The sequence below is a fragment of the Rhizobium sp. RM genome (assembly GCF_013390595.1).
Lineage (GTDB): Bacteria > Pseudomonadota > Alphaproteobacteria > Rhizobiales > Rhizobiaceae > Agrobacterium.
Genome location: NZ_JACAWV010000002.1, coordinates 1 through 56115, shown reverse-complemented (window position 1 = coordinate 56115; position 56115 = coordinate 1). Strand labels below are relative to the sequence as shown.

The 56115-nt window shown below is 57.4% G+C and carries 60 protein-coding genes and 1 tRNA gene (1 of these 61 only partly in view); 30 read left to right on the top strand and 31 right to left on the bottom strand.

Going from position 1 to position 56115, the window contains the following annotated elements:
- Positions 1-113, bottom strand: the start of a protein-coding gene (locus HWX89_RS00355; protein WP_138795736.1) for an SOS response-associated peptidase. 649 nt of this gene lie to the left of the window's left edge; only the first 113 of its 762 coding nucleotides appear in the window; its start codon is at positions 111-113; the stop codon falls past the left edge of the window.
- Between the two features lie 12 nt (positions 114-125).
- Positions 126-449, bottom strand: a complete 324-nt coding sequence (locus tag HWX89_RS00350) for a YnfA family protein (protein WP_138795737.1) — start codon at positions 447-449, stop codon at positions 126-128.
- Between the two features lie 131 nt (positions 450-580).
- Here HWX89_RS00350 and HWX89_RS00345 point away from each other — a divergent pair, with 131 nt between their 5' ends.
- From HWX89_RS00345 to HWX89_RS00310, 8 genes are all read left to right on the top strand, one after another.
- Positions 581-997 carry an NUDIX hydrolase gene (locus HWX89_RS00345; RefSeq protein WP_138795738.1) on the top strand — a complete coding sequence of 139 codons (417 nt, stop codon included), beginning with the start codon at positions 581-583 and terminating at the stop codon, positions 995-997.
- A gap of 89 nt (positions 998-1086) precedes the next feature.
- Complete coding sequence (locus HWX89_RS00340; protein WP_246705068.1) at positions 1087-1524, top strand: TIGR02301 family protein; 438 nt, start codon at positions 1087-1089, stop codon at positions 1522-1524.
- 105 nt (positions 1525-1629) lie between these two features.
- Positions 1630-1887, top strand: coding sequence for a hypothetical protein (locus HWX89_RS00335; protein ID WP_138795739.1), 258 nt, complete (start codon positions 1630-1632; stop codon positions 1885-1887).
- A 16-nt stretch (positions 1888-1903) separates the two neighbouring features.
- Positions 1904-2674: a hypothetical protein gene (locus tag HWX89_RS00330; RefSeq protein ID WP_138795740.1), complete on the top strand. Its 771-nt coding sequence runs from the start codon at positions 1904-1906 to the stop codon at positions 2672-2674.
- 176 nt (positions 2675-2850) lie between these two features.
- Positions 2851-3699 (top strand): CAF17-like 4Fe-4S cluster assembly/insertion protein YgfZ, encoded by an 849-nt coding sequence (gene ygfZ / locus HWX89_RS00325; RefSeq protein WP_138795741.1) that lies wholly within the window; start codon positions 2851-2853, stop codon positions 3697-3699.
- Positions 3700-3701: 2 nt separating this feature from the next.
- Positions 3702-4325 (top strand): YfbR-like 5'-deoxynucleotidase, encoded by a 624-nt coding sequence (locus HWX89_RS00320; RefSeq protein WP_178340567.1) that lies wholly within the window; start codon positions 3702-3704, stop codon positions 4323-4325.
- Positions 4322-4840: a tyrosine phosphatase family protein gene (locus HWX89_RS00315; RefSeq protein ID WP_138795742.1), complete on the top strand. Its 519-nt coding sequence runs from the start codon at positions 4322-4324 to the stop codon at positions 4838-4840. The genes HWX89_RS00320 and HWX89_RS00315 overlap by 4 nt, the downstream gene beginning before the upstream one ends.
- Before the next feature lie 78 nt (positions 4841-4918).
- A complete protein-coding gene (locus tag HWX89_RS00310) occupies positions 4919-5740 on the top strand; it encodes a mechanosensitive ion channel family protein (RefSeq protein ID WP_138795743.1) in 822 nt (273 codons plus the stop codon).
- Positions 5741-5806: 66 nt separating this feature from the next.
- Here the strand turns inward: HWX89_RS00310 and HWX89_RS00305 are convergent, their stop codons facing one another.
- The 3 genes from HWX89_RS00305 to HWX89_RS00295 all read right to left on the bottom strand — a co-directional run bounded on the left by HWX89_RS00305 (position 5807) and on the right by HWX89_RS00295 (position 8545).
- Entirely contained in the window at positions 5807-6625 is an 819-nt protein-coding gene (locus tag HWX89_RS00305) for an ABC transporter permease (protein WP_138795744.1), read from the bottom strand.
- Positions 6622-7410, bottom strand: a complete 789-nt coding sequence (locus HWX89_RS00300) for an ABC transporter ATP-binding protein (RefSeq protein WP_178340566.1) — start codon at positions 7408-7410, stop codon at positions 6622-6624. Before HWX89_RS00300 ends, HWX89_RS00305 begins: the two co-directional genes overlap by 4 nt.
- A 94-nt stretch (positions 7411-7504) precedes the next feature.
- Positions 7505-8545, bottom strand: a complete 1041-nt coding sequence (locus HWX89_RS00295) for an ABC transporter substrate-binding protein (protein ID WP_178340565.1) — start codon at positions 8543-8545, stop codon at positions 7505-7507.
- A gap of 288 nt (positions 8546-8833) precedes the next feature.
- Between HWX89_RS00295 and HWX89_RS00290 the strand changes: the two genes are divergently transcribed.
- The 5 genes from HWX89_RS00290 to HWX89_RS00270 all read left to right on the top strand — a co-directional run bounded on the left by HWX89_RS00290 (position 8834) and on the right by HWX89_RS00270 (position 16130).
- A complete protein-coding gene (locus tag HWX89_RS00290) occupies positions 8834-10408 on the top strand; it encodes a VOC family protein (protein ID WP_138795746.1) in 1575 nt (524 codons plus the stop codon).
- Positions 10409-10456: 48 nt separating this feature from the next.
- Positions 10457-13216: a DUF2339 domain-containing protein gene (locus tag HWX89_RS00285; protein WP_178340564.1), complete on the top strand. Its 2760-nt coding sequence runs from the start codon at positions 10457-10459 to the stop codon at positions 13214-13216.
- Positions 13213-13857 (top strand): HD domain-containing protein, encoded by a 645-nt coding sequence (locus HWX89_RS00280; protein WP_138795747.1) that lies wholly within the window; start codon positions 13213-13215, stop codon positions 13855-13857. The genes HWX89_RS00285 and HWX89_RS00280 overlap by 4 nt, the downstream gene beginning before the upstream one ends.
- Positions 13858-13867: 10 nt before the next feature.
- Entirely contained in the window at positions 13868-14713 is an 846-nt protein-coding gene (locus tag HWX89_RS00275) for an MOSC domain-containing protein (protein WP_138795748.1), read from the top strand.
- A gap of 202 nt (positions 14714-14915) precedes the next feature.
- A complete protein-coding gene (locus HWX89_RS00270; RefSeq protein WP_138795749.1) occupies positions 14916-16130 on the top strand; it encodes an MFS transporter in 1215 nt (404 codons plus the stop codon).
- 23 nt (positions 16131-16153) lie between these two features.
- On the opposite strand, the gene recO is transcribed toward HWX89_RS00270, so the two are convergent.
- From recO to rpoZ, 11 genes are all read right to left on the bottom strand, one after another.
- Complete coding sequence (gene recO / locus HWX89_RS00265) at positions 16154-16918, bottom strand: DNA repair protein RecO (protein WP_138795750.1); 765 nt, start codon at positions 16916-16918, stop codon at positions 16154-16156.
- 63 nt (positions 16919-16981) lie between these two features.
- The gene (locus tag HWX89_RS00260) at positions 16982-17344 is read right to left on the bottom strand and encodes a response regulator (protein ID WP_138795751.1); all 363 of its coding nucleotides are present in this window, start codon (positions 17342-17344) and stop codon (positions 16982-16984) included.
- A 139-nt stretch (positions 17345-17483) separates the two neighbouring features.
- Positions 17484-18236 carry a Crp/Fnr family transcriptional regulator gene (locus tag HWX89_RS00255; RefSeq protein WP_138795752.1) on the bottom strand — a complete coding sequence of 251 codons (753 nt, stop codon included), beginning with the start codon at positions 18234-18236 and terminating at the stop codon, positions 17484-17486.
- A gap of 87 nt (positions 18237-18323) precedes the next feature.
- Positions 18324-19274 (bottom strand): GTPase Era, encoded by a 951-nt coding sequence (gene era / locus HWX89_RS00250; RefSeq protein WP_502707563.1) that lies wholly within the window; start codon positions 19272-19274, stop codon positions 18324-18326.
- A gap of 50 nt (positions 19275-19324) precedes the next feature.
- Positions 19325-20044, bottom strand: coding sequence for a ribonuclease III (rnc, locus tag HWX89_RS00245; protein ID WP_138795754.1), 720 nt, complete (start codon positions 20042-20044; stop codon positions 19325-19327).
- Positions 20041-20787 carry a signal peptidase I gene (lepB, locus tag HWX89_RS00240; RefSeq protein WP_138795755.1) on the bottom strand — a complete coding sequence of 249 codons (747 nt, stop codon included), beginning with the start codon at positions 20785-20787 and terminating at the stop codon, positions 20041-20043. Before lepB ends, rnc begins: the two co-directional genes overlap by 4 nt.
- Before the next feature lie 189 nt (positions 20788-20976).
- Complete coding sequence (acpS, locus tag HWX89_RS00235; protein ID WP_138795756.1) at positions 20977-21381, bottom strand: holo-ACP synthase; 405 nt, start codon at positions 21379-21381, stop codon at positions 20977-20979.
- Positions 21378-21956 (bottom strand): DUF2062 domain-containing protein, encoded by a 579-nt coding sequence (locus HWX89_RS00230; protein WP_138795757.1) that lies wholly within the window; start codon positions 21954-21956, stop codon positions 21378-21380. The genes acpS and HWX89_RS00230 overlap by 4 nt, the downstream gene beginning before the upstream one ends.
- A 111-nt stretch (positions 21957-22067) precedes the next feature.
- On the bottom strand, positions 22068-22214 hold the full coding sequence (locus HWX89_RS00225) for a DUF3563 domain-containing protein (RefSeq protein WP_138795758.1): 147 nt from the start codon (positions 22212-22214) through the stop codon (positions 22068-22070).
- A 197-nt stretch (positions 22215-22411) separates the two neighbouring features.
- Complete coding sequence (locus tag HWX89_RS00220; RefSeq protein ID WP_138795759.1) at positions 22412-24646, bottom strand: RelA/SpoT family protein; 2235 nt, start codon at positions 24644-24646, stop codon at positions 22412-22414.
- A 131-nt stretch (positions 24647-24777) separates the two neighbouring features.
- Entirely contained in the window at positions 24778-25170 is a 393-nt protein-coding gene (gene rpoZ, locus HWX89_RS00215; protein WP_138795760.1) for a DNA-directed RNA polymerase subunit omega, read from the bottom strand.
- Positions 25171-25452: 282 nt separating this feature from the next.
- Here rpoZ and HWX89_RS00210 point away from each other — a divergent pair, with 282 nt between their 5' ends.
- Both HWX89_RS00210 and HWX89_RS00205 read left to right on the top strand, forming a co-directional pair.
- Complete coding sequence (locus HWX89_RS00210) at positions 25453-26022, top strand: LabA-like NYN domain-containing protein (protein ID WP_138795761.1); 570 nt, start codon at positions 25453-25455, stop codon at positions 26020-26022.
- A 225-nt stretch (positions 26023-26247) separates the two neighbouring features.
- A complete protein-coding gene (locus tag HWX89_RS00205; protein ID WP_138795762.1) occupies positions 26248-27747 on the top strand; it encodes a methyl-accepting chemotaxis protein in 1500 nt (499 codons plus the stop codon).
- A gap of 90 nt (positions 27748-27837) precedes the next feature.
- On the opposite strand, the gene smpB is transcribed toward HWX89_RS00205, so the two are convergent.
- Positions 27838-28314, bottom strand: a complete 477-nt coding sequence (gene smpB, locus HWX89_RS00200) for an SsrA-binding protein SmpB (protein ID WP_138795763.1) — start codon at positions 28312-28314, stop codon at positions 27838-27840.
- A 158-nt stretch (positions 28315-28472) separates the two neighbouring features.
- Positions 28473-29357 (bottom strand): 4-hydroxy-tetrahydrodipicolinate synthase, encoded by an 885-nt coding sequence (gene dapA, locus HWX89_RS00195; protein WP_138795764.1) that lies wholly within the window; start codon positions 29355-29357, stop codon positions 28473-28475.
- A gap of 318 nt (positions 29358-29675) precedes the next feature.
- Between dapA and HWX89_RS00190 the strand changes: the two genes are divergently transcribed.
- On the top strand, positions 29676-31751 hold the full coding sequence (locus HWX89_RS00190; protein WP_178340563.1) for a lytic transglycosylase domain-containing protein: 2076 nt from the start codon (positions 29676-29678) through the stop codon (positions 31749-31751).
- A gap of 154 nt (positions 31752-31905) precedes the next feature.
- On the opposite strand, the gene HWX89_RS00185 is transcribed toward HWX89_RS00190, so the two are convergent.
- From HWX89_RS00185 to HWX89_RS00175, 3 genes are all read right to left on the bottom strand, one after another.
- On the bottom strand, positions 31906-32940 hold the full coding sequence (locus HWX89_RS00185) for a porin (RefSeq protein ID WP_138795765.1): 1035 nt from the start codon (positions 32938-32940) through the stop codon (positions 31906-31908).
- Positions 32941-33472: 532 nt separating this feature from the next.
- On the bottom strand, positions 33473-34498 hold the full coding sequence (locus HWX89_RS00180; RefSeq protein ID WP_138795766.1) for a porin: 1026 nt from the start codon (positions 34496-34498) through the stop codon (positions 33473-33475).
- A 678-nt stretch (positions 34499-35176) separates the two neighbouring features.
- Positions 35177-35267 (bottom strand) — tRNA-Ser (locus tag HWX89_RS00175).
- Positions 35268-35496: 229 nt separating this feature from the next.
- Between HWX89_RS00175 and HWX89_RS00170 the strand changes: the two genes are divergently transcribed.
- Positions 35497-35838 (top strand): hypothetical protein, encoded by a 342-nt coding sequence (locus HWX89_RS00170; RefSeq protein ID WP_138795767.1) that lies wholly within the window; start codon positions 35497-35499, stop codon positions 35836-35838.
- An 89-nt stretch (positions 35839-35927) separates the two neighbouring features.
- Positions 35928-36104 carry a hypothetical protein gene (locus tag HWX89_RS00165; RefSeq protein WP_178340562.1) on the top strand — a complete coding sequence of 59 codons (177 nt, stop codon included), beginning with the start codon at positions 35928-35930 and terminating at the stop codon, positions 36102-36104.
- A gap of 52 nt (positions 36105-36156) precedes the next feature.
- Here the strand turns inward: HWX89_RS00165 and HWX89_RS00160 are convergent, their stop codons facing one another.
- Both HWX89_RS00160 and HWX89_RS00155 read right to left on the bottom strand, forming a co-directional pair.
- The gene (locus HWX89_RS00160) at positions 36157-36957 is read right to left on the bottom strand and encodes an aldolase/citrate lyase family protein (RefSeq protein WP_138795768.1); all 801 of its coding nucleotides are present in this window, start codon (positions 36955-36957) and stop codon (positions 36157-36159) included.
- A gap of 9 nt (positions 36958-36966) precedes the next feature.
- A complete protein-coding gene (locus HWX89_RS00155; protein ID WP_138795769.1) occupies positions 36967-38184 on the bottom strand; it encodes an NAD(P)/FAD-dependent oxidoreductase in 1218 nt (405 codons plus the stop codon).
- Between the two features lie 313 nt (positions 38185-38497).
- Between HWX89_RS00155 and HWX89_RS00150 the strand changes: the two genes are divergently transcribed.
- Together HWX89_RS00150 and HWX89_RS00145 are read left to right on the top strand one after the other, a co-directional pair.
- Positions 38498-38845 (top strand): hypothetical protein, encoded by a 348-nt coding sequence (locus tag HWX89_RS00150; protein ID WP_138795770.1) that lies wholly within the window; start codon positions 38498-38500, stop codon positions 38843-38845.
- 146 nt (positions 38846-38991) lie between these two features.
- Complete coding sequence (locus tag HWX89_RS00145; RefSeq protein ID WP_138795771.1) at positions 38992-40104, top strand: pyridoxal phosphate-dependent aminotransferase; 1113 nt, start codon at positions 38992-38994, stop codon at positions 40102-40104.
- Between the two features lie 233 nt (positions 40105-40337).
- On the opposite strand, the gene HWX89_RS00140 is transcribed toward HWX89_RS00145, so the two are convergent.
- Positions 40338-40604: a sel1 repeat family protein gene (locus HWX89_RS00140; protein ID WP_138795772.1), complete on the bottom strand. Its 267-nt coding sequence runs from the start codon at positions 40602-40604 to the stop codon at positions 40338-40340.
- Between the two features lie 507 nt (positions 40605-41111).
- On the opposite strand from HWX89_RS00140, the gene HWX89_RS00135 reads away from it, so the two are divergent.
- The 5 genes from HWX89_RS00135 to amn all read left to right on the top strand — a co-directional run bounded on the left by HWX89_RS00135 (position 41112) and on the right by amn (position 44270).
- Positions 41112-41450, top strand: a complete 339-nt coding sequence (locus tag HWX89_RS00135; RefSeq protein ID WP_138795773.1) for a DUF2147 domain-containing protein — start codon at positions 41112-41114, stop codon at positions 41448-41450.
- A gap of 95 nt (positions 41451-41545) precedes the next feature.
- The gene (locus HWX89_RS00130; RefSeq protein ID WP_138795774.1) at positions 41546-42142 is read left to right on the top strand and encodes an ATP-binding protein; all 597 of its coding nucleotides are present in this window, start codon (positions 41546-41548) and stop codon (positions 42140-42142) included.
- Positions 42143-42294: 152 nt separating this feature from the next.
- Entirely contained in the window at positions 42295-42477 is a 183-nt protein-coding gene (locus HWX89_RS00125; protein ID WP_138795775.1) for a hypothetical protein, read from the top strand.
- An 11-nt stretch (positions 42478-42488) separates the two neighbouring features.
- Positions 42489-42662, top strand: coding sequence for a hypothetical protein (locus HWX89_RS00120; protein WP_178340561.1), 174 nt, complete (start codon positions 42489-42491; stop codon positions 42660-42662).
- Positions 42663-42764: 102 nt separating this feature from the next.
- Positions 42765-44270, top strand: a complete 1506-nt coding sequence (gene amn, locus HWX89_RS00115; RefSeq protein ID WP_138795776.1) for an AMP nucleosidase — start codon at positions 42765-42767, stop codon at positions 44268-44270.
- A gap of 61 nt (positions 44271-44331) precedes the next feature.
- On the opposite strand, the gene HWX89_RS00110 is transcribed toward amn, so the two are convergent.
- Positions 44332-44802 (bottom strand): OsmC family protein, encoded by a 471-nt coding sequence (locus tag HWX89_RS00110; protein ID WP_138795777.1) that lies wholly within the window; start codon positions 44800-44802, stop codon positions 44332-44334.
- Positions 44803-44806: 4 nt separating this feature from the next.
- Complete coding sequence (locus HWX89_RS00105; protein ID WP_138795778.1) at positions 44807-46177, bottom strand: aspartate aminotransferase family protein; 1371 nt, start codon at positions 46175-46177, stop codon at positions 44807-44809.
- A 136-nt stretch (positions 46178-46313) separates the two neighbouring features.
- Between HWX89_RS00105 and HWX89_RS00100 the strand changes: the two genes are divergently transcribed.
- A complete protein-coding gene (locus tag HWX89_RS00100; protein WP_138795779.1) occupies positions 46314-47672 on the top strand; it encodes a glutamine synthetase family protein in 1359 nt (452 codons plus the stop codon).
- 38 nt (positions 47673-47710) lie between these two features.
- On the opposite strand, the gene HWX89_RS00095 is transcribed toward HWX89_RS00100, so the two are convergent.
- Positions 47711-48625, bottom strand: a complete 915-nt coding sequence (locus HWX89_RS00095; RefSeq protein ID WP_138795780.1) for a diacylglycerol/lipid kinase family protein — start codon at positions 48623-48625, stop codon at positions 47711-47713.
- 240 nt (positions 48626-48865) lie between these two features.
- Here HWX89_RS00095 and HWX89_RS00090 point away from each other — a divergent pair, with 240 nt between their 5' ends.
- The 3 genes from HWX89_RS00090 to HWX89_RS00080 all read left to right on the top strand — a co-directional run bounded on the left by HWX89_RS00090 (position 48866) and on the right by HWX89_RS00080 (position 52370).
- The gene (locus HWX89_RS00090) at positions 48866-50110 is read left to right on the top strand and encodes an MFS transporter (protein ID WP_138795781.1); all 1245 of its coding nucleotides are present in this window, start codon (positions 48866-48868) and stop codon (positions 50108-50110) included.
- Positions 50111-50383: 273 nt separating this feature from the next.
- The gene (mgtE, locus tag HWX89_RS00085) at positions 50384-51757 is read left to right on the top strand and encodes a magnesium transporter (protein ID WP_138795782.1); all 1374 of its coding nucleotides are present in this window, start codon (positions 50384-50386) and stop codon (positions 51755-51757) included.
- A 151-nt stretch (positions 51758-51908) separates the two neighbouring features.
- Positions 51909-52370 (top strand): GNAT family N-acetyltransferase, encoded by a 462-nt coding sequence (locus HWX89_RS00080; protein WP_138795783.1) that lies wholly within the window; start codon positions 51909-51911, stop codon positions 52368-52370.
- A gap of 63 nt (positions 52371-52433) precedes the next feature.
- On the opposite strand, the gene HWX89_RS00075 is transcribed toward HWX89_RS00080, so the two are convergent.
- Both HWX89_RS00075 and HWX89_RS00070 read right to left on the bottom strand, forming a co-directional pair.
- Positions 52434-53270 carry an undecaprenyl-diphosphate phosphatase gene (locus HWX89_RS00075; RefSeq protein WP_138795784.1) on the bottom strand — a complete coding sequence of 279 codons (837 nt, stop codon included), beginning with the start codon at positions 53268-53270 and terminating at the stop codon, positions 52434-52436.
- A gap of 146 nt (positions 53271-53416) precedes the next feature.
- Positions 53417-53806, bottom strand: coding sequence for a winged helix-turn-helix transcriptional regulator (locus HWX89_RS00070; RefSeq protein ID WP_138795785.1), 390 nt, complete (start codon positions 53804-53806; stop codon positions 53417-53419).
- 103 nt (positions 53807-53909) lie between these two features.
- Here HWX89_RS00070 and HWX89_RS00065 point away from each other — a divergent pair, with 103 nt between their 5' ends.
- Positions 53910-54926 (top strand): zinc-binding alcohol dehydrogenase family protein, encoded by a 1017-nt coding sequence (locus HWX89_RS00065; protein WP_138795786.1) that lies wholly within the window; start codon positions 53910-53912, stop codon positions 54924-54926.
- A 61-nt stretch (positions 54927-54987) separates the two neighbouring features.
- Here the strand turns inward: HWX89_RS00065 and HWX89_RS00060 are convergent, their stop codons facing one another.
- Both HWX89_RS00060 and HWX89_RS00055 read right to left on the bottom strand, forming a co-directional pair.
- Positions 54988-55734: a pentapeptide repeat-containing protein gene (locus tag HWX89_RS00060; protein ID WP_138795787.1), complete on the bottom strand. Its 747-nt coding sequence runs from the start codon at positions 55732-55734 to the stop codon at positions 54988-54990.
- A gap of 238 nt (positions 55735-55972) precedes the next feature.
- A partial coding sequence (locus HWX89_RS00055) for a 4Fe-4S dicluster domain-containing protein (RefSeq protein WP_178340560.1) occupies positions 55973-56115 on the bottom strand: 143 nt, incomplete at its 5' end.

The window sequence follows — 56115 nt, the reverse complement described above, 5'->3', positions numbered from 1 at the left end:
ACCGGCTGCGTCGGCGCAATGTTATATCGGGCCGGGAAGGTATCGAGCCCTATCAGGTCGAGATATTCGGCAATCTCTTCCGGTGTCGAGGTCAATACGAAACGTCCGCACATGAGTGTTGCCCTCTAAACCCTTGGACCGAAAAGGATGAGAGCCGATCCGGCAAGGCAGACGACGCCGCCTGCAACATCCCAACGATCGGGCATATGCCCTTCCACGCCCCATAGCCATGCAAGCGATGCGACAATGTAGATCCCACCATACGCGGCATAGGCCCGTCCTGCTGCCTCGCTCGGCACCAGCGTCAACAACCATGCAAAAGCTGCCAGCGCCACCATGCCGGGAGCCAGAACCCAAATGGACCTGTCGAGCTTTAGCCAGGCCCAGAACGCGAAACAGCCAGCGATTTCCGCCAGGGCTGCCGCGGCGTAGATGACATAAACCTTCATTCAACCGTCTTTTGTGTGCAGAGTGACAATCGATTCCCCGGCGAAAATGATAGTGTCATGGACGCGCGATGAACAATGCACATACCGTTTACCGGCATGGTCCGGCACAGAGCAAGAGGCGACATCTTTTCATGACAATCCGCATAAAACCGCGCGCCGCTTCTTCTGCCATTGTTCGCAACGGCGACCGGTTGCTTCTCATCCGCCGCATCAATCCGCCATCCAGAGACATGTTCGCCTTCCCCGGTGGACGGGGTGAGGATGGCGAAACGCCAGCGCAGACAGCACTTCGTGAACTCGAGGAAGAAACCGGCATCGTCGCCCGCAAACCGGAGCTGTTTGCCACATACGACCTGCCGTCGCGCAACGAATCAGGCACGCTGACAAGCCATTATTTTCTCTCTGTTTTTACTGTAGAGACGGATGAAGGCGTGATCGCGACGGCGAGTGATGATGCGGCTGAGGCCGGATGGTTCACGCTGGACGAAATACGCCGCCTGCCAGCGCCCGAAAGCGTTGTAGAATGTGCCGAACGCATCCTGCGGTGATTGCATACCAGCCAGAATCGCTATTATTTAGAACCGGTCGGCGGCCCGCCGGGTGTTCACGAGTATGTGTGGGGCAGAACGCGATTACGATGCCGAAAACCATTTTCCTGTCCCTTTTTGCTGCAAGTCTCGCTTTTGGCGGGTCGATCAGCGCTGTCGTAGCGCAGCAGGTTGGCACGTCTCCGAAGGTGACAGCACCGGCGTCGGCAGCACCCAACAAGCCTGCTCCCTATGACGACAAACTGGCGCGGCTTTCGGAAATATTGGGAGCTGTGCAATATCTGAGGACATTGTGCCCGTCTCCCGGCGCTGAAGACTGGCGCAAACCCATGAGCGACCTTTTGGCGGCCGATACGGCCAACGAGCCGGAACGACGTCAGAGAATGACTGCTGCATTCAACCGTGGATACCGCTCTTTTGCGGCTATTCACACCAGTTGCACGCAGGCCGCGGTCGTGGCAGAAGAGAACTACCGTAACGAAGGGGCAACACTCGCGCAGGAAATCGCGTCCAGGTTCGGAAATTAGGGATTTATTAACCTCTTTTCGCCGCAGCCTGTGCCGTTTTGATAAAAGGCTGTTAGTGTTGTTAACAGGGTGGTAACGACTTGCCCGCCCTGTCGAGGATGAAAGATGCAGACAAGCCGTAACGAAATCGACGATATGATCGTGCACGAAAAGATGCAGGTCGCTCTGGAACACCAGAACGAAGCCTGGGCTGACGGCATGGCAGACGGCATCGAGCCGGAAATCATCGCCGATGCCGCCATCGCTCTGGCCATGCGCGAGACCATCCGTATCCACGGTGAAGCTGGCGCGGAAGCCATGCTGGAATCGCTACGCCAGCGGATGCTTGCTGGCGAGTTTTCGCCGCAGCGGGTGATACAGTAAAAGCCGGAGTTCTATGATGTCTTGCCTGAGCAAGAGGCTTTTGCGGTCTTCTGCCGCCCTCTCAATTTTGCTTGCCGTTACGGTTGTGTCGGCCGTCACGCCCAATTTCGCATTTGCCTTGTCCGAATTGAAACCGGCACCTGGTGCTGAGAACGCGCCGCAGGCCCAGACCGGCGAGCAGCCGGCACAGGGGCAGGAACAGGCACCCGAACCCGACGAAGTCGAAGGTGATTCGGAAGGCATTCCGATGCCCGACCCGCTGGTTGACCGATCTGCCAATTCGAATGCGGCAGCGGCGTCCCAGAATGGTGCATCGGAAATGTCGGTGACGGTCGAGCACGATTTCAGCAAGGCTCCGGAAGCCGTTCGCAAGCTTCGCCAGCAGATCATCGACGCCGCTGCTTCGGGCGATATCGAGAAGCTGCGCCCTCTGATCACATCCGGTTCGAATCAGGCACGCATCGAAGGCAGTGACGACGACGATCCGATTGCGGCCCTGAAAAGTTTCTCCGGCGACCCCGACGGTCTCGAAGTTCTGGCCATCATCATTGACCTGCTGTCCACCGGCTATGCGCATATGGACGCTGGCACACCGGATGAAGCCTACGTCTTCCCCTATTTCGCTGGCAAAGCGCTGAATACGCTGACTGCACCGGAAAAGGTGGAATTGCTGCGCATCATCACGGCCGGCGACCTGGCCGATATGCAGGAGTTCGGCAACTACAGCTTCTACCGCATCGGCATTTCGCCTGACGGTAAATGGAAATTTTTCACGGCGGGCGACTGAGGGTCGTCCGGCGCTTGCCGTCTGCGCGCAAAAATCCTAACTGTGCGAAACGAGGCAACTTCCTGAAAAGCGCTCGTCGTTTTATTTGAAGTTGCGTGGAAACAGATGGATAGAAGCGTCCCTCTGCGGCATCCGCAGGGAGGTCCGGCGCTTCAGACAAACCGAACGGTGAAGCCATGCCCTCCGCTTTTCTTGCCAACCGCCGCCTGATCAGAGTTTCCGGCACCGGTGCTGCGGAATTTCTGAACAACCTCATCACAACCGATGTCGAGATTTTGCCCGAGGCGGAAGCGCGCGCCAGTGCGCTGCTAACCCCACAGGGGAAAATCCTGTTTGATTTCCTGATTGCCCGCGACGGTTCCGACTTCCTTATCGAAACAGGTGTCGGTGAACAGGATGCCCTGCTTCGTCGTCTGACGATGTACAAACTGCGTGCGCCTGTCGATCTCAAGGCTGAAGCAGCCGAAGGCGTCAGCGTGTTCTGGAATGAACCCGCGCCGCAAGGCGCGGTGAAGGACGGCCGTTTCGCCAAGGCCAGCGTCGATCTCTACCGTCTGGCGGGTAGCGCCGCGTCTGGCGACGTAGCGGCTTACGACGCGCTGCGTGTCGAAACCGGCATTGTCGAATCCGGTGATGATTACGCCCTGCAGGATGCCTTTCCGCATGATGTGCTGATGGACGTCAATGACGGCGTTTCCTTCAAGAAGGGCTGCTTCGTCGGTCAGGAAGTCGTCTCGCGCATGAAACACCGTGGAACAGCGCGTCGTCGCGTTGTGATCGTTGAAGCCGATGGCGACCTTCCCGCCAGCGGCACGGCAATGACGGCAGGTGGCAAGCCATTTGGCGCACTCGGGACCGTCAACGGCACCAAGGCACTGGCGATTGTTCGTACCGACCGCGTTGCCGATGCTCTTGCGTCCGGAACACCGCTGTTTGCCGGAGAGACGGCGGTGACGATGCACCTGCCCGAATGGAGCGGCCTTTCCTTCCCCGTTGCGGACCCCGCCGCTGGCGCGGAGGACTGACGGTGGCGCCTGCGAAAAGCCCGCGCGCCTGGCAACGGATGCTGTCCGGCAGACGCCTCGATCTGCTCGATCCCTCTCCTCTCGATGTCGAAATTGCCGACATTGCCCATGGGCTTGCCCGCGTTGCACGCTGGAACGGTCAGACGAAGGGCGATCATGCCTTTTCGGTGGCGCAGCATTGCCTGGTCGTCGAAGCGATCTTTTGCCTGATGTGCACAAATGCGACGCCCGAAGACATGCAGATGGCACTTTTGCACGACGCCCCCGAATATGTGATCGGCGACATGATCTCTCCTTTCAAATCGGTCGTCGGCGGTGGCTACAAGAGCGTCGAAAAAAGGCTGGAAGCTGCCATTCATCTGCGCTTTGGCCTGCCACCACACCCCACCCGTGATCTGAAGGACCTGATCAAGAAAGCGGACACGGCTGCCGCCTATTTCGAGGCGACCGAACTGGCGGGATTTTCCATTCCCGAGGCGCAAAAATTCTTCGGCACGCCACGCGGTTTGACGCGTGATATGGTCGACATCGTTCCGCTGCCGGCAATCGAGGCGCAGCGCCTGTTCATCGAGCGTTTCGAAACAATAGAAGCGCTGCGCAACACACATAAGAGCGGCGCTGCATGACGGCCATTGTCGTATCTCCCCTGTCGCGCATTGCCGAAATGGCGGTGCGGCACAAGTCTCGCGAAATGGTGACATTGATTGCCAAGGAGCAATCCTTCCATCGGCCGGCCGTCATTTCAGCCGAGCGGCATCTGACGCTTGCCATGAACGACATTACCTTCAAGGGAACCGGCGATCTCGTCGCGCCAGATGATGCCCATATCCAACGGCTTATCGATTTCGCAGCCGGGTGGGACCAGTCGGCACCGCTACTCGTCCACTGCTGGATGGGCGTGTCACGCTCCCCTGCGGCGGCCGTTATTGCCGCACTCAGCCTCTTCCCCGATCAGGACGAAAAAGCACTTGCCGCACGCCTGCGCGCCGCCTCGCCTTACGCGACGCCGAACGCGCGGATCATCGAAATCGGCGACCGATTGCTTGGGCGCGACGGCAGGCTGGTTGCGGCGATCAAGGCAATCGGGCGCGGCGCCGATACGGACGGCAATGTGCCTTTCGTACTGCCACTTGTGGATTAGCGGGCCGCATTTTTCGGAACCCTCGCGGCGCCCGTTCGTTACCAAACCTGAACTGCAATAAAAATCACGGGACACCTTATGGAACAACAGGCAACGGATATCATCGTCGCATCGCAGGCAGCGTTGCGACAGGCGAGCGCGATGGCCGTGCAATACTCCTTCTCTGTGGTCGGCGCGCTTCTGCTGCTCATCGTAGGCTGGCTGGCCGCGACGTTCCTGCAACGCTGGGCGTTTCAGGGCCTTTCCCGCATTCGCGGATTTGATGCCACGCTGGCGGGCTTCTTTGCCGGAGCCATTCGTTACGTCATTCTCGTTCTTGTTATCGTCATGGTGCTTGGCCAGTTTGGCGTGCAGACAGCTTCCATTCTAGCGGCACTGGGTGCTGCCGGTCTTGCCATCGGTCTCGCGCTTCAGGGCACGCTGCAGAACATTGCAGCCGGCATCATGCTGCTGGTGCTGCGTCCATTCCGGGTCGGCGAATATATCGAAACGTCGACGGTCAATGGTACGATCATCGAGATCGGTCTGTTCGCAACAGAACTGAAGACCAGCGAAGGTCTCTACCGTCTGGCGCCGAATTCGACGCTCTGGAACGTGCCGATCACCAACTACAGCCGGTTCCCCTCCCGCCGCCACGAACTTAGCCTGACGGTAAAGAATGACGAGGATCTCGCAGACGCGCAGGACATGCTGATGAAGGTCGTGCGCTCCGAAAGCCGTGTGCTGCTCGACCCGGCACCGATTGTCTTCGTGGATTCCATCAATGCAGACGGCGCAACGCTGAAATTACGTTACTGGGTCCGGAGCGAGAACTTCTTCACCACCACACGTGACGTGACCAAGGCGATGAAGCTGGCGTTCAATGTCTGGAAAGCGGAAATCAACGCACAGACGGCATGATACTGATAACCCTAAATGCAAAAAAGGCCGGATCGCTCCGGCCTTTTTCTTTGATCTTTCGTGGCCTCATTGCCCCATTGTCGAACGATGTGCCCAGCCGGTCATGCGCTTTTCGATCCAGGCCATGATCGCGTACATGACGATCCCTTCGACGGCGAGCATCAGCAGGCCGGCAAAAACCAGGGGCACATTGAACTGGCTCTGTGCCGAACTCATCATGTTGCCGAGGCCATAATTGGAGGCGACCGTCTCCGAGACGACGGAACCGACAAAGGCCAGCGTGATGGCGATTTTCAGCGAACCGAAGAAATAAGGCATCGAACGCGGGATGCCGACCTTCAACATGATATCCATCTTCTTCGCGCCAAGTGCGCGCAGCACGTCTTCCGTTTCCGGCTCGATGGTGGCTAGGCCGGTGGCAACGTTGACGACGATGGGGAAGAAGGAAATCAGGAAAGCGGTCAGAACCGCAGGCACGGTGCCAATTCCGAACCAGATGACGAGGATCGGTACAAGCGCGACCTTCGGGATGGCGTTGAAGCCGATCATCAGCGGATAAAGACCGGCATAGATCGTCTTCGACCAACCGATGAACAGGCCGATGCCCAGGCCGGCAACGACGGCAAGCGCAAATCCGAGCGTGGTCGTATAGAGCGTCTGCAGCGAGTTTTTCCAGATCGGCGACCAATATTGAAGGATCGCCTGCGCCACGCGTGTCGGCGACGGCAGAATGGTCGGCGGCATTTTCAGGGCGTAGACCAGGAGTTCCCACGCAGCAAACAGGGCCAGCGTGTAGAGCCACGGCGCAGCCTTGACCCAGTTGACGCGGGCGATCAGCGGCTTTGCGGGCTCTTCCGCGATATTGCTTTCAACGATCGTGCTCATGCTGCCACCCTCGCCTGCGCGATCTCGCCGTGCAGTGCCTGTACCATGTCGTTGAAACTCTGATCGTACATGATACCGAGCTGGCGTGGACGGGCGAAAGGCACCTTGTGTTCGGCCAGTACGCGTCCCGGCCGTGCACTCATGACAAAGATCTTGTCGGCCAGAAATACCGCTTCGCGCAGGTCATGCGTCACAAGAATAATGGTGACGCGTTGCGCAGAATGCAGGTCGCGGATCACGCACCACAGCTCTTCGCGGGTGAAGGCGTCGAGAGCCCCGAACGGTTCATCCAGCATCAGCAGATCAGGCTCGTGGATCAAGGCACGGCAGAGGTTGGCGCGTTGCTGCATACCACCGGAAAGCTGCCAGGGGTATTTCGATCCGAATCCCTTCAGCCCGACGATCTCCAGCAGTCGTTCGGCCTTGGCGACGTAATCCGCCTTGTGCGAGCGCAGGCGACGACGATGCTTTTCAACGATCTCGAGCGGCAGAAGAATGTTTTCAAGCGTCGTGCGCCAGGGCAGCATCGTCGGGTTCTGGAACGCCATGCCGACAATGGAGACGGGTTCTGTGACCTGTCGACCGGCTACGACCACATTGCCCTTTTGCGGAATGTGCAGGCCGGTTACCAGCTTCATCAATGTCGATTTACCGCATCCGGACGGACCGACGACTGCAGCGAATTCGCCCTTGTCTACTCTGAGATTCAGGCCCGATACGGCGAGCGTTCCTGCCGCACCGCCATAGCGCATGTCGACATTATCAATTTCCACGAGATGTGACATCGAAGTCCCCTTTTCAGCCCCCCAAAGCTGTCATTCACGAAAAATGCGAAATCACCCGGCCCGGTATCACCAGGGCCGGGTGAACAGCATTCATTCAAGGAAGCATGCGCTCTTCCTTGGCCGGCAGGTAACCAGCGTCGAAGACCTGTTCGGCCTTAACGTTGCCCTTGAGGCCCATGGAAATCTTGAGCGTATCGATGGAGGCGGAAAGTCTTGCAGGATCAACGCCGCCCATGCCGTTTTCAACGACGTAAGGCGTCTTGATGTTCATGCTGTTGGCCATGTTCAGGCGTTCCAGCTCGATTGCGCTGTCCAGTGTTTCGTTGCGCTTCAATACGGCAGCCACGCCTTCTTCCGGGTTCTTGACGGAATCGGCGAAGCCCTTTGCCAGCGCTTTCAGAAAGCCCTTCACAGCTTCCGGATTTTTCTCAGCGAAATCAGTGTTTACCAGCACCGAGTTGCCATACAGATTCAAACCGTGCTCGGCCATCAGGATCGTGGAGATATCGTCATCGGTGATACCCTGCTTCTTGAGGTTCAGGATAACGGAGAATGCAAAACCGAAAACACCATCGACATCGCCTTTGGCAAGCATCGGTTCGCGCACCGGAAAGCCGATCGACTCGATGGCGATCTTGCTGTCATCCAGACCCGCGACCTTTTTGAAGGCGGCCCACTGTGCAAAAGCGCCGTCCGGTGGAGGCGCGCCGAGCTTCTTGCCTTCCAGCGACTTCGGATCATCGGTTACGCCAAGCGACTTGCGGCCAACGACCGCAAATGTTGGGCGCTCATAGACCATGTAGACGGCCTTGATCTTCTGGCTTGGGTCTTCGTCCAGGAACTTCATCAGCGAGTTGATATCACCGAAGCCCATCTGATAGGCGCCGGTTGCAACGCGCGGAATCGCCTCGACCGAACCATTGCCGGTGTCGATCGTCACGTCGAGGCCTTCAGCCTTGAAGTATCCCTTGTCGAGAGCAAGAAGGAAACCAGCCGCGGGGCCTTCGAACTTCCAGTCGAGCGTGAACTTGATCGCCGTTTCGGCAAGCGCGCTGGTGACCGGCATGGACACACCGGCGGCAACGCCAATCGTTGCGATCGCCAAAGCTTTAGACAGCAGTCTACGCGTGATCATGATATATTCCCCCTTGAAGGTTTTTGTTGAATTGGTCGCATAAGAACCAATTCAACCCGTCAAGGCAAGTCAAAATTGCATACAAAATCATCATGATTTTGTATGCTTATTTTATAAGCATCAGCATCTACTTTTAAGGGCAATACGCCCGGTTTCTACGCAATGATTGCGTCGTAGTTCCGCCTCACCGTTGTTCACAATGAAAACACATCGTTCTCATTTGCCGGGATTGCCGAACAGGGGCAGCTTGCGACAGAAAGAACCACAACATTCAGTGGGGCAGAGACAATGACTTCGGCTTTGGGCATACACCATATCACCATGATCACCCGCAAAGTGCAGGCGAACGTAGACTTCTACGCTGGCTTTCTGGGGCTTCGGCTGGTGAAAAGAACCGCCGGGTTTGAAGACGCAATGCAGCTTCACCTGATTTACGGCGACGAGATCGGCTCCGCCGGCTCGCTGATGACGTTTCTCGTCTGGGAAGATGGCGGCCAGGGACGCGTCGGCTATGGCCAGACACTGGAAGTGTCAATGGCGATCGATCCTGCGAGCATTGGCTTCTGGCTGACGCGCGCTCTGAGATTCGGTATCCGCACCGAAGGGCCGGTGGAGGAGTTCGGCCAGCCGGTGATCCGCCTGAAAGACCCGGACGGCATCATCCTCAAGCTCGTTGGCACCACCGCTTTCGACAACGCGCATGTCCACGTAACGAAAGACATCTCGCGCGAAGATGGCATTCGCCGTATCTACGGCGCGACGGTGCTTAGCGAAGTTCCCGAGGAAACCGCAGCATTTCTTTCGCGGCACTTCGGTTATCGCGGTGACGAGCGGGTTGGAAGCATTCAACGCATGACCTCGGAAAGCGGCGATATCATCGACGTGCGTGACGCGACGGGTTTCTGGTCGAGTGCGCCTGGCACCGGCACGGTCGATCACATCGCATTCCGTGCCGAGGATATGGACGACCTGAACAACGTTCTGGCAGGCCTCAAGGCGCTGAACTCCAGCACGACAAATGCCCATGACCGGAAATATTTCCATTCGCTCTATGTTCGAGAACCGGGCGGTGTTCTGATCGAAATGGCAACCGATGCGCCCGGCATGAACGTGGATGAGCCGGTGGAGAGACTTGGTGAAAAGCTGTTCATTCCGCCACTCTTCATGAAGGATGAAGCAGACGTGCGCGTCTCCCTGCCGCAATTTTCCATGCCGGAGGAGGAGCGCGTCATTTACCGGGAATTACCGTTCATCCACCGCTTCTATACGCCCGATCAGCCTGACGGCAGCACGCTGGTCCTGCTGCATGGTTCCGGCGGCAGCGAAACGAGCCTGATGCCGCTGGCGCATCGCGTGGCGCCCGGCGCGACACTTCTCGGTGTGCGCGGGCGCAGCACCGAAGAAGGCGTTGCGCGCTGGTTCCGTCGTTATCCGAACTTCTCGTTCGACCAGAAGGATATCGTTTCGGAAGCGGAAGCCTTTGCGGCCTTCATTGAAGGCGCGATCAGTTCCTACGGTCTCGACCGCACAAAATTGCGCTATATCGGCCATTCGAACGGCGCCAATTTCTATACGGCATTTGCCGCGCTTCATCCGGAGCTGGCCGGAGATGCGCTGCTTTATCGCCCGATGCCTGTTCTCGATGTCTGGCCGGAGACCAATCTTTCCGGGAAAAACCTGCTGATTGTTGCCGGAGGACGGGACAAGTACCGCGACAGATCGACGGATCTGCAACGGCAACTGGCGGCGACGGGCGCACAGGCAGGACTGGAAACGGTCGAAGACGGGCACGATCTGGGTTTTGCAGACATTGAGGCCGCCCAACGCTGGCTGGTTGCCGAAAGACCTGCAGCTCTTGCATAAGGCGACGAAAAAGGATTTAAAAACAGCTCCATAACCGGAGGCTTCTGTTTGGAAATCCCGCTTCTCTTTCTCGCCTTTGTCGTGGCCTTCATCTACACGGTTGCCGCAAGCATCCGCAACTCGCGGCGTATCAAGTCGCTGGAACGCGACATCCGCGAGTTGAAAATGTTGATGGCGCGTGGCGCAACCGTGGCGGCAGGCACCGCGCCGGTCGTTGCGGAAAGGCAGGCTGCGCCGTCAGTACGAGAGGCGGAAGCGGCAACAGACGCATCAGCCTTCCAAGCTGACGACACGCCAGAAGCGGTCGACACACAAACGACGACAGAAGAAGACACCGGAGCGGGCGTCAGCCAGGTTTCCGCACCAGCCGAAGACACCGTCGTAGCGCCCACACCCAAGGAAAGCTTCGAGAGCCTGCTCGGCGCGCGCTGGGCCGTCTGGGCCGGCGGTCTTGCACTGGCACTCGGCGGGATATTCCTTGTCAAATATTCGATCGAAGCGGGACTTTTGAGCCCGGCCGTGCGCCTTGCCCTGGCTGCACTCTTTGGCCTGCTGCTTGGCGGGGCCGGCGAAGCAATCCGTCGCAAAGCCGTACCCGGCATCGCGGCGACCTATGCCAACGCCATGATCCCAGGTGTCTTGACCGCAGCGGGCGCACTGACACTCTTCGGTGTAGTCTATGCGGCCTACGGCATCTATGACTATATCGGTCCGGCCAGCGCCTTCGTTCTGCTCGGTGTCGTCGCTTTTGCCACCATCGGCCTTTCCCTGCTGCACGGCCAGGCTCTGGCCGGGCTTGGCCTGCTTGGTTCGATGCTGACGCCAGCACTGATTTCCTCGACTACACCGAACATCTGGGCACTGTTCATCTTCCTTACCGTGTCGTGGATGGCGACCGCAGCCGCGGCCCGCAGACAAAGCTGGACCGTGGTGGCCGCACTTGCCAGCGCTGGCCTCGGCCTCTGGGCGCTTGGCTACATTCTCGCTTCCAATTCCGTCGACGCCAACCCGCCAACACTTGCCCTGCTTGCGATGATTGCAGGAACGATCTGGCTCTGGCCCGGCAAACATCTCGATAGCCCGCCGGCACCAACTGACGAAGCGCAGCCTGAAAGGCGTGCGTTGCGCGCCCTGCGACTGCTGACGCGACCTTCGCTGGCAATCAATCTCGTCGTGTCTCTGGCAGCCGTCCTGCCGGCAATGGCGTTCCTGTTCAGCAGTGCTGCAATCAACCTTCACCCCGCCATTCCCGTTGCCGCCATTCTTGCAGCGCTGGCAGCGTTGGGGGCCGCCCGTCATTACGGTGCGTGGCCGGCAATTTTTGCCGCACTCGGCGCCCAGGCAGCCGCTTCACTGATGGCCCGGCACGGCATCGATTTCATCGGCCTGATCGAAAACACCGGGGTCTCGCTTTCTTCGGCTCAGACAGGATACACCGCAGAAATCGCGACAGCGCTCTTGCTTGGCGCCGTGCTCATCCTCTGCGGTTTTTCCTTCCTGAAACGCAAGGGCAAAAAAGATCCGGACTTTGCTATTCTATGGGCGGGTATCGCCGCGCTGTTCCCGGTCTGGCTCGGCACGGCCAGCTTCGTGGAATATGGCAATCTTGGCCGTGACTTCCTGCATGCTGCCTATGGCATCGCACTTGGTGCCATCATGATTGGCGGCGCGGAATGGCTGCACAGGCAGGGTGACGCAGCCTACCGTACACCACTCAATGTCCTGCTCGTCGGCTCTTTCGCCGCCTTTACACTGTCCTTGCACACGCTGACGCAAGGGTTGGCGACCACGGTACTGCTGTCGGTCCTCGGTTTTGCCTATGTGTGGGCAACACGTTATCGCAACTGGGACGCCCTGCCCTGGATCATGGCTATCGCCAGTGTCGGCGTTCTGGGACGCATTGCCTGGGAGCCAACCATCGTCGGGCCACAGAACCTCGGCATCACGCCAGTGTTCAATGCGCTTCTACCCGGTTACGGCATTCCGGCCCTTCTGGCCGTTGCCTCGGCCTGGCTACTGCGTGACTGGCCGAGTTTCCGGGCCAGGAATTTCCTGCAAGCCATTGCCAGCCTTATGGCCCTACTGGCGGTGGCGATCCTCATCCGCCACGCCATGAATGGTGGAACGCTGGATGACAGCATACCGACGCTCGGGGAGCAGTCGATCTACACCCTGCTGACCATCGGCTTCTCCGGTGTGCTGATGACCCTCGATCTCAAGAGCCCGAGCCCTGTCTTCCGTTACGGTTCGATGGTCGCCGGCATCATCGCCATCCTCAACGTGTTGTCGATGCATTTCGTCACCCTCAACCCGTACATCACGGGAGAAAATACCGGGCGCCTTCCGTTCCTTAACCTGCTGTTGATCGGCTATCTGCTGCCGGCGCTCGCCTATGGCGGCCTTGCCTATTATGCGCGGGGGCGCCGGCCCGCCGGCTATGTCAGCATTCTTTCCGTTGCCGGGGCTGCACTCGGCTTTGCCTGGGCGACACTGTCGGTCCGGCGTTTCTGGCAGGGCGAGAATATCGCCGCATGGAAAGGTTTCATGCAGGGCGAAACCTACAGCTATTCGGTGGTGTGGTTGCTTATTGGTGTGCTGCTGCTTGTTCTTGGCTCGCGCTTTAACGCCCGCAGCCTGCGTATCGCATCAGCCGCTTTCGTGCTGATCTCCGTTGCCAAGGCATTCCTGATCGACATGAGCAATCTCGAAGGTGTATTGAGGGCGCTTTCCTTCATCGGGCTTGGTGTCGTGCTGATCGGCATCGGGCTTTTCTACCAGAAAATCCTGACACGGAAGCCGCAGGAATGATTGCCGCAAACGCCTTTGCCCCCTACGCACCGCTTGCCGAAGCATTGATCCCCCATGCCGCTGATGTGGGCGACGGATCGCACGACCTTGCCCATATCCACCGCGTTTTCGGCAATGCCATGCGCATCCATTCCGGTGAAGGCGGCGATGGGGATGTGCTGGCCGCAAGCGTACTTCTGCATGACTGCGTGGCCGTCGAGAAAAACTCGCCGCTTCGTTCTCAGGCCTCGCGGCTTGCCGCTGAAAAGGCGAGCGAGATTCTTGCATCTCTGGGCTGGCAACAGACAAAGATCGACGCCGCCGCCCATGCCATTACGGCTCACAGCTTCTCGGCCAATATCGAACCACAGACACTGGAAGCGAAAATCCTTCAGGATGCGGACCGTCTGGACGCGATCGGCATGGTCGGTGCGGCGCGATGCTTTTACATCGCCGGGCGTATGGGTTCGGCGCTTTACGATCCTGTCGACCCGCTGGCAAAAGACAGGCCACTCGACGACCGCGCCTTCGCCATCGATCATTTCGAAACGAAACTGTTCAAGCTCGCCGACGGCTTCAAGACACAGATGGGACGGGACATGGCGAGAGAACGTCACGACAGACTGAAGCAGGTGCTGGCCCTGTTTCTCGACGAAATCTGAGGAGAGCACGATGCGCGTTACCGAACTCAACATCTATCCGCTCAAAAGCGGGCGTGGCATTCCGCTTCAGGCCAGCGATATTTCCGCCGAAGGCCTGCCGGGCGATCGGCGCGCAATGCTGGTCGATCCTTCCGGTCATTTCATCACCCAACGGGAATTGCCAGCCATCGCAACATTGTTGGCCTTCCATGAAAATGGCGGCATGCGGTTTTCCAGTGATGGCAAGGGCGAGATTTTCGCTGCTGCATCGGGGCAGCGCATGGACGTGGCGGTGTGGAAATCCATCGTCAATGCCGCAGTCGCAGATGATGAGGTCAACGGCACGCTTTCGGAATGGCTGGGCCGCGATGTGAAGCTCGTCTTCTTCGATGAGTCGGCCGAACGAATCGCAAGCCTCGAATGGACCGGCAATGAAACGCCCGTCACCTTCGCGGACGGCTACCAGATACTCGTGACCACGACCGCATCGCTTGCCGCTCTCAACCGCGATATGCAGGCGAATGGTGAAGACAGCGTCGGCATGGACCGCTTCCGTCCTAATATCGTGCTGGAAACCGATGAAGCCTGGGCTGAAGACCGTTGGTCTGCCATCGAGATTGGCGGCATCCGGCTCGATCTCGTCAAACCCTGCGCGCGCTGCATCATGACCACGCAGGACCAGCAGACCGGCTCACGCGACGTCCCTTCGCCCATGAAGGCCATGGGGCGCATTCGTATGTCCGCGGATAGACGTGTTCCCGGCGTGCTGTTTGGATGGAACGTCACTCCCCGGGGTATCGGCCGGATCGCCGTTGGCGATGTCGCAACCATCGTCGAGGATCGGACTGAAGGCTGGGCCATCAAACGTCGCGGCTGAGCCCACGCAGCGGACTGTCGGATCATCTCTTGCACAAGCGTCGAAGCTGGGTCCCGCATCAACGGCGTTGATGCAGCCTGTCAAGAAAAGTGTCTGGTGAGACAACCCGACAGACGATAATAATTCTTCCAATACTGCTGAAATCCGCAGCTTTTCTTGCGCATGCAATCACCTGCGCAGCGCTGCCTTGGGAGGGGTCCCTATGTCACAAGCTGCGCGCCAGAGCATGCCCTGGCTTATCATCATCGCGGGATCGCTGATCGCCGTGATGACCTTCGGCCCGCGCTCCGCCATGGGCTTTTTCCAGTTGCCGATGTTGGCTGACACAGGTTGGGACCGCTCGACCTTCGGTCTCGCCATGGCGCTTCAGAACCTGTTCTGGGGCCTCGGGCAGCCGTTTTTCGGCGCACTGGCCGATAAATATGGCACCGGCAGGGTGCTGGTGATGTCAGGTGTTCTCTATGCCGCCGGCCTTGTCTGCATGTCGTTTGGCACCTCACCGTTCTGGCTGCATTTCGGTGGTGGTGTGCTGGTGGGTCTCGGCATCGCGGCGGGTTCCTTCAGCGTCATCCTTTCGGCATTCGCCCGACATGTCACACCGCAGCAGCGGTCCTTCGCCTTCGGTATCGGCACCGCTGCCGGCTCGGCAGGCATGTTCCTGTTTGCCCCCATCAGTCAGGGATTGATTTCGACCTATGGATGGTCGGACAGCCTGGTCTGGCTTGCTGCGATGATGCTGCTCGTGCCGCTGCTCGCCTGGCCGATGCGTGGCAACTCGTCTTCCGGCACGCAATCCCAGTCACAGTTCCAGCAGACGGCTGGCGAGGCGCTGAGAGAAGCCCTGGGTCACAAAAGCTATCTATTGCTGACAACCGGCTTTTTCGTGTGCGGTTTTCAGGTCGCCTTCATCACCGCGCATTTCCCTGCCTATCTCGGCGATATCGGTATCGAGGCACGTTATGCCGTGATCGCCATGGCGCTGATCGGCTTTTTCAACATCATCGGTTCGTTGGCGGCAGGCGTTATCGCGCAGCGCTATTCCAAGCCTTACCTGCTGGCCTATATCTATATTGCCCGTTCGGTCGCCGTGACCGCGTTCCTGCTTCTGCCGCAGACGCCGCTTACCGTCGTGATCTTTGCCGCCGTGATGGGCATTCTATGGCTCTCCACCGTGCCGCCAACCAATGCGCTCGTGGCGATCATGTTCGGCACGCGGCATCTGGGCATGCTCGGCGGCGTAGTGTTCCTGTCGCACCAGATCGGCTCGTTCCTCGGCGTCTGGCTCGGAGGCTTCCTTTACGACAAGCTCGGTTCCTACGATCTCGTCTGGTGGCTTGGCGTCGGCATGGGCATCTTTGCCGCCATCGTCCACTGGCCCATCCAGGAACGGCCGGCACCGCGGCCCGCGATTGCCTGACCCCTCGTCGTCGCCCGCTTGGCTTATCCCGCCTTGTCGAGTGTCGGCGGCGCGGTCTTACGCTGCAGCGCTTTTAGCGCCGCCTGCACGAAACCGTCGCGGGCGGCGTTTTCATTGAGGCCCCGCGGATCATAAACATGCCGGTTGAGAAAATGCGCGGTCAGCCGAAACGCAGCGGCAAGACTTTCACAATCGGCGGCCTCTGACTGCTCTTCACTCAGAAATGCAGGAAGCGCCAACATGCGGTCGGCATAGGGAGCGCCGGCTGCACGGCACACCGCCCTGCCCGTTTTCGGCGAAACATAGACGAGATCGGTCCGCAAACCGGTCGCAGCGCATTCGGCAAGATCGAGCCCAAAACCGAGGTCGTTCAATACAGCCAGTTCGAACCGCACGAACAGCTCACCGGCATCGGCCGGATCATGAAGATTGTCGAGAATGATATCCAGAGCCTGATAGAGATGCGGGTGCGGGTCTCGCTCGGGCAAAAGCCGCAACAGGGCGCCCATGGCCTGAACGCCATAGACCGCTGTTGCGGTTTCCATCAGTTGCGCCGCACGCAGTTGCAGCGGTTCGATGCGGTATTCACCGAGATGGTCATGCAGGCGTGCACGCCAGACGACATCCACTCTGTTGCCCGCCTGCAGCACCGGCTGCATGCTGCGCGACCGGCCGGAACGAACCATTCCAAGGTAGCGGCCACGCGAACGCGTCATCACCTCGGCGATCACACTTGTCTCGCCGTGGCGCTTTACGCCCAGAATGATTGCCTCGTCCTGCCACTGCATAGAGAAGTCGTCCGAATTTCGATTCAGCCGATCATAACCGATATGGCGAGAAAACGTTACGGTTCACGACGCCGGTGCGGTGATCTTTTCGATGAAAATGGCGATGTCGTTTTCGCCAAACGGCTTGCCGAGCAGTGGCGCGTGCGTGAGATCCTCGGGAAATCCGCTCGTGTCGCTGTAGCCACTGACAAAACCGAACGGCACGCCATCGCTTCGAAGACTGCGGGCAAAGTCGTAACTTTTGCCATCGGAAAGACTGACATCAAGAAGCACGCAGTCGGGACGCTCGGTCTGCACGGCGTTCTGCGCCTGCGCCAAGGTGGTCGCGATCACGATCGTTTCTATTCCGAGGGACTGGAGAACGGCTTCGATATCGAGCGCCACCAGATATTCATCCTCAACGATGACAACCCGCTGCGGCACCATGTCTTTTTCTTTCCAAATGATAAAGCCCGCCAGGCGGACGCTTTATGACTGTCACCGCGCATTTACGCGATGCGAGATCACCGCAGATTTCGCAAATTGAGACAGCCACGTCATTTAAAAAAGACATGTCGTAAAACAATCAGATGAATGGCCGGAGGCTTTTTCCGTCGTCGTCCCATCCAGCCTCTTCGGCAAGTCCTGCATCATCCAGGACCAGACAGCCCTTGTCCGTCCAGCGGATCAGGCCACGATCTGCAAGCTTGCGAAGCGTCTTGTTGGTGTGAACGATGGAAAGGCCAAGCGTATCAGCGACATGCTGCTGCGTCACGGGGATCGGCGTGTCGCCGTTCATGAGATTGACCGCTTTTGCCTTGCGATACAGAAACGCAATCAGGTAGGCCGCCCGCTCCAGCGCGGTACGGCGGCCGACGCTCAGCAGGTGGCTGTCCAGCATCCGCTCCTCACTTGCCGCTATCCAGGTCAGATCATAGGCAAGGCTTGGATGATCAGTAAAAAGGCTGTTGAGACGCGAGCGCTCGAACACACAGAGCGTAACCGGAGATAGCGCTTCCACGGAATGCTGCATCTCGCCCATTACCGTTCCCTGCAACCCGACGAGATCGCCGGGCAGTACGTAATTCAGGATCTGACGCCTGCCGTCTTCCAGTGTCTTGTAACGGAAGGCCCAGCCGTGCAGCACCGTATAGAGGTGTGCACTGTGCGATCCTTCCATGAGAATGACCGATGAACTCTCAACCGCAAGCTCGCCCGTCTTGAAGCGGGAAACGAAATCCAGTTCGGCGGAAGAGAAGTCCCTGAAATGCGGGATATCCCGCAAGGGACAGTGCTGACAGGGGGTTGTGGAAATGCCGTTCGGTTTTTTGGGCGACATGAATATCCGCTATCGGGAAAGGTTGAAACTTATGTCAGTAACAACCCAGCCGGAGGTGTTCCGGTTCCCGAGAGATCAGCGGAGATATCAGTTGCGCGGGAACTCCAGCCCCATCTCGCGGAAGCGCTCGGGATCATCACCCCAGTTTTCACGCACCTTGACGAACAGGAAGAGGTGGACCGGCTGCTCGAGGATTTCGGAAAGCTCCTTGCGAGACGCGGACGAGATCGACTTGATCGCCTCGCCACCCTTGCCAAGAGCGATCTTCTTCTGGCTTTCACGCTCGACGTAGATCACCTGCTCGATCCGGACCGAACCATCCTTGCGCTCTTCCCACTTTTCAGTCTCGACGTGGGAAGCGTAGGGCAGCTCCTGATGCAGGCGCAAAAACAGCTTTTCGCGGGTAATTTCGGCCGCAAGCTGGCGCATCGGCAGATCGGAAATCTGGTCTTCCGGATAATACCAAGGACCCTCGGGCAGAGCGGCGGCCAGGTAGTTCATCAGATCCTCGCAACCGGAACCGTTGGTGGCGGAGATCATGAAGGTGCGATCAAAGGCAACGATTTCGTTCGCCGCAGCGGCGAGCTTCAGAAGATCCTCACGCTTCACCTGATCGATCTTGTTCAGGCACAGGATTTTCTTCTGCGGAACGTCCTTCAGGCCTTCCAGAATGGTTTCGGCGTCGCCCTTCAGACCACGTTCGCTATCGATCAAAAGCAGGATGACATCAGCATCCTTGGCACCGCCCCAGGCGGATGTGACCATGGCGCGATCGAGCCGACGACGCGGCTTGAAGATGCCGGGCGTATCCATGAACACGATCTGGGCGTTGTCGTGAATGGCGATGCCGCGCATCACGGCGCGCGTCGTCTGAACCTTGTGGCTGACGATAGAAACCTTGGCGCCAACCAGCCGGTTGACCAGCGTCGACTTTCCCGCATTGGTCGGGCCGATCAACGCCACGAAGCCGGAACGGGTCGGAAGGTTATTGTCATCGCCGGATACGGCAGGGTTCTCGAGATCAGTCATGATGTCCATTCAGGTTCAGAGGTATTCAGCACAGTCGCCCTCAAGGCTCTTCTGTGCGCTCAGTTTTTTGTGTCGGCCTTCTGCCAGACACCTTCGCGTTCCAGAAGCCTGGTCGCAGCCACTTGTTCTGCTGCGCGCTTGGAACGTTCTACACCCGTTTCCGGCTTTACGCCCGGTATTTCCACGGTCACCGTGAAACGTGGATCGTGATCCGGACCGGAGCGGTCGTCAATCCGATAAAGAGGTGTAACGGAAAATCTTGCATGGGCCCATTCCTGCAACTCGGTCTTCGCATCGCGACGTCCTGCATCAACGCGGGTTGCGCGGCCCTGCCAGAATTTCAGAATAAACCCACGAGCAGCTTCCAGCCCGCCATCGAGATAGATCGCCGCAATCAGGCTTTCCACCACGTCAGCGCGCACGTTCAGCATCGCCTTGCCGGTCAGTCGCTTCACGTCCGCGCCAGTGCGGATAAACAGGTGGAGACCCATTTCATCGGCAATGGAGGCACAGGACTCAGCGCTGACGAGCTGGTTCAAACGGACGGACAGCTCACCTTCCGTTGCAGAGCGAAAGGTGGAGAACAGAAGTTCGGCAACGCTGAGACCGAGAACGCGGTCTCCGAGGAACTCCAGCCGCTCATAATTTTCGGTCGTGCCGGAGCGCGCACTGGCGTGGGTCAAGGCCCGGTCGAGCCGGGCCTTTTCCTTGAACTGATATCCGATCAACGTCTCCAGCCGGGAGATTTCCTCGACTGAAAGCGGCTTGCTCTTACTCATTCCACAACCTTGAAGAGGCGATCCCAACGCATGTTGGCTGGCCATTCCCAAATGCGGCTGAACGGTGTGTCATTGCCCAGCGAGAAGAAGATGACGCTGGCGCGGCCGATCAGATTTTCTGCCGGCACGAAACCAACATCGAAGCGGCTATCGAGCGAATTGTCGCGATTGTCGCCCATCATGAAGTAATGACCTTCAGGCACCACGAATTCGCGGGTGTTATCCCCACGGCTATCCGGCGACTGGTCCAGTGTGTCGTAAGTTACGCCATTGTCGAGTGTCTCACGGAATACCGGAACGTTTGCGCCCGGATCAGCGCGATAGTCCGACGTAAACACGCCATCCGGCTGCTTCGGGACAGGCTGCCCGTTGATGAACAGCACGCCGTTGGTCACCTGGATGCGATCACCCGGCAGGCCAACAAGGCGCTTGATGTAATCGACTTCCGGGTTCGGCGGCAGGCGGAACACCACGACATCACCGCGCTTCGGTTCGGAGAACTGCAGGATACGACCGGAGAACAGGTCCGGCGAGAACGGCAACGAGTATTTCGAATAGCCGTAGGAGAACTTGTTCACGAACAGGTAATCGCCCACTAGAAGCGTCGGCATCATGGAGCCGGACGGGATCGTGAAGGGCTGAAAGAGAACGGTGCGAATGACCATGGCGAGCAACAACGCCTGGACGATGACCTTGACGTTTTCCCAGAGAGCGTTCTGCTTCTTCTCAGTTTTTTCGGACACTTAAAGACCTGTCTTATTGTTGCCCGGATTTCCCCGTCAGCAGGAACCTTTCTGTTGCGGTTCCAGCCGGGAAGCCGGTTTCCATTCCACCTGAAAACACTTTCGCATTTCGAGGGACTTCTCTAGAGCCTTTCCAGCCCGAAGGGAAGCGCTTCCGTCATACGGCCGCAAATAGAACGGCAATATGGCTTAACCGCTAACAGGAAGGGCTTCGATAATCACAAATGCCTGAGCGTAAGGGTAGTCGTCCGTGATTGTAAGGTGAATGTTGGCCTTGTGACCAGCCGGCAGCATCGTCTCAAGCCTTTTTGCCGCACCATTGGTGAGCGCCATTGTCGGCTTTCCACCCGGCAGATTGACGACACCCATATCTTTCCAGAAAACGCCATTGGCAAGCCCTGTTCCAAGCGCCTTCGAACAGGCCTCCTTGGCGGCGAAGCGTTTGGCATACGACGCGGCACGGTTTTTTCGTCCATCGGATTTGGCGCGCTCGATGTCGGTGAAGCAACGGTGAGTGAAGCGCTCACCAAACCGGTTCAGCGAATTTTCAACGCGGCGGATGTCGATAAGATCGCTGCCCATACCGATGATCATTTCAATAACTCCAGAGATGCGTTGCGGTTGGCAGCACGCTGCGCCAGATTTTCGATTTTCCGGCGACGGAAACCGCGAATGAGGCTGAAAACAGTGACGTAGGCAACCACGGCGGTGATGAGTGCCGGCAACACGGCACCAACGATCATCGGCTCCAATACCGGCTTCCATATTTGGCGGAATTCGAGATGGCTGAACAGCGCGGCAAAATCGACATGGGATGCGCTTTCAGCCCGCTCCCGTCCGAGGAGAACGTGGCCCAGCTCCCAGGTCGACGCCCAAATGAAGGGAAATGTCAGCGGGTTGGCAAGGGTCGTACCGAGTGCCGCAGCAACCAGATTGGCACGCAAAATGAAGCCGAGCGCCATGGCGATGATAATATGGACCCCAAGAAAGGGCGTCCATGCGACACCGGCCCCAATCGCCACACCCGAAGCGACGGAATAGGGCGACGCCGATAACCGCAACAGGCGCAGCTTCATATAACGAAGAGAACGGCTGAAACCCGAGCGCGGCCAAACAAGGTCGCGGACTTTATCGGAAAAACCAACGGGATCACGGCGGCGAAACAACATGAGCCAAGTCTATTTCATCGCCGCGGCACAGCCAAGAGGCTCAGAGACGCGCGAAAAGCCGCGCGCCCTCATACTATCTGCATGGCGAAGATCTGCCATGCATGAAATGCATTACTTACGGAACAGGCCGCGATCGATTTCGCGCTGACGGAATTCGAGGTCAACGTTCGATACCGAACCGCTGAGATATTCGAATTCGCGTTCCTGGGTGGTCTTGCCACGAACGGCACGGGCGAACTTGCGAAGCGGAGTAAACATGATTTTAGGTCCTTTCGGTTTGTGACATGGCGTTTCTCATCAGTGGAACTCCACCGGCACGCCGCTTGTCGTGTCTTTAATTTCTGAAAGGAAGATAGTTTCAAACCGCGTTTCGGACCAGACACACGAAAAGGCCGCTGCCATGCGCTGTACGCATAGCAACCGCCTTTCTGCTCAATCTTTCGTCTGTGAATGCCTCAATCGAAGGCACGTTTGACCGTTGAAACGCAATCAAGGTCCTTGAGCTGCGACAGAAGCTGGTTCAACTGACGCAAATCCCACACTTCGATGTCGAGCGCCAGTTCGGAGAAGTCCGTACCGATGCGGATCATGTTCAGTGTTCGGATGTTGACGTCGATCGTTGCAATCGACTGCGCCACCGACGCCAGCGTACCCGGCTCATTCAACGCATTGATCAGAATACGGGCCATGAACCGCGACTTGTTTGCCTCATCCAGGTCCCAGCGCACGTCGATCCACCGTTCCGGTTCATCATCGAAGCGCTGAAGCGCTGGCGCCTGAATCGGATAGATGGTGATCCCCTTGCCCTTTTCCATGATGCCGACAATGCGATCGCCGGGAACCGCGCCGGCAGGCCCGAAATGCACATCGACATTGCCCGACAGACCACGAATCGGCAATGGATCGGGACCATCGAGCATCTCCGCTGCACCGTCATCCTCGAGAACCGAGCGGGATTTGCCGGGAATCTTGAAGACCATGCCGGAGGCGCTGCGCATATTGAACCAGCCGTCGTCGCCCGTCATTTTCACGGTCACGCGCTCGTCCTGATAATCGGGGTAAACCGCGCGCAGCACATCGAGAGACGACACCTCGCCACGACCGACGGCAGCAATCGCGTCTTCAACATCCTTCTGCGCCAGACGATGAAGAACCGGCTTCAATGCCTCACGCGAGAAAGGCTTGCCGGCGCGCTCGAACGTACGCTCCAGAATACGGTAACCCAGACCCGAATACTGCTTGCGGATTGCCATGCGTGTCGCGCGGCGGATTGCGGAACGGGCCTTACCCGTGACGACGACCTCTTCCCACGCGGCTGGTGGCACCTGCACGCCGGAGCGGATGATTTCGACTTCGTCGCCATTGTTCAGGCGCGTCACGAGCGGCATGATCCGGCCGTTGATCTTGGCTCCGACCGTCGTGTCACCGATGTTGGTGTGCACCGCGTAAGCGAAGTCGATCGGGGTCGCGCCACGTGGCAAAGCGATGAGCTTGCCTTTGGGCGTGAAGCAGAACACCTGGTCCTGGAAAAGTTCGAGCTTGGTATGCTCCAGAAACTCTTCCGGGCTGTCGCCTTCGGCCAGCGATTCGATGGTGTGGCGCAGCCAGGAATAGGCGTTGGATTCCGGCGAGAGAAGATCCCCCTCCCCGTTCTCGCCATCCTTGTAAAGCGCGTGTGCAGCGATACCGAATTCGGCAATCTCGTGCATGCGCTTTGTGCGGATCTGCAGTTCGATACGCTGCCGCGACGGACCGACAATGGTGGTATGGATCGAACGATAGTCGTTCTGCTTCGGCGTCGAGATATAATCCTTGAAGCGACCCGGGACGACACGCCAACGGGTATGCACGATGCCGAGCGCACGATAGCAGGCCGTGATGTCATCGACGAGGATGCGGAAACCGTAGACGTCGGAAAGCTGCTCGAAGGACAGCGACTTCGACTGCATCTTGCGGAACACTGAATAGGGCTTTTTCTGGCGTCCCTTGACGGCTGCACCGGACAGACCGTTCGCAACGAGCAGTTCGCGCAGTTCGTCCTCGATCTTCTTGATCAGCCCTTCGTTGCGGGTTTCCAGTTCCTGCAGGCGGTTGGTGACGGTCTCATAAGCTTCGGGATTGAGATAGCGGAAGGACAGATCCTCCAGCTCGTCGCGCATATCCTGCATACCCATGCGGCCGGCAAGCGGCGCATAGATTTCCATCGTTTCCTCGGAAATACGGCTGCGCTTGTCGGCAGGCATGTATTCCATGGTGCGCATGTTGTGCAGGCGGTCGGCAAGTTTGACCAGCAGGACACGGACATCATCGGAAATGGCGAGAAGCAGCTTGCGCAGATTCTCAGCCTGTTTCGCCTTGCGGGTGACGAGGTCGAGCTTCTTGAGCTTCGTCAAACCCTCGACGAGACGGCCGATGTCTTCACCGAAAAGCTCATCGATCTCCGCACGCGTGGCGGTGGTATCTTCAATGGTGTCATGCAGCAGCGCGACCGCGATGGTCGATTCATCCAGATGCATTTCCGTCAGGATAGCGGCAACTTCAAGCGGATGCGAAATATAAGGGTCGCCATTGGCCCGCTTTTGCTGGCCGTGTTTCTGCATGGCGTAGACATAGGCCTTGTTCAGCAAGGCCTCATTCGCATCCGGTTTATATTTTTGAACCCGCTCAACGAGTTCGTATTGCCGCATCATGCGATATTCCACAAAAAGAAAGCGCGCCAACCGCGAGGTCAGCGCACAATGCTGCATCAATAGGGATCAGATTATGACGGGAAAGATTGACAGACCGTAACCGGCACCTGCCAATCCCATCATAATTGCTATCAATAGTCGTCGTTCTTTTCCGGCGGCACAAGGCCTTCGATACCGGCCAGCAGTTCTTCTTCAGACATCTGGTCGAAGTTGATGGTTTCCGGCAGGTCCTCGTCTTCGCCATCAGCAACGGCAGAGGCAGCCAGCGTCACCGGATCGGGCTCCGGCTCGTCAACTTCCACATGCTTCTGCAGCGAATGGATGAGGTCTTCCTTGAGATCGTCTGGCGACAGTGTTTCGTCGGCGATTTCGCGCAGTGCAACAACCGGGTTCTTGTCGTTGTCGCGGTCAATCGTGATAGCGGAGCCCTGGGAAATCTGGCGCGCACGATGGCTGGCGAGAAGGACCAACTCAAAACGGTTGTCTACTTTATCAATGCAATCTTCTACTGTGACGCGGGCCATTGCCTGTCCTTTACGGGTCGTTATGTCGCGGATTAACGGTTCCGATACAGCCATTGGCCACGGAATTCAAGTTTTTCCTGAATTTGGCGTCTTATGTCACTTTAATTGTCGATTTTGGCGCCTGATGAAAAAATTGTCTATGAGAATTGTCTTGGAATACGCGGGAAGGTAGCTTACTTAAAATTCAACGGCATGCGTCAAAGTTGAGAAAACGCATTTTTCGCTTCGCGGCCGGATGAGAAAAGCCAGAGTAATGGCCTTCCAAATAAGGAATGGGATGGAATGTTCGATCCACGGGAGAAAATTGCGCTCTTCATCGATGGAGCCAATCTTTATGCAGCTTCGAAAAGCCTGGGATTCGATATCGACTACCGCAAGCTTCTGAAAGCGTTTCAAAAGCGCGGTTACCTGTTGCGAGCTTATTATTATACGGCCCTCATTGAGGACCAGGAATATTCGTCGATCCGTCCGTTGATCGACTGGCTAGACTATAACGGCTACAAAGTCGTGACAAAGCCTGCGAAAGAATTCACCGATGCGCTCGGTCGCCGCAAGATCAAGGGCAACATGGACATCGAGCTTGCCGTCGACGCCATGGAGCAATCCGAGACTGTCGATCATCTCGTTCTCTTCTCGGGCGACGGTGACTTCACCACTCTCGTCGATGCACTTCAGCGCAAGGGCCGCAAGGTTTCCGTCGTATCGACGATGGCAACGCAGCCTGCCATGATTGCCGACGATTTGCGCAGACAGGCTGACCACTTCATCGATCTGATGACGCTGAAGGCAGAGATTGGCCGCGATCCGAACGAGCGCCCTGCCCGTCACGCAGAAAGCCCGGAAACGATGTGATTTCGGCGAAACGCCAAAACAAACAAAACGCGTCCATCAAAAGATGGGCGCGTTTTTTCTTTGCGCGATCGCCGTGTTCTACTTTGCCGATCTGGCAAAATTTGTTCCAAAGATGACAAACGTCAATTCAGTATATTCGAAATTATATCTTGGTTAACGATAGTGATGTCTTAGTCCGGTTAACGGTGCCGCTCAGGTGACGGGCACTAAATCAGGATTATCGACATGACCGGCCAAATAAAGACCAATCAACAACTCGGCGAAAGACTGGATTTTCTGGGGCTCGGCAGTGAGCAGCGGCAGACGCTGGCGGGTTTGAAAGGCGTCATTACCGGCTCTCTCGATGCATCGCTTGATGCATTTTACGCCAAAGCGCGTGCTGTCCCCGAAACAGCGAAGTTCTTCTCAAGCGAAGCGCATATCCAGCACGCCAAAAGCATGCAGGTGAAGCATTGGTCGCGGATTGCCAGCGGCACTTTCGATGACAGCTATACCCAGGCCGTCACGGCAATTGGTCGCACCCACGCAAAACTCGGCCTCGAACCCCGCTGGTACATCGGCGGTTACGCCCTTGTTCTGGAGGGTATTATCAAATCCGTCATCGAATCCGAACTGAAGGGCATCTTTGCGGAAAAGAAGGCCAGAAAGCTCAAGGACGCGCTGACAGTCACCGTCAAGGCCGCCCTTCTCGACATGGACTATTCCATCTCCGTCTATCTCGAGGCACTCGCCGCCGAACGACAGAAAGTCGAAGCCGAACAGGTGCAGATGAAGCGGGAGCAAGATCATATTCTCGAGCTTCTGAACAACGCGTTGGCCAAACTTGCCAATGGCGACCTGACATCGACCATTACGGAAAAAACCGCACCTCAGTTCGAAGGCCTGATGGCGAGCTTCAACACTGCGCTTGGCAACCTCTCCGATGCCTTTTCGCAGATCGTCAATGAAGCGAACAAGATTTCCGGCAACACCCAGGAGCTGACGTCAGCAACCGACGACATGGCCCGCCGCACGGAGCAGCAGGCTGCGGCACTTGAGGAAACAGCCGCCGCCGTCGAGGAAATCACCACCATTTCCAGGCTGTCGGCACAGCGCTCTGAAGAAGCAAAGGTGATGGTCGAGAGCTCGGCCGTCGAGGCCGCACGTTCCCGCGAAGTCGTGATGGAGGCCGTCAACGCCATGAGCGCCATCGAAACCTCTTCGCAGAAAATCACCCAGATCATTGCCGTGATCGATGAAATCTCTTTCCAGACCAACCTTTTGGCGCTGAATGCGGGCGTCGAGGCGGCGCGAGCCGGCGAGGCCGGCAAGGGTTTTGCCGTTGTTGCCCAGGAAGTGCGCGAACTGGCGCAGCGCTCGGCCACAGCAGCCAAGGAAATCAAGACACTGATTGCCAAATCCTCTGCCGACGTGATGCAGGGCGTTTCGCTGGTCAACAAGACCGGAGAATCGCTGAACACGATCGGCAACAAGGTCGACAGTATCAATGAGCACATCGCGTCGCTGACGAAGGCGGCGCAGGAGCAGTCTATGGGCATCCAGGAAATCAGCGCGGCCATCAACAGCATGGACCACCTGACTCAGCAGAATGCGGCGATGGTGGAAGAAACCAATGCGGCGACCCATAATCTGGGTGATGTCAGCGCCAATCTTGCTGCACTCGTCGCGCGCTTCAACGTATCGTCTTCTACCGGTTATACAGCGCCCTATTATCGAGCAGCGTGAGGAGACGCAGGTTTCCAAACGAGCACTCAATAAAAAAAGCGGCGCATGGAGCGCCGCTTTTTTGTTTGTGAACGTGAGGGACTGATCGGTTTAGCCGCCCTTAAGAAGACGCGACTTCTGACGGTTCCAATCGCGCTCCTTTTCCGTCTCGCGCTTGTCGTGCAGCTTCTTGCCCTTTGCCAAAGCCAGTTCGAGCTTAGCGCGTCCACTATCGTTGAAATAGATCTTCAGCGGCACCAGCGTCATACCTTCGCGGTTGATACCAGCACGCAAACGATTGATTTCGCGCTTGTTCAGAAGGAGCTTGCGACGACGGCGCGGTTCGTGATTGAAGCGGTTGGCCTGCAGATACTCCGGCAGATGCGAGTTGATGAGCCAGATCTCATCGCCCTCATCCGACGCGTAGGATTCAGCGATATTCGCCTTGCCTTCGCGAAGCGATTTCACCTCAGTCCCCGTCAGCACGAGCCCGGCTTCGTAAGTGTCGATGATTTCATAGTTGAAGCGAGCCTTGCGGTTTTCCGCAACGATCTTCTTCACCACACGCTGGCTTCCTTTGGGGGCCATGATCCTTCAATCCCTTGTTCTTCTTATTGCGCCTGCGATGTTCCACCGGGGCGGGTGCATGCATCCTATTTAGTATCGTCGCGGCGAAAAGAAAAGGCGCGCTCGACAGCTCCACATCAGAAGCAGTCGCTTGCGCGCCTCTACTCTATTTTCAGGCTTCAGTTTGTCAGGCCGGCATGCTTCAGCGCTGCATCTATAGCCGCTTCGGTAGATGCCTCCAGCGAGCTCATCAGTGGGGAGCGAACAGTGCGGTTGCCGCCACGGGTCTGCGACAGCGCATATTTTGTACCGCAAACACCGGGTTCCATGAAAATGGCCTTGTGCAACGGCATCAGACGATCCTGATATTCCAAAGCTGCCACATAGTCGCCAGCCGCCATTGCCGTCTGGAATTCTGCACACAGACGCGGGGCGACGTTTGCCGTAACAGAAATACAGCCAACGCCGCCATGGGCGTTAAAGCCAAGTGCCGTGCCATCTTCACCGGACAGCTGGACGAACCCCTTGCCACAGGAAATACGCTGCTCGGAAACACGATCGAGCTTGCCAGTCGCATCCTTGACGCCAACGATGTTCTTGTGCGCCTTGACAAGCGCACCCATCGTTTCAGGAGACATGTCGACCACCGAACGTGGCGGGATATTATAGATGATGATCGGCAGTTTCACCGCGTCGGCAACAGCCGAGAAATGCGCGAAAAGGCCCTTCTGGGTCGGTTTGTTATAATACGGCGTGACGACCAGAAGCGCATCCGCGCCAGCCTCTTCGGCGTGCTGGGCAAGCTCGATCGCTTCATTCGTGTTGTTCGATCCGGCGCCTGCGATGACCGGTACCCGTTTCGCCGCTACCTCGATGCACAGCTCGACAACACGTTTGTGCTCGTCGTGGGACAGGGTCGGAGATTCCCCCGTCGTGCCCACAGGCACAAGACCGTTGCTGCCTTCAGCGATCTGCCACTCCACATGGGCGGCAAATGCCTGTTCGTCCACGGCGCCATCGTCCGTAAACGGGGTAATGAGGGCGGGAATGGATCCCTTGAACATGCAAAACTCCTGGCGCCGAGCGGTTCATGCTTCGGCCGCATTCGATGGTTAAAACCCGCACACATTAGTGCCAGCCCTTGAAGCCGACAAGCGCAAAGGAAGGCGATTTCGTCCGAAAACACCGACGAAATGCCGCCTTGCGGACTGCAAGCACATAAAGCGGGAGAGCGCGGACAAGGCAAGCGGCAATAACGAGGCAATGAATAAAAGTTGATGCAACCGCCCCATCAAAAGTAAGGGTTCGTTAAGGTCAATTTCCGTTAATGAAGCAATAAACGCACACCGGTCCACTCACTCCGTCACATCATGAAAAGCACCATGAAAAAGACAGTTCTGGGATTGTTGACGGCGAGCCTTGCGGCGACCGTCTGGGGCGTACAGGCTGGACCGTTGCCGGAAGGCGCGGTCGCACCGCTTCCTTACGTGAAACCGGACGCACCCACGATCCCCGCCTTCGTTCCCGCCACACCGGAAATTACCGGTGCGATACCTCGACTTAACCGTCCGCAGGACGTCGCCGACCTTAAGGCAGGCCTCGACGCGCTTTCAAGCCGCGACGCCTCGCGGGCACTTTCCATTCGCAACGCAATGTCCTCCGGCAGCCTCGACCGACACATCCTTTCCTGGGCAATCGCTGTTTCTGGCCAGAGGGATGTGCCTTCCGCAGAAATCGCTGCCGCCGAACGCGAACTGTCCGGCTGGCCTGGTGTTGCCACCTTGCGCGCCAATTCCGAACGCGCCCTCTACCGCGAGAATCCTCCCGCTGCACAGGTTATCTCCGCATTCGGCAGCAGCCGGCCGGAGACGGCCGAAGGTGCGGTTGCACTTGCCCAAGCTCTCGCCGCCTCTGGTAAAACAACGGAAGCACAACGTCTTCTTCGCCAGCTCTGGGTCAGCGAAGGTATGGACAAGGACATGGAAGACCGGGTGCTTGGCCAGTTTTCCAGTTACTTCACGCCCGCCGACCACAAAGCGCGCATGGACTACCTGATGTACCGTAGCCGAATCAGCCAGGCGAAACGCTTCGGCGATCTTGGCAACGCACAGTCTCTTTATAAAGCCTGGGCCGCAGTGTTGCAGCGTTCCGGCAATGCAAGCGCTCTGCTTGAATCCGTCGACGCGTCGTGGCGTAGCGATGCAGCCTATCTGTTTGCGCGCGTTGAGAACTTCCGTAACCAGCAGAAATATACGGAAGCGGCAGTGCTTCTCGAACAGGCGCCGAAAGATCGGGCAAAACTTGTCAATCCGGGCGAATGGTGGAACGAGCGGCGCATCATTGCACGCGGTCTTGCCGATCTCGGCGAATTTCCGCGCGCTTACCGTATCGTCGCCAATCATTCCGCGACGTCCGCCGTGGATATTGCCGACGCGGAATTCCATGCCGGCTGGTATGCGTTACGAGCGCTGAACCAGCCTGCTGCCGCCGCGCGACATTTCTCCGCGCTACTGCAGGCATCAAACCGGCCCCTCTCGGCATCAAGGGCCTATTATTGGCTCGGTCGCGCTGCAGAACGCGGTGGGCCGGGCGACGCACGTGACTTTTTCAACAAGGCCGCCGCTCATCCCGGCACCTTCTATGGCCAGCTTGCTGCGGCGCGGATCGGTGTCAAAACACTCAATGTCACCTACCCATCACCAAGTGGTGCAGACCGACAGCGTTTTGCCGGACGTGAAGCGGTCCGCGCCATAGACAGGCTGGAAGCTGCCGGATATGGCTGGCGGGCCGACAGCCTTTATCGCGCACTCGCCGATCAACTCGACAGCCCCGGCGAACTTGCCATTCTTGCCGCACGGGCGGAAGGCAACGGCAATCATCAAGTGTCGTTGCAAATCGGCAAGACGGCCTTCAGCCGTGGCATCGATGCTGCTGCCCTCGCCTACCCGCTTGGTGTCATTCCTGCCAGTGCTAACATTGCGGGTTCAGGAAAGGCATTGGCATATGCCATTGCCAGACAGGAAAGCGCCTTCAATCCGGCCGCAGTTTCCCCCGCAAATGCGCGCGGCCTGCTGCAGTTGCTGCCCGGCACAGCAAAAGGTGTGGCTGGCCGTCACGGCCTACCCTACACGCAGGCAAGACTAACAAGCGATGCCGGCTACAACGCCACGCTTGGAGCGCATTATCTCGGCGAACAGATCGAAAGCTTCGGTGGTTCCTATATCCTGACCTTCATCGCCTATAACGCGGGCCCGAAAAAGGTGCCTGAATGGATCGCCCGCTACGGCGACCCGCGCGGTAAACAGATCGATGACGTCGTAGACTGGATCGAGCGCATCCCCTTCCCGGAGACACGCAACTACGTGCAACGGGTAATGGAGAACTATCAGGTCTATAAGACACGCCTGGGCCAACAGGCCGACATTGTCGACGATCTGCGCCACGGTCGTTCGGGATAACTATGATCGTTTAAAGAATATTGATTTCCTGAAGCGTCGGCATGTCCGGCGCTTTTTTATTGGCCGAATGCCGAACGAAATCATCAACACTAGCCCAAAGAAAAACCCCGGCATTGCTGCCGGGGTTTCCTTCACTGACAGATGTCAGATCAGATTAGAACGAACGCTGAAGGCGAACGAAGCCGGTGACTTCGTCGTCCTGGCCGTCTTCATCATAGTAGTTAGCGGTGACCTTAGCAGCCAAGCCGTCGGTGATCTTGTAATCAACTGTCAGACCAGCGGTCCAAGCATCGTTGTTCGACCAATCAGCATCAACGATGTCGCCATCGACGGTCTTCGTAGCAACACTACCAAGATACTGGAATGCAGGAGTGATGGTCAGCTTGTCGGTTGCCTTGATAGCATATTCAACCGCTACAGCCCACTCGCTTTCTGCGTAGTAAGCGTTAACGCCAGAAGCCCATACACCAGCGAGACCGAACGTACCAGGACCAACGTCAGCGAAGAGCATCGCACGGATCGCGCCATCTTCGTAATCAACGTCGTAAGAACCCACGAGCGAGTAGGTTACAGGACCAGCGGTGCCACCAACGAAAGCGCTGATACCAACGTTATTGTCGGTTTCAGAAGAGCCCACGAAACTAGTACCTTGGAGTTCTTCAGCAGCGATGTAGGCGGAGAAAGCGCCTGCATCGTAGGTGTAACGTACAGCGTTGAAAAGGGCATTGGTGGACAGAATGTCTGTCTCACCGTTCAGGTCATTATCCCACTCGCTGTAGAATTTACCAGCCTTCAGGCCGCCGAGCTCGATGAAAGCCTGGTCAACAAATACAGAACTGTCGCTGGAAGAACCGCTTTCAGCGTTGCCGCGGAAGCCGATGAAGCCGCGCAAAGCACCGAGCTCAGTGTCAGTGCGGGTGTCAACTTCGAACTGAGCGCGTGTGAACGAGTTCCAATCGGACGTGCCAGAAGCATCACGACCGAAATTGGTCTGGAAACGAACGTAACCGCCAAACTTCAGGCAGGTTTCGGTGCCAGGGATGTAGAAGAAGCCGGTACCGAATGCGTCGCAAACGCGAACGTATTCCATTGGCTCAGGCTCAGCAGCGACGATAGCGTCAGCGGCCTGTGCTCCGGATACTGCTGCAAGTGCTGCAGCGGAGCCGATCAGAAGGCTCTTGATGTTCATGGTTGACCTCCAGTCAAAACACTAATTTCTCAGGCGACGAGTGGGAATGCACAAATCAAATGCATGCCGCCTATGGTGCTGATTAGAGCCAAAACCGACGCGCCGCGCAATCGTAATCGTGACACAATCGAGACAGTAAGGTGTCCTTAGCTTTCCGCTGTTGCGAAATAGCTACAACTCAAGCCATCAACCACTCAGCTCTTAATGATTCATTAATAAACAAGATATTTCAGCAACTTAGACGCGCCCCGCTATCTAAGCGGTTCCTTAGAAGCACTGATTGCCGGATTTTCGCTGCGGTGAGATCAGGGATTCGTTGGAAACGTGGTTTTGTCCACCCCTGCCGACATTCTATGGCAAATGAATCAGAATAACAGAAACGTCTCAGCCGGACAGGATCAGACGGCTTCTGCGACCGATCGAAAGCTCAGCGTATCCAATCAAGCAACCCTTTGCCCACTTCATCAACTCAAAACAAAAAACCCCGGCAAAACTGCCGGGGTTTTCCGTCACTGACTAATATCAGATCCGATTAGAACGAACGCTGAAGGCGAACGAAGCCCTTGACCTGATCGTCGCCGTTGTCCTGGTCGAAGTAGTTAACTGCGAGCTTCGTGGACAGGCCCTGCGTGATCTTGTAGTCGATCGTTACGCCAGCGGTCCAAGCGTCGTTGTCCGAGAAGTCGTCCCAGGAAACGAGGCCGTACGAACCGTAGTACTGAGCGCCGGGGGTGATCGTCAGCTTGTCGGTAGCCTTGATAGCGTACTCAGCAGCAACTGCCCACTCGGAGACGCTGTAGTAAGCGTTTGCGCCGGAAGCCCAAACACCAGCAAGACCGAGCGTACCCGGACCAACGTCAGCCGTTGCGATCAGGCGAACCGAGCCGTTTTCGCGGTCGGTGTCGTAGCCACCGATAAGCTGGAAGGAAGCTGCGCCGAGCTTGGCGCCGACGCCGAGTGCAACGCCAACGTTGTTGTTAGCTTCGTTGAAGCCAGCAACGTTGATGTCCTGGAGTTCGTCAACCGAAACGCCAGCCCAGAAGGAGCCTGCATCGTAGGTGTAGCGAACGGAGTTGAACAGAGCGTTCGAGGACAGTTCGTCAGCCTCACCAGAGAGACCATCGTCCCACCAGCTGTAGAACTTACCAACCTTCAGGCCGCCGAGTTCGATGAACGCCTGGTCAACGAATACGGAAGAAGAAGAACCCGAACCAGCGTCAGCGTTGCCGCGCAGGCCGATGAAGCCACGCAGAGCGCCGAGCTCGGTGTCCGTACGGGTGTCAATTTCGAACTGAGCGCGCGTGAACGAGTTCCAGTCAGACGTACGACCGTTGGAAGGAGTGCCACGGTTGATGTCGGTCTGGAAACGAACGTAACCGCCGAACTTCAGGCAGGTTTCGGTGCCAGGGATGTAGAAGAAGCCAGTGCCGAATGCGTCGCAAACGCGAACGTATTCCATGGGCTCAGGCTCAGCAGCGACGATAGCGTCAGCGGCCTGTGCGCCGGATACTGCTGCGAGAGCCGCAGCGGAGCCGATCAGAAGGCTCTTGATGTTCATGTTGACCTCCAGTCAAAGTTTAAAAAGGGTCTGGGTACTTTCGCTGAAGGACAGCATTCCCTGCCCCATTCCCGTGTTTTTTAGAAGCCAAACGATCCACCGCCTCGCTTCTGTTCGTGAAAATACAAAACGTTCCGGCGCTTGCAATCGACAAACGACGAGAAAGGCATTTTCACAGGCTGGTTCATTTCGCCTTGTTGCTCAAAAAACACACAGCACTGTGCGGCCACACGAAGAGATTTACGTTCAGTTAATAAATTCCTTGAGAATCCGTTAGTTAGCGGAGTTAACATAACCTTTTCACGCATCGGTACTTATAAGCGTCGGCGCGTTCTCGTGCCGGCAAATGGGAAAAATGCACCGCACTCGATCAACAGATGGCCGACTGAGGATTCGGCAACGGTGTGGAAAACGAGCGCCGTTCTGAATCGTGCATGCCGAATCCAAGAGTTCGATTCGACGAAATCCTTTTTCGCTTCACACGCCGGATAGAGTCGTGCGCAAAGGAAACAACGCGGATGTCTTCCCATTCCGTTCGATCACGCGATATTTTCGAAGGTAATTCTGGAGCGTGCCCAAACGAGCATTCAGTCGCAGAGCAAATCAACCATGCTAAAAAGCGAAATCAGAAACTCTAAAATTTGGAGAATGGCTTCTGTGAAGATCGTATGAGCCAGATGGCGGAGAGGAAGGGATTCGAACCCTCGATACGCTTTTGACGTATACTCCCTTAGCAGGGGAGCGCCTTCGACCACTCGGCCACCTCTCCGGTGCGGCCTGATTATTGCGTATAAAAAATGAATGCAAGGCTTTTTCGCGGAAGGAATGAAAAAGCTGTGGCTGGGGCCAAGGCAGCATGTCTGTCCGATGCCTATATATAAAGCCTGAAACCCACAAAAGGTGCGGTATTACGGCCTTTGCGGTACAACTTGTTTGGCTAGGAGGGAACCTTTCGCCGGCGTCGACGTTTTCTGACCGGTAACAAAAGAGGTGCTCACATGGCTCAAACCAGACTGAATGTTGTTGAAGAAACGATCGAGAATCAGATCGCGGAGCTTCGTACGCAGATCGCGTCGCTTTCAAAGGCTGTTTCAGCTCGCGTGGAAGACGCAGGCGACGACGCATCCGAATTGCTCGGCGAAGCACGTGGCCGGGTTCGCAAGGCGGCCCAGAACGTACGTACCCAAGGCCATCAGGTCGTGGAAGCGGTGAAAGAAAATCCCGCGACAGCGACGTCATTGCTGACAATTGTCGGCGCGCTTGGTTTTGCGATTGGTTACGTTGTCGGCACCAGCACACAACAGCAGTCTTCCAACAGCAGCCTCTACCGCTGGCGCTAATCAGCACTAGCCTGGAATAAAACGGCAAGGGGAGAGAACTTCCCTTGCCTATTTGCGTATAGACCTATCGAGACGGGCGGAGGGGCAAAATGAAATTTGGCGTCGATATCGAAGAAGCAATCTCAGCCTTTGCGAGAGATCACGGAATTGGCCATGATGAGGCTATCGAGCGCATTCTGCGTGCTGCGCTGATTAATCACGGTTATCTCGCCTCCGGCGAAGAAGGTATTCCGCCGGAACAACTCAACGCCAGTAACGACGATTAGCATATAAGACCGCGGGGTTATGCCTCCTTCGGTCAGACTACTATAAGTCAGCTCAGTATCCCGACCTGGATGGCGCCGGCGATGTTTCACCCTTGTAGCGGGCAGAGAGCGAACGCAGCGCGCCTGCAAACTCCGTCACATCTGCGCCGACAGCGACAAACGACGCGCCAAGTTCGAGATAACGGCGGTTAAAAGTCTCATTAAAGGTGAGAATACCGGCTGCCTTGCCCGAGGACACAATCTTGGTGATTGCCGCTTCGATGACTTCCTGCACTTCCAGAGCGTCCAGACGGCCGAGATATCCCATATCGGCGGCAAGATCCGCCGGACCAATGAAAACACCGTCCACGCCATCAACCGCAAGGATATTGTCGAGATCGGCGATTGCCGCCCTCGTCTCAGCCTGCACCAGAAGACACACATTGTCAGACGCCGTATCGGCATAATCGGTGATCGTGTTGAAGGCTGAAGCACGCGCCACAGCTGCGCCCATACCGCGAATGCCGCGCGGTGGATAATGCATGGCGCTGACCAGTGCGCTCGCCTGCTCGGCCGAATCAACCATCGGCACCAGCAGCGTGCGCGCGCCCGCATCCAGCAATTGCTTGATCATCCAGCTTTCACCGACCGGTACACGCACCACGGGCTCAGCCGGCGATGTGGCCAGTGCGCGCAACTGGTCGATAATGCTACGCAGATCGTTTGGCCCATGCTCGCCGTCAATGACCAGCCAGTCGAAGCCCGAGGTTCCGGCGATTTCAGCGGTAATCGCCTCCGCCATATCGAGCCAGAGGCCGATCTGCGGCTTACCGGCATGAATGGCGGTTTTGAAACGGTTTTCAGGGGCAGGCATGGTGATTCCTCAAGACAGTAATGATTTCAGGTCGGCAGATGGATCAGCAAGGATGGCGCGATCCGGCTCTACGCCGGTTTCCAGCAGCTTCTTGCCGGTGACATAGGCTTTGGCGTCGTTAATCGCATCAACGGCAACGAATCGGCCACGGCGGAAATACCAGACGGAATAGCTGCCCTCACGAACGCCGGGGCGCAGCAGCGTTTCATCGAAACCCAGATTAAAGCCAGCGATCTGCAGCTTGGCATCATATTGATCCGACCAGAACCAGGGCTTCGGTTCATAGCGGCGTTCGGTGCCGGCCAACACGGTCGCGGCAGCCTCTGCCTGGTCGACAGCGTTCTGAACCGATTCCAGCCGAACCTGACCCTCTTCCCACGGCAGGAGGGCGCAATCACCAACTGCATGGATGTCCTTGTCGGAGGTACGGGTGAATTCATCGACCACGACACCGTTGCCAACATCGATTCCCGATTCGCGGGCTAGCCGATCATTCGGTGTGACCCCGATGCCGACGATGACGAAATCGACATCAATGGTCGAACCATCCGACAATTCGGCGGCAGCGACCCTGCCATCCATGCCGACAAGGCGAACAAGGCCGGTCTTTTCACGAATCGAAACACCGTGCGCCGCGTGAATGTCCCGCATGATATCGGCGGTTTCCATTGCGGCGACGCGCTGGAGGATTCTCTCCGCCATTTCGATCAACGTCACATCGAGACCAAGTTTGCGGGCAACAGCCGCAGCCTCGAGCCCGATGTACCCGCCACCGATCACAAGCAGTCTGCGACCCGGTTTCATCTCCTGCATCAGCCTGTCGGCGTCGCGCTTGTCACGAACCGCCAGAACGCCCTCAAGGTCGCCACCAATGCTGGCGGGCAGAAGACGCGGCGTGGCACCTGTGGCCAGAACGAGCTTGCCATAAGAAAGCGTGCTTCCGTCCTGCATGCGCACGATCTTGCCCACACGGTCGATTTCTTCGACCCAGGTGGACAGGCGGATTTCGACGTCGTTTTCCGCATACCATTGCTCGGGCCGAAACATCAGCCGGTCGAAGGTCATTTCGCCCATCAGGTATTTTTTCGAAAGCGGCGGGCGCTGATAGGGAAAAACATCCTCCGAGCCGATGATGGTGATGGGGCGCTGGTCTTTTAAAGCCCTCAGTTTTGCCGCCAGTGCGAAAGCCGCCTGCCCCGCCCCGACAATTACCAGCCTGTCCGCCACATGTTTCTCCCGGAATGATCGCGACGGAAAGTTTTTCCAGCGATGCGCAACATAAGTATGACAAAGGCGTAACGCCAAGTACGGGCCGCGTCAACCGGCGAAGAAGCGGCATGCACCGTAGTGGAACACAACAGCCTTCCATGTGTTTGCACCACTGCTTCCGCCCAGTTTTCTGAATGGAAACATCATCTTCGACACAGTCCTGTGGGGACGACCAGATGATGGTCAAATCAATTGAATGTATTTCGTTCAGTTCCCGGCAAGGAAGATGATCTAAAATGGAAACAAGAAGAAAACAGCCTGGGAGGTTGTGATGGCCATGAATATCGATCCACACCGAAGAGTCGCTCCGGACGAGATGTATGAGAAATTCCAGATTGACCGCCCCGGCAAGATCACCTTTATCGGCCATCATCTGAGCGCCAAGAATACAATGCGCTGCCTTGTCCGCACCATTTCTCTCTATGGCGCGGAAATCGAGGTCAGCCCGCATCTGGAAATGCCGGTCAATTTCTATCTCGAAATCCTTGGCATTCGCGACGAGATCGGCTGCACGCTGATCCGTCGTGAAGAAGAAATGGCCACAGTCGGATTCAACATGCTGATCGATGCGGAATTCCTGCATCATGTGCGCAGGCTGAGCTTCGAAACCAGCGCCTGACAATGCCGGTATGATTTTGCGCGCGTCTCCACACGCGAAGAAATCTGTTCCAAAGCAGCCTTCGCAGCGCCAAGCGCGCCTTGCGCACTCGGTTTTTCGACCTATTGTGTGGCCGATTTTCTCAACAGGTACTGGAAATTTCTGCAATGTCCGCTTTTTCGCGCCTTACGCCTCTCGCCGTTTCTCTTCCCTCCACCGTACCTTTCGTTGGTCCGGAAGCCATCGAGCGCAATCGGGGTCTTGAGGTCAAAGCGCGCATTGGTGCAAACGAGAGCGGTTTCGGCCCGGCTCCATCCGTATTGCTGGCGATGCGGGACGCAGCAGTCGACACATGGATGTATAGCGATCCGGAAAACTATGAACTCAAGGAAGCACTCGCCATTCACCACGGCATTTCCCGCGATAACGTCGCGATCGGCGGCGGCGTGGACGGGCTTCTGGGTGAAATTGCCCGCCTGATCGTCGAACCGGGTACGCCGGTTGTGACGTCTTTCGGCGGATATCCGACTTTCAACTACCATGTGAACGGGTTCGGCGGGAAGCTGGTGACAACGCCCTATGTTGACGACCACGAAAACCTCGATGGGTTGCTCGATCTCGTCATTAAGGAAAACGCGCCGCTGGTTTACTTCGCCAATCCCGACAACCCGATGGGAAGCTGGTGGGAAGCAGGCGAGGTCGTGGCTTTTGCCCGCGCATTGCCGGAAACCTGCCTTCTCATTCTGGATGAAGCCTATTGCGAAACCGCACCGGCAAGCGCGGTACCTGCGATCGATGCCCTGATCGGCAAACCTAACGTATTGCGCATGCGTACCTTCTCGAAGGCTTATGGCCTTGCCGGCGCGCGTGTTGGTTATGCTATCGGCACGCTGGGAAATGTTCAGGCGTTCGACAAGATCCGCAACCACTTCGGCATGGCGCGCGTCTCCGTTGCCGCTGCATTGGCAGCCTTGAAGGATCAGGAATATCTGCACGAAGTGGTCGGTAAAATCTCTGCTGCGCGCGATCGAATCTCTCAGATCGCCCGCGACAATGGGTTGTCGCCACTCCCCTCCGCGACCAATTTCGTGACGATCGACTGCCACCGTGACGGCGCTTACGCGCGTGGCATTGTCGATGGTCTCATGGAGCACGGCGTTTTCATTCGTATGCCGGGCGTCGAACCGCTGAACCGCTGCATCCGCGTCAGCGCTGGGACAGCCGACAAGCTTGATCTTTTCGAACAGGCATTGCCGAAAGTGCTGAAGGCGCTCGGTTGAGAATGATCGGAAAACGATTCAACGGGCCGGCGTAACGCGCTGGGGCGGAATCGTTTTTTCCGCCAGCTTCAACCCAAATATAAAAGAACCGCGCCAGCCTTGTTTCTGCTGGTCGCGGCTCGATGTGTAATACCGGGTAACGGGACTGGAGGAACCGTGGCCGGAAAATGAAGGCAATCGCTGTTCTGTTGCGGGTCGGCCTGAGATAACCAGCCGGCTTTAGTGCGGTATTGTCAGTGAACGGTCATCCATTCGCGTGCGGCACGCAGTGCTTCGGCCAGCTCCGCCTTGCTCATGTTGCGGGCCAGATCGGCGCGCAATGAAGCCGCCCGTTCCGAACCGCGAATGGCGGCAATGTTGAGCCACTTGTGAGCCGCAACCAGATCCACCTTGCCGCCCCGGCCGGTCGCATAGACCAGACCGAGATTGCAAAGAGTTTCGACGCGGCTTTCGCCGGAGGCAAGCGCCATTTCGATGTCGCGAATTTCAAAGCGTGCCATTGTTCTTATCCCTGTTTCGTAACCTGCGTTGGTTCTGTCTTCTTCGCCTCTGAGCGGGCGTTTTTCCTTCCGGACCCACCGTCTTCTGCGGCTTTTTTCGTCCTTCCAGCTGGCAGGTTTTCCCTGCGCTTTCGATGACCCCAATATGACAGCGGGCCTTCAACGGGCGCTTAAAAGGCATGATTAATGGGCCGCAAACAAAGTCCAAACGATTGGTAAAGTTGGGTTTTTGTTAAATATGCCGATGCCCGGAAATTAAGGACTTTCTGCGCATTTTTACGAAAGCTTTACGAATGGAATTCAACCCTTTTTAAACCATGCGCCAAACATCGTTTTTGAAGCCAACGCTCTTCCCGTCTCTCGTCGGCGGAAAAACATGAAAATCCGCGGCAAAGATATTTCCTTTTACGTTCACGTTAATTATAAATCTCTGCACTCGCATGAGGAGATGCGCGTGCTGAAGCGCAAGGTATGACCGACTTCAGCACACTGGATTGGGAGGTCCATATGAAGAGAATGACGATTTTGGCCGCAGCGCTTGTCATGCTGGGCGGTTCTGCCCTTGCCGGCGAGGCCATTGAAGGCAACTGGAAAACCGCCAGCGGCGAAACCGCCGCCATTGCTCCTTGCGGTTCGGCGTTCTGCGTGACGCTGAAGACCGGCAAGCACGCTGGAAAACAGATCGGCAAGATGAGCGGCACCGGCAATAGCTATTCCGGCGACATTACCGATCCGGCCAATGACAAGACCTATAGTGGCTCTGGCACCGTTTCAGGCAATTCGCTCAGCATGAAGGGCTGTGTGCTGAAAGTGCTGTGCAAGTCACAGACCTGGACACGCCTCTAAAAACAGACGGTGGGCGCAACGCATGGCGAGAGGGTAGACCCCTTTTATCCCGTTATGTATCGTTGCGCCGCGCCGACCAAGACTGAGGCAGAAACATGCGCGTGACCCTTTCGACAATTCTGATTTCGGGTACCTCGCATGTCGGCAAAACAACATTAGCGAAGCAGTTGAGCGCAAAGCTGCGCTGCGAGACCATTTCCACCGATAGCCTTGCCCGCCATCCGGGCCGACCGTGGCCAGCCGTCCCCGGGCCTGTCGAGGAATATTATAAGAGCCTTTCACCCGAAACGATCCACTGGTTCCTTCGGGTCCATCATCAGAATATCTGGCCGCTCATCCAAATCCTGCTCGACAAGCGGGCTGGCACGGGCGAACTCACGGTTTTCGAGGGTGCAGCCTTGCGACCTGAATATATATCGCCACTGATCGATCGCAGCGTTGCCGGAGTTTTTCTCCATGCCGAGAACGAGTTGCTGTTGGAGAGAATGCGCCGCGAATCCGCTTATGATGATGGTAACGCCGATCGACGGCAATTGATCGACGCTTTCATCGAGCGATCCCTCAGGGAAAATACCGAAATGTTTGCCGCCGCGCGGGAACATGGCTTGCGGGTCGTCGATGCCACAGACCCCGAGGCGATTTCTGATTTCATCAGCGAAGTAACCGCTCGTACAGAGACCTCACTGACATAATGGGGTCGCAGGGGAGACGATCCCTGCATCTTTTAACGGCCCAGAATGGGGAAAGGCCCTATTAACCTCCCTGAATGCCATATGAACCGAGTTCTCAGCATCGGTTCAGTCCAACTATGGCAAAACTCTGTCTATCAACTCCAATAAGGGGAATGGACATGGCCAAGCTGATACGCCGCCTTACAATCATCGTGCTGCTCATGGCAATTTTTGCCATGTCCTTTGCCTCGCTCGTCGTCAATCCGAACCGCAGTTTCCAACGGGTGAATGCCGGTGCAGCACTTGCCTGCCAGCAGAGCCCCGTTCCTGCTTCAAGCTGCCCCGTCGTATTGTAAAGGCGAAGACAATGACCAACAGCTTTTCCAGCACGCTCTTTTCCGCCATCAGGCTCGCGCTCGTCGCTTCGATCTTCCTTGGACCGGTGGCCGGTCTTGCAGTGTACAAGTCTGACCCGCGCCCCGCCTCCAAGGGGGCAGGCTTCGTGCTGCTGATGAGCCTGCAGCGCGGTGCTCTCGGCTAAATATTTCGTCTGGCCGACAGGCCCCGTCAGGTTTTCCGTTTCTTTTCAGTTTCTTCGTATTTCTGTCGCTTGCCTGTGAAAATTGGCTCCCTATAATGAGCCATGACGATAGCAAAGCACACGATTCCGCCCCTCTCCTTCATCACACCAGAGCCGTATGCGCCACAGACGTTCACGGACCCGAAGGAGGCTGTCGAGGCGTTGACAGCGCTTTATGAGCGCAACACGAATTTTCTCATCAAGTCCTTCACGGATCTGGCGCAGGGAGCCCCCATCGAGGGTCGCTATCGCGCATGCTATCCCCAGGCGTCCATCGAAACGTCAAGTTTCGGCCATGTGGATTCACGCCTGTCCTATGGTCATGTCACCGCCCCCGGCGTCTACACTACGACCATTACCCGCCCGCAGCTTTTCCGGCACTATCTGAAAGAGCAGCTTGGCCTTCTGATCAAGAACCACGGCGTTCCAGTGACGATCTCGGAATCGGCCACTCCCATTCCGCTGCACTTCGCATTTGGCGAGGGTGCCCATGTCGAGGCTTCTGCGGCGTCTTCGTTGTCGGATGTGCCGCTGCGCGATCTTTTCGACACGCCGGACCTCAACAATACCGATGACCTGATTGCCAACGGCGAATATGATCAGGTACCGGGTGAACCCGCACCGCTTGCGCCATTCACCGCGCAGCGCATCGATTACTCTCTGGCGCGCCTTAGTCACTACACGGCGACAAGCGCCAGTCATTTCCAGAATTTCGTGCTTTTTACGAACTATCAGTTCTACATCGACGAATTCGCTGCCTGGGCCCGCAAGTTGATGCGGGATGGAGGCGAAGGCTACACGGAGTTCGTCGAGCCGGGCAATATCGTCACCCATGCGGGGTCCGACAAGCCTGAAACCGACATGACGCTGGGGCGTCTGCCGCAGATGCCCGCCTACCACCTGAAAAAGAAGGGCCATGCAGGGATCACCCTGGTCAATATCGGCGTCGGCCCATCCAACGCCAAGACGATTACCGACCACATTGCTGTCTTGCGTCCGCATGCCTGGCTGATGGTTGGCCATTGCGCCGGCCTTCGCAACAGCCAGCGTCTTGGCGATTATGTTCTTGCCCATGCCTATGTGCGTGAAGATCACGTCCTGGACGATGACCTGCCGGTGTGGGTGCCGATCCCGGCACTTGCAGAAGTACAGCTTGCTCTGGAAGGTGCGGTTGCGGAAGTGACCGGTTACGAAGGTTTCGAGCTAAAGCGCATCATGCGCACCGGCACCGTGGCGACCATCGACAACCGCAACTGGGAGCTTCGCGACCAGGCTGGCCCGGTCAAGCGCCTGTCTCAGTCGCGCGCCATTGCACTCGACATGGAATCGGCAACCATCGCCGCAAACGGCTTCCGTTTCCGCGTGCCCTACGGCACCCTGCTCTGCGTTTCAGACAAGCCCTTGCATGGCGAACTGAAACTGCCGGGCATGGCGACCGAGTTTTATCGGACACAGGTTGCCCAGCATTTGCAGATCGGTATTCGCGCCGTGCAGAAGCTTGCAGCCATGCAGAAGGAAACCCTGCATTCCCGTAAGCTCAGAAGCTTCTACGAGACGGCTTTCCAATAAACTCATCATGACGCCCGCACGAAGCCGCGCGGGCGTCATCAATTGACCTGACTGATCGGCCTCAGGCCGTTTTCACTGTTGCTTCTATGCGAACGGGGAAATTGACCGATCGCGCGATGAAGCATTTGTCATGCGCGTCCTCATGCAGTTCCTGTGCAACGACAGGGTCGCCTTTTGTGATCGTCACCACCGGCTTCAGCACGACCTCACTGAAACGTCCGGCGCCATCTTTTTCCATGACCATGGTACCCTCGGCACTGTCGACATAATCGCTGACAACAACGCCCGATACGGCGCAGAAGTGCAGATACCAGAGCTTATGGCAGGCAGAGAGCGAGCCAACCAGCAGTTCTTCGGGATTCCAGCGGGCGGAATCGCCGCGGAACGCGGGATCGGAAGAACCGACAATATCCGGCTTGCCCTCGGCGGAGAGTGTATGATCCCTGTCATAGTCGCGATAGCCGGTCGTTCCCGTGCCACGATTGCCCGTCCACGTCACCTTGACGCTGTAATGGTGTTCCTGTCCGGCCATCGACCTATTCCTTCACAGTGTCGCGCAAGTGGTCCAGCCCCTTGCGCAGAGTTTCCATCATCTGATCGACTTCGGACCGGCTGATCGTCAATGCTGGAGAGGCCAGCATACGGTCGCCGGTGGCGCGCATAACAAGGCCGTTTGCCAGGCAATGATTGCGAACCTCGGTGCCGACGTCATCAGGTTTCGCGTATCGCCTGCGCGTCGTCTTGTCCACGGCAAGCTGCAGGCCGCCCATCAGGCCGACATTGACCGCCTCACCCACAACCTCATGATCGGTAAGGCTTTTCCAACCTTCCGCAAAATAGGGCCCGATATCGTCGCGCACGCGTTCCACCAGACCTTCGTCCTCGATGATTCTGAGGTTTTCCAGGGCGGCAGCCGCGCAGACCGGATGTCCCGAGTAGGTAAAGCCGTGATTGAAATCACCGACGTCATTCAGCATGACCTCCGCGACACGATCGGATACCAGAACGCCACCTATCGGCAGATAACCTGATGACAATCCCTTTGCGACTGGCGCCAAATCCGGTTCGACACCAAAATGCTGGTAGCCGAACCATGAGCCCAGCCGTCCGAAACCGCAGATCACCTCATCGGAGACGAGCAGGATGTTACGGGCCTTGCAGATGCGGGCAATCTCCGGCCAGTAGGTTTCCGGCGGCACGATCACACCGCCTGCCCCCTGGATCGGTTCGGCTACGAAAGCGGCAACATTTTCTTCGCCCAGCTCATCGATTTTGGCATCAAGTTCACGCGCGACCTTGAGACCGAACTCGGCGGGAGAAAGATCGCCACCCTCCGCATACCAATAGGGCTGGCCGATATGCGCGATGCCTTCGATCGGCAGATTGCCCTGCTCATGCATCCATTTCATGCCGCCAAGCGAGGCGCCTGCGACCGTAGAGCCATGATAACCGTTTCTGCGGGCAATGATTTTCGTCTTAGAGGGATGGCCAAGCGCTTTCCAGTAGACACGCGCCATCCGGAACCAGGTGTCCGTCGCTTCGGAACCGGAATTGGTAAAGAACACATGGTTCATCCTGGGTCCGGCGCGGGACGCAATCTTCTGCGCCAGCAATGTCGCGGGCGGCGTGGTCGTACCAAAGAACGCGTTGTAATAGGGCAACTCGTTCATCTGCCGCGATACGGCATCGGCGATTTCCTTGCGACCGTAACCGATGTTCACACACCAAAGCCCGGCGAAGGCATCGAGATATTTCTTTCCGGTGCTGTCATAGATGAAAACGCCTTCGGCCCGTTCGATGATGCGGGTTCCGGCCGCATTGAGCTTGCCCATGTCGGAAAAGGGATGAAGGTGGTGCGCGGCATCGATGGCCGCGAGATTGGAAATCCCTTTGGTGATTTCATTCATGACAGATCACACTCCCGATTAGGCGCCAACCGATGAGAAAGACGCGCCGCAAAGGAACATGGCCGGGCAGATTCGATTTGGCAAGGCTCGCCGTTTCGACTTATCGTTGCAGCCGAAAACAACCGGAAAGCCAGTCATGACCTCGAAATCCCTGTCGGACATCCGCACCCCGAGCGATCAGCAACCACGCACGGAAATTCTTCTGGTGGGTATGAATGGTGATCTTCGCGGCAAACGCATCCCACCCGGCAAGGAGCAGAAAATCTGGGATGGTGCGGTCAGGCTACCTTCATCGACACAGTCTCTCGACATCTGGGGCGATGACAATGATGATCTCACCGGGCTGTCCCTGACGATCGGCGATCCGGACGGTCTTTGCGTCGCGGACCAACGCAGCCTAACCCCCATGCCATGGGCGCCGGACGGCTCGCAGCAAGTTCTGGCCACGATGCACGAAATGGATGGCAGCCCGAGCTTCATGGACCCTCGTGCCATTCTTGCCAATGTACTGACACGCTACGCCGAACTCGGGCTGACACCGGTCGTGGCGACCGAACTCGAGTTTTATCTGATGGAGAGAGACTGGCGTGAAACGGGCAAACCCCGACCACCCGCAAGCCTTGCCTATCGTGGCGAGGCAACTGGTGCGCAGCTATACGACATGGGTGCGACCGATGCGATGGACGGCTTTCTGCAGACTCTGAACGACTGGGCGAAGATACAGGGGCTTCCCGCCGATGCGACAACTGCTGAATTCGGTCCCGGCCAATTTGAAGTCAATCTGCTGCACTGTGCCGACGCACTGGCGGCTGCCGACGATTGTATCTATCTCAAGCGCCTCGCAGATCATGCAGCCAGGCGTCACGGCCTGAAATCCACCTGCATGGCCAAGCCCTATTCAGATCAGGCCGGGTCGGGCCTGCATGTGCATGTCAGCGTCATCGACAGCCAGGGGAAAAACGTTCTCGATGCGGCGGGCGGCGAGGCCGTGCAATTGAAATCCGTATGTGCCGGGCTGTTGAATACCATGCGGGATGCCCAGGCGATATTCGCGCCTTTTGCCAATTCCTACCGTCGCTTTCAGCCGGGTTCGTTTGCGCCCGTAGACATCGACTGGGGTTATGGTCACCGGGGCACGGCAGTGCGCATTCCCGATGCGAATGGCCCGGCCGCCCGAATTGAACACCGCGTCGCCGGCGCCGATGCCAATCCGCATCTGCTGCTGGCAGCCATACTCGGCGGCATGCTTCTTGGCCTCGAGAACCGGCTGGACCCTGGCCCGGAAACTGAGCCTGGGCAGGCAAGTCCCGCGAAACGCAGTCTCACGCATGATTTTCTGACGGCTGTCGAGGACTTTGCCGCCTCCCCGATCATGGCGCGCATTTTCGGAGCCCGTTACCGCAAGCTTTATGCAGACACGAAGCGCAAGGAGGCGATTGCCTTCCTGCGCACCGTCTCCGATTTCGATTACCGGACCTACCTGCCACGGATCTAGAGCCCGAACGCCTCGGAAGACAGATCACACATGAGCGGTCAGGGACGCGTGAAGAATTCGCGTCCGACCAGCACCTTCAGCTCACCAGCATGAAGCTTCAGTGCGACGTCGCGTTCCATCGGCAAGAGTTCGCCGTCGATCACGCAGCGAACGTCGTGCCGTGTCCTAGGGAAATGCAACTCTACCGATGTTGCCGTCATGGCGGTTACTGAAGCGTTCTCCTTCAGCTTGCCGCGCATGATGTCCAAAGCAAGCCTGGTAACTCCGAGGGGGCGCAACGGATCGGTAAGGTAAAAGCCAAGATGGCCGCCGGAAATGTCATCTGCCACCAACAGCGAGTTTCGACCGAACTCGTTGTTGGACACCGAGATGGCCGAAACCTTGCTGCGCTGCTTTTCGCCATTTACCGTAAACTCCACATCGAAGACCGGCGGGTTCAGGATGACGCTGATCGCGGCACGCACGCTCGCCTTGATCTTGCCGAGACGCGAGGCAAAGGCAAGGTTGTTGCGGTAGCGAACCATGCGTGAATGCAGGCCAGCCGAAAACTGGTGCACGAACAGGCGGCCATTAGCACTGGCGATATCCACTTCGGCGATGTCACCCGATGCGAGCGCATCGAGAGCCTGACGAATATCGAGCGGTAATTTCAGCGAGCGCGCAAAAAGGTTCATCGTTCCGGCCGGCACGACACCAAGCGCGATGCCGTGCTTCCAGGCGATACCGGCAGCGGCCGAGATTGTTCCATCGCCGCCTCCTGCGATGATGCCATCGATCCCCGGCTCGTCTGCAGCACGCTCGAGTTCGGCCAGAATGTCCTTGCCATCAACCGGGCGGCAATCAATCTCATGGCCTGCTCTGGTGAAAACGTCGCGGCTATACTCACAAAAAGCCTGCATGTCGGTGGTGCGGAAGGTACCGCCATCGCGGTTGAATATTGCAACGAGCTTCATGTCTTATCCGGTTCTGCCGAGGCTTCGCACAGGCGCATAAATGCCCGCCCTCCAATGAGGTTCCAAACACCATCGCGTGAACGCAAATTTTTTGCCACGAATAACTCTACCGCGATGCACTATTCCATGTTAGAAAATACTTAAGGTCATTTTCATGACCGCGCATCTCCAGTCAGGGCAGGTTGTTTCCCATACAGCCTTGCCCTTTTTTCTGTTCTTTATATCCCTTTTCAGGTCGCCATGAGTCAGCCGCACACGTCTGAAGTCCGCCTTGGAGCGGAGAGTGAAACCATTGGCACGACGGCAGCAGCCGCCACCTTGCCGCCCCTAGCCATAGCACTTATCGAGCTGGCCCTTGCCGCGGGCGGTTTTGGCATTGGTACCGGCGAGTTTGCGATCATGGGCCTGCTGCCTGATGTCGCCACGACCTATGGCGTCAGCGTACCACAGGCCGGTTACGTCATCACCGCTTATGCGCTCGGCGTCGTTATTGGCGCACCGATCATTGCCATACTTGCTGCCCGCATGACGCGCCGCACATTGCTGCTGGGACTGATGAGCATCTTCGCCATCGGCAACATTTTGAGCGCCATGGCGCCTGATTTTGTCAGCTTCACCATTCTGCGCTTCATCACCGGCCTGCCACACGGCGCCTATTTCGGCGTTGCCGCTCTCGTCGCCGCTTCGATGGCACCCATCCACAAGCGGGCGCGGGCTGTTGGCCGTGTCATGCTCGGCCTGACCATAGCAACCCTTCTTGGAACACCGCTTGCCACCTTCTTCGGTCAGCATTTCTCGTGGCGCGCAGCCTTCATGCTGGTTGGCGGCATTGGCATCCTCACCGTCGCATTGCTGTGGCTTTTCCAGCCGCGTGACAAGGTGGAGGAAGGTGCCAGCCTGTGGCGCGAACTCGGCGCCTTCCGGCGTGTGCAGGTCTGGCTAACGCTGGCGATTGCATCGACGGGTTTCGGCGGCATGTTCGCGGTCTTCAGCTATATCGCCAAGACCACCACCGACGTTGCCATGATGCCGGTCTCGACCGTCTCAATGGTACTGGCGCTCTTCGGTATCGGCATGAATGTCGGCAATGTGGTCGGTTCGCGGCTGGCCGACATCTCGCTCAACGGCACGATCGGCGGCATGCTCGCTTTTAACGTCGTGCTGATGGTGCTCTTTGGAATGACGGCGCATGATCCTTTCATGCTGTGCCTGTGCGTCTTCCTGATCGGCTGCGGCTTTGCTGCATGCCCGGCCGTACAGACCCGGTTGATGGACGTTGCTGCGGATGCGCAGACGCTTGCGGCTGCATCCAACCACTCCGCCTTCAACATCGCCAACGCGCTTGGTGCATGGCTGGGCGGCATGGTGATTGCCATGGGTTACGGTTATGCCTCGACCGGTTATGTGGGCGCGGTTCTGTCGCTTCTCGGCCTTGGCGTTTTCCTCGTTTCCGTGGCCGTGGAGCGTCGTGAAAAAGCGGCTTAACGCCGCTTTTCAGCCACCCGGCGAAACCGCCTTTCAACCTTGCTGAAATTTTACAATCGGGCGCTTGACTCTTTTCGGTTTCAGGCGCACCACCTCCCCACGCGCATGCTGTGACGCAGCATCTCGCGGATTTCAACGGAGCATCATTGGATGTCTAGCGACAGTAGTAGTCGATTGCCTTTGCCGAAAGCGGCGAACGGGAACTGATCCGACTCCTGTCGGCTCACCACCGCGTTCGCCGTGATCGGCGAATCGACGGAAAGGTGAGCAATCATGAACTTCCACAACCTCTCCCAGAGGGCCAGCAAGGCCGCGCGTCTCCTTCGTGGCGGTAACTCGGGTCCATCCACCATTGCAGAACGCGTCGAGCAACTGAACACGCTCGATGTTGTTGCTGCCGCAACCACACTGCTGGCCATGCCGCAAGCGAAGGCTGTCGCCATTCTCGACCGGCCGGAGTTGCACAAGGCAGCCGAGATCATCGCCCATTTTCCGGTCGAAAAAGCAGCACCCATCGTCAACCTGATGTCCGACGACCGTGTCGCGGATATTCTGGCTGAGATGGAAGACGGACCACGGGGCCGGCTTTTTGCCCGACTGGACCGTGCAGCCGCGCTCTCCATCCAGCACCTGATGGGGTATCCGCCACGCACGGCCGGTTCCATCATGACCACGGAATTCGTCAGCGTACCGGACGACTGGACGGTGGAGCAGACCCTTTCGCACATCCGTTTCGTCGAACGGTCGCGTGAAACGGTCTACGCCATCTATGTGTTGGCCAAGGACAAGACGCTTTCCAAGGTGGTGACGCTGCGACGGCTGCTGACCGGAGAACCGGACGCGTCGATCCTCTCGGTGGCTTCACGAGAAGGCCTCGTTTCGGCCGATCCGATGATGTCGCAGGAAGATGTCGCCCGACTGATCCGCAAGCACGACCTCCTGGCCCTGCCCGTCGTGGACGAGAATGCGCGCATGCTTGGCATCGTAACAGTCGACGACGTGATCGACACGATGATCGCCGATACCACGGAGGATGCGCACAAGTTCGGCGGCATGGAAGCACTCGGCAAACCCTACATGTCGATCGGCTTCCCGGATATGATCCGCAAACGTGCGGGCTGGCTTGCCGCCCTCTTCCTTGGAGAAATGCTGACAGCAAGCGCCATGCAGCACTTTGAGGGTGAGTTGGAAAAAGCCGTCGTGCTGACGCTGTTCATTCCGCTCATCATGTCATCCGGTGGCAATTCCGGTTCGCAGGCAACCTCGCTCATCATCCGGGCGCTGGCGCTTGGCGAGTTGAAGCTGTCGGACTGGTGGCGGGTTTTACTGCGTGAAATCCCGACCGGGCTGACACTCGGCTGCATTCTCGGCGCTATTGGTTTCCTGCGACTGACCGTCTGGCAGCAGGCCGGTTTCTACGATTACGGCGAACACTGGCTGCTGGTTGGCGCGACCGTCTTTGCCGCTCTCGTCGGTATCGTGACCTTCGGTTCGCTGGCAGGCTCCATGCTGCCCTTCGTGCTGCAGCGCCTGCGGCTTGATCCTGCCAGCGCGTCAGCGCCCTTCGTGGCAACGCTGGTGGATGTCAGCGGACTGGTGATCTACTTCTCCGTCGCGCTGGTCATTCTCAGCGGCACGCTGCTTTAAAGAAGCAATGCCGCCCGGTCGCAGTCACGCGACCGGGCAATTTTACGATACCCCTCGAAAAATCCGTGTTTCCATAAAGTTACGAGGGCGTACTGCAAAACTGATTCAAGCGATGGGCTTGCATGCAGCCTGACAAGTATTGGGGGGAACCATGAGAATTTCGAACCTGAGAGATCATCCACATTTTGCGGATACGGTTGCCCATCGTGGCTGGAACGCCTGGTGGACAGATAGCGGTATTCCCGTTGAACATTACCGTGCACACCTGGAGCCGATGCTGGCAAGCGACCGTATTCCCTTCGCCCTCGTCGCCCACGACAACGGTGACTACGCAGGGTCCGTTCTGGTGATCGAGAACGATCACGACGAACGCCCGCAATACGCGCCGTGGATTGCCGCGCTCTGGGTCGAACCTCAATTCAGACGACAGGGCATTGCGGCACGGCTGCTTTTGGAAAGTCGCCTGGAAGCGGAAAAGCGCGGACATGCGTCGTGCTATCTCTGCGCCACATCGGATAAGGCACCCTACTATCTGAAGCAGGGTTTCAGCCTGATCGAGCCGAATGTTTCCGATCTCGATATTTTTATGATCGGAAGCCCGAAGACAGGCTGATCCAGTCTCCTTGAAACGATCCTGCCAGCCCGAAGAAGCGCACTGGCAGATCTTAAGCCTCTATCAGCCGCCAGCGTTGATAACACCTGTGGCCAGAAGACCAAGCAGGATGACACCGATCACCACGCGGTAATAGACGAACGGCATGTAGCTCTTCGTCGAGACAAGTCGCAGGAAGAAAACGATAACGGCATAACCGACGAAAAAGGCGATGACTGTCGCCAGAGCCGTCGGGCCCCAACCCACCGGATTGTCTTCGCCGATACTCTTGAAAAGCTGGTAGAAACCGGAGCCGAAGACAGCGGGAACAGCCAGCAGGAACGAATATCGTGCCGCAGCCTCACGCGTGTAGCCAAGCAGCAGGCCGGCGCTGATCGTACCACCCGAACGGGAGACACCGGGGATGAGCGCCATGGCCTGTGCGAAACCGAAGAGAATGCCATCACGCCAGATGAGCTGGTTCAGCTTGTAGCGCTTTGCACCGATCTTGTCGGCGATGCCAAGAACGATACCAAACACAATCAGCATGACAGCGGTGATGTAGAGATTGCGCAGCGAATGCTCGATGGCATCCTTGAACAGCAGGCCGAGAAGCACGATCGGCACGGAGCCGATGATAATCAACCAGCCGAGGCGCGCATCGGACTTGTCGTAAGTTCCCAGCCGCAGGTTCTGACGCAACCAGGCCGTGGCGATCCGCATGATGTCAGACCAGAAATAGACCAGAACCGCCAATTCGGTACCGATCTGGGTGATCGCCGTAAAGGCTGCGCCAGGATCGGCGCCAGAGGGCAGAAACTCCCCGGCAATGCGCAAATGCGCGCTCGAAGAAATGGGAAGAAACTCCGTCAATCCCTGCAACAGACCGAGAAATCCGGCCTCAAGCCAACCGATGCTCATGTGATGTGATGTCCCTGCTTGCGAATCGATGCCGCAGCATTATGCATCAATCGGGGCAAATACGTGTTGCATTGCAACACGCCCACGACGCAGTCTTCACCCGTTATTTTTCTCAGGACATTGCTCACAAATGCGCGCGCTGGCTTTTACGCCGCCTTTTCTGTGTCGTCCGGCATGCGCGTATATTTTTCACCGTTCTTGCAAACGACATGGGTGTCGCCCCAGCTTTTGAGTGCCGAGATAACCGGCCGCATGCTCTCCCCGAGCGGGGTCAGCGCGTAGTCAACGCGCGGCGGCACAACGGGGAAAACAGTGCGCGATATCAGTCCTGCTTCTTCCAGTTCACGTAACTGTTTGGTCAACATTCGCTGGGTGACGCTCGGAATATGGCGGCGCAATTCGTTGAAGCGCAACGTGCCGGAATTGGTGAGGTGATAAAGGATCACGCCTTTCCATTTTCCATCGAGGAAACTCAGGGTCGACTCCACCGGACATCCGGGGAAGTTGCCGGTGAGCTTGGCGCGTGGACGGGACATGACAGTATCCTTTTTGTATGTATCGTCAAAAAATGTGCATTCTTGCGGGCTTGGTTCATATGTATCAAGTAAGGGGCACGCAAACAAGCAAAGGAGAATCTGCATGCGTGCCATCGGTTACCAGAAAGCCCAGCCCATCACCGCTCAGGATGCTCTCGTCGACATCGATTTGCCTGTACCTGAAGCCAAAGGGCACGATATTCTGGTTGAGGTGAAGGCCGTTTCCGTCAATCCGGTCGACACGAAGGTTCGACGCGGCCAGACACCGGAAAACGGCGAATACCGTGTGCTTGGCTTCGATGCTGCCGGCATCGTCAAGGCCGTCGGAGAAAAAGTGACATTGTTCAAAGCGGGCGATGCCGTTTTTTATGCCGGCGCCATCAACCGCCCCGGCTCCAACAGCGAGTTTCATCTGGTCGATGAGCGTATCGTTGGCGCCAAGCCGCAGACGCTCTCCTTCGAGGAAGCGGCTGCCCTGCCCCTGACCGCCATTACCGCCTACGAGACGCTGTTCGACCGCTTGCGGGTCAAGGACGCCGTTCCCGGTGCGGCCAATGCCATCCTCGTTATTGGTGGCGCTGGCGGCGTTGGCTCGATTGCCATCCAGTTGTTGCGCGCTCTGACCGATCTGACCGTCATTGCAACCGCTTCCCGCCCGGAGACAATGGATTGGGTCAAGGAACTCGGCGCTCATCATGTGGTGGATCACAGCAAACCGATTGCCCAGCAAGTGGAAGCGCTCGGCATCGGCGCTCCGGCTTTTGTCTTTTCGACAACCCATAGCGACGTCCATGCTGCAGACAGCCTCGCCGTGATCGCGCCGCAGGGGCGTTATGCGCTGATCGATGATCCGGCAGGCGGCTTCGACGTCATGCCTTTCAAGCGCAAATGCATTTCTATCCATTGGGAAATGATGTTCGCCCGCGCCGTCTTCCAGACCGTTGACATGATCGAACAGCACAATCTGCTCAACCACGTTTCAGAACTGGTAGACGCCGGTACGATCAAGACGACGCTGACCGAGGTTCTGGGCACGATCAATGCCGCAAACCTGATCAAGGCGCATGCGCTGATCGAGAGCAACAAGGCCAAGGGCAAGGTCGTGCTCTCCGGCTTCTGACATCAGAAGGCCCGTGTAACGCAGGTTACACGGGCCTTATCTCTTTCCAGACGTTTGGCGATCAATCGTCTTCGGGATCTTCCGCGCACGGCCATGAAGACGGTACGGTCAGCCCGGCGGGCAGCTTCGTCTTGTCATTACCGCAAGACAGTTCGATCTGGCTTTGCGCCAATCCGGTTGCAGAAGACAGGTCTACCCCTTCGATCCTTGTCAGCAACAGGAAGGCGTTGGAAAAGTCGACCGGTCCACCAAGCGTCGCGCCCTCGAAACGCGCCCTCGACAGGTTCGTCAGAGTGAATTTCACACCTTGCAGGCTTGCACCTTCGAAGTCCGCGCGACCGAGTTCCGCTTTGGTAAAGTCGGCTCCATCAAGCTTGGCCTTTTCGAATTGTGCCCGCTGCATTTCGGCGTTGACGAACTTGGCGTTGGTAGCATCTGCCGAGGTAAAATCGCTACGATAGGCTTCCACCTTCGTCAGATTGGCGCCTTGCAGGTTTGCTTCCCCCAAAGCCGTACGGATAAGCTTCGCCTTTTCCATGTTCGCGCCTTTCAGCGTCGAGCCACGAAGGTCGGTATAGGTAAAATCAGTGCCATACAGCATTGCCGAGTCGAGATTGCTTCCTCCCAGCATCAGCAATCTCTTATTGCATTCGCGCCAATCAATGCCCGCAAGGGCATCGGTCCGGCAGCTTGCTGCACCGGCGTGATGGCTGGTCATCGCCAGGGTGACCATGATGCCCGCCGCAACAGCGGCAATCCGGCCTGCCTTGTCGTTCAAACGGATCTTCAGCCTTTCGGAGCTGGCCATGCTTTCACTCCATATCGCAAGCGCGCCACCCTTGCGGCTCCCGTCGGCGCGTATCCTATACGTAAGTCGTTGAAGGGCAATCTGCAATCACCGCAAAAAGCCCGTCCACATTCCTGTGAACGGGCTCTCTGATGTCGAGGCGCGGTCCGCACCGGCCGGGCCAACATTGCATGTTGGCGTATACAGGCCCTTCGCCGGGCATTCCCGATGACGGCGGTCCGTGTGCGCCGGACCAACATTACATGTTGGCGTAAACCGGCCCTTCGCCGCCTTGTGGCGGAACCCAGTTGATGTTCTGGTTGGGGTCCTTGATGTCACACGTCTTACAGTGCACGCAGTTCTGCGCATTGATGACGTAGGTTTCCTGGCCGTCCTTCTCCA

Bases quoted from the DNA above. Each gene is read 5' to 3' on its own strand.
- era (WP_502707563.1), bottom strand. From the start codon at position 19,274: ATGGACATCATGACTGATCTCGAGAACCCTGCCGTATCCGGCGATGAC.
- HWX89_RS00120 (WP_178340561.1), top strand. From the start codon at position 42,489: ATGACCAACAGCTTTTCCAGCACGCTCTTTTCCGCCATCAGGCTCGCG.
- HWX89_RS00150 (WP_138795770.1), top strand. From the start codon at position 38,498: ATGGCCATGAATATCGATCCACACCGAAGAGTCGCTCCGGACGAGATG.
- HWX89_RS00305 (WP_138795744.1), bottom strand. From the start codon at position 6,625: ATGAGCACGATCGTTGAAAGCAATATCGCGGAAGAGCCCGCAAAGCCG.
- HWX89_RS00185 (WP_138795765.1), bottom strand. From the start codon at position 32,940: ATGAACATCAAGAGCCTTCTGATCGGCTCCGCTGCAGCACTTGCAGCA.
- HWX89_RS00335 (WP_138795739.1), top strand. From the start codon at position 1,630: ATGCAGACAAGCCGTAACGAAATCGACGATATGATCGTGCACGAAAAG.
- HWX89_RS00125 (WP_138795775.1), top strand. From the start codon at position 42,295: ATGGACATGGCCAAGCTGATACGCCGCCTTACAATCATCGTGCTGCTC.
- HWX89_RS00130 (WP_138795774.1), top strand. From the start codon at position 41,546: ATGCGCGTGACCCTTTCGACAATTCTGATTTCGGGTACCTCGCATGTC.
- HWX89_RS00160 (WP_138795768.1), bottom strand. From the start codon at position 36,957: ATGCCTGCCCCTGAAAACCGTTTCAAAACCGCCATTCATGCCGGTAAG.
- HWX89_RS00105 (WP_138795778.1), bottom strand. From the start codon at position 46,177: ATGAATGAAATCACCAAAGGGATTTCCAATCTCGCGGCCATCGATGCC.
- HWX89_RS00350 (WP_138795737.1), bottom strand. From the start codon at position 449: ATGAAGGTTTATGTCATCTACGCCGCGGCAGCCCTGGCGGAAATCGCT.
- acpS (WP_138795756.1), bottom strand. From the start codon at position 21,381: ATGATCATCGGTATGGGCAGCGATCTTATCGACATCCGCCGCGTTGAA.
- HWX89_RS00270 (WP_138795749.1), top strand. From the start codon at position 14,916: ATGTCACAAGCTGCGCGCCAGAGCATGCCCTGGCTTATCATCATCGCG.
- HWX89_RS00295 (WP_178340565.1), bottom strand. From the start codon at position 8,545: ATGATCACGCGTAGACTGCTGTCTAAAGCTTTGGCGATCGCAACGATT.
- HWX89_RS00260 (WP_138795751.1), bottom strand. From the start codon at position 17,344: ATGGTGCCGCAGCGGGTTGTCATCGTTGAGGATGAATATCTGGTGGCG.
- dapA (WP_138795764.1), bottom strand. From the start codon at position 29,357: ATGTTCAAGGGATCCATTCCCGCCCTCATTACCCCGTTTACGGACGAT.
- rpoZ (WP_138795760.1), bottom strand. From the start codon at position 25,170: ATGGCCCGCGTCACAGTAGAAGATTGCATTGATAAAGTAGACAACCGT.
- mgtE (WP_138795782.1), top strand. From the start codon at position 50,384: ATGAACTTCCACAACCTCTCCCAGAGGGCCAGCAAGGCCGCGCGTCTC.
- recO (WP_138795750.1), bottom strand. From the start codon at position 16,918: ATGCAGTGGCAGGACGAGGCAATCATTCTGGGCGTAAAGCGCCACGGC.
- HWX89_RS00070 (WP_138795785.1), bottom strand. From the start codon at position 53,806: ATGTCCCGTCCACGCGCCAAGCTCACCGGCAACTTCCCCGGATGTCCG.
- HWX89_RS00095 (WP_138795780.1), bottom strand. From the start codon at position 48,625: ATGAAGCTCGTTGCAATATTCAACCGCGATGGCGGTACCTTCCGCACC.
- HWX89_RS00280 (WP_138795747.1), top strand. From the start codon at position 13,213: ATGATTGCCGCAAACGCCTTTGCCCCCTACGCACCGCTTGCCGAAGCA.
- HWX89_RS00290 (WP_138795746.1), top strand. From the start codon at position 8,834: ATGACTTCGGCTTTGGGCATACACCATATCACCATGATCACCCGCAAA.
- HWX89_RS00220 (WP_138795759.1), bottom strand. From the start codon at position 24,646: ATGATGCGGCAATACGAACTCGTTGAGCGGGTTCAAAAATATAAACCG.
- HWX89_RS00110 (WP_138795777.1), bottom strand. From the start codon at position 44,802: ATGGCCGGACAGGAACACCATTACAGCGTCAAGGTGACGTGGACGGGC.
- ygfZ (WP_138795741.1), top strand. From the start codon at position 2,851: ATGCCCTCCGCTTTTCTTGCCAACCGCCGCCTGATCAGAGTTTCCGGC.
- HWX89_RS00135 (WP_138795773.1), top strand. From the start codon at position 41,112: ATGAAGAGAATGACGATTTTGGCCGCAGCGCTTGTCATGCTGGGCGGT.
- HWX89_RS00255 (WP_138795752.1), bottom strand. From the start codon at position 18,236: ATGTCGCCCAAAAAACCGAACGGCATTTCCACAACCCCCTGTCAGCAC.
- HWX89_RS00165 (WP_178340562.1), top strand. From the start codon at position 35,928: ATGAAATTTGGCGTCGATATCGAAGAAGCAATCTCAGCCTTTGCGAGA.
- smpB (WP_138795763.1), bottom strand. From the start codon at position 28,314: ATGGCCCCCAAAGGAAGCCAGCGTGTGGTGAAGAAGATCGTTGCGGAA.
- HWX89_RS00345 (WP_138795738.1), top strand. From the start codon at position 581: ATGACAATCCGCATAAAACCGCGCGCCGCTTCTTCTGCCATTGTTCGC.
- HWX89_RS00065 (WP_138795786.1), top strand. From the start codon at position 53,910: ATGCGTGCCATCGGTTACCAGAAAGCCCAGCCCATCACCGCTCAGGAT.
- HWX89_RS00170 (WP_138795767.1), top strand. From the start codon at position 35,497: ATGGCTCAAACCAGACTGAATGTTGTTGAAGAAACGATCGAGAATCAG.
- HWX89_RS00340 (WP_246705068.1), top strand. From the start codon at position 1,087: ATGCCGAAAACCATTTTCCTGTCCCTTTTTGCTGCAAGTCTCGCTTTT.
- HWX89_RS00080 (WP_138795783.1), top strand. From the start codon at position 51,909: ATGAGAATTTCGAACCTGAGAGATCATCCACATTTTGCGGATACGGTT.
- HWX89_RS00330 (WP_138795740.1), top strand. From the start codon at position 1,904: ATGTCTTGCCTGAGCAAGAGGCTTTTGCGGTCTTCTGCCGCCCTCTCA.
- amn (WP_138795776.1), top strand. From the start codon at position 42,765: ATGACGATAGCAAAGCACACGATTCCGCCCCTCTCCTTCATCACACCA.
- HWX89_RS00205 (WP_138795762.1), top strand. From the start codon at position 26,248: ATGACCGGCCAAATAAAGACCAATCAACAACTCGGCGAAAGACTGGAT.
- HWX89_RS00190 (WP_178340563.1), top strand. From the start codon at position 29,676: ATGAAAAAGACAGTTCTGGGATTGTTGACGGCGAGCCTTGCGGCGACC.
- HWX89_RS00090 (WP_138795781.1), top strand. From the start codon at position 48,866: ATGAGTCAGCCGCACACGTCTGAAGTCCGCCTTGGAGCGGAGAGTGAA.
- HWX89_RS00060 (WP_138795787.1), bottom strand. From the start codon at position 55,734: ATGGCCAGCTCCGAAAGGCTGAAGATCCGTTTGAACGACAAGGCAGGC.
- HWX89_RS00140 (WP_138795772.1), bottom strand. From the start codon at position 40,604: ATGGCACGCTTTGAAATTCGCGACATCGAAATGGCGCTTGCCTCCGGC.
- HWX89_RS00180 (WP_138795766.1), bottom strand. From the start codon at position 34,498: ATGAACATCAAGAGCCTTCTGATCGGCTCCGCTGCGGCTCTCGCAGCA.
- HWX89_RS00315 (WP_138795742.1), top strand. From the start codon at position 4,322: ATGACGGCCATTGTCGTATCTCCCCTGTCGCGCATTGCCGAAATGGCG.
- HWX89_RS00145 (WP_138795771.1), top strand. From the start codon at position 38,992: ATGTCCGCTTTTTCGCGCCTTACGCCTCTCGCCGTTTCTCTTCCCTCC.
- HWX89_RS00275 (WP_138795748.1), top strand. From the start codon at position 13,868: ATGCGCGTTACCGAACTCAACATCTATCCGCTCAAAAGCGGGCGTGGC.
- HWX89_RS00310 (WP_138795743.1), top strand. From the start codon at position 4,919: ATGGAACAACAGGCAACGGATATCATCGTCGCATCGCAGGCAGCGTTG.
- HWX89_RS00210 (WP_138795761.1), top strand. From the start codon at position 25,453: ATGTTCGATCCACGGGAGAAAATTGCGCTCTTCATCGATGGAGCCAAT.
- HWX89_RS00075 (WP_138795784.1), bottom strand. From the start codon at position 53,270: ATGAGCATCGGTTGGCTTGAGGCCGGATTTCTCGGTCTGTTGCAGGGA.
- rnc (WP_138795754.1), bottom strand. From the start codon at position 20,044: ATGAGTAAGAGCAAGCCGCTTTCAGTCGAGGAAATCTCCCGGCTGGAG.
- HWX89_RS00225 (WP_138795758.1), bottom strand. From the start codon at position 22,214: ATGTTTACTCCGCTTCGCAAGTTCGCCCGTGCCGTTCGTGGCAAGACC.
- HWX89_RS00300 (WP_178340566.1), bottom strand. From the start codon at position 7,410: ATGTCACATCTCGTGGAAATTGATAATGTCGACATGCGCTATGGCGGT.
- HWX89_RS00230 (WP_138795757.1), bottom strand. From the start codon at position 21,956: ATGTTGTTTCGCCGCCGTGATCCCGTTGGTTTTTCCGATAAAGTCCGC.
- HWX89_RS00100 (WP_138795779.1), top strand. From the start codon at position 46,314: ATGACCTCGAAATCCCTGTCGGACATCCGCACCCCGAGCGATCAGCAA.